This window comes from Pararhizobium arenae (assembly GCF_001931685.1).
GTDB lineage: Bacteria > Pseudomonadota > Alphaproteobacteria > Rhizobiales > Rhizobiaceae > Pararhizobium > Pararhizobium arenae.
The window spans coordinates 57,672-114,057 of record NZ_MOOY01000008.1 but is presented as its reverse complement, the minus strand read 5'-3'; the positions used below and the strand labels follow the sequence as shown (position 1 = coordinate 114,057).

Below are 56,386 nucleotides of genomic sequence, written 5' to 3'. Positions count from 1 at the left end.
GCAATCCGGCGGGCTTTTCCGGAGCCTTCGTTGCAGGCTTCAACTTGTTGCGCCCCGGGTTGAGCGGCGTGACAACGCGCTCCTCGGGGCTCAGCAGTCCTTCGAGAAGATCGACGCTCTTCGGCTTTGCGGGCTCCCCGGCCTTGGCAGCTTCCTGTTTGACGCCACTGCGGCCGATGTTCTTGATGACTGCCATTTAAGAACCCTTCATATTGTTCTTATGCGCTTTTATCGCATCTTGAACATCGTCGTAATAGGTTAATTTCCCGCCTTCCAATACGACGCCGCAATCGCAATAGTCGAGAATGGTCGATGTGCTGTGCGAAACCATGATCACGTCGGAACTCTGAAGTCGGGTCCGAAACACCTCTTGGCATTTCTTCTTGAAGTTTGAGTCGCCAACCGCCGTGATCTCGTCCACGAGATAATAGTCGAAGTTGACACCCATACTCAAGCCAAACGCCAGACGTGCCTTCATGCCGGACGAATAGCTGCTGACCGGAGCCTGGAAGAACGGACCGAGCTCGGCGAAGTCCTGAACGTAATCAATCAGCTGACGAGTATCCACGCCATAAATGCGCGCGACGAAACGAACATTCTGTTCGCCCGTCATCGATCCTTGAAAACTGCCCTGGAAGCCAAGCGGCCAGGAGACCCTGCCCTGGCGGATAATACGACCGCTATCAAGGCGAATGGTTCCGGCAATCAGGCGCAGCAGGGTGGACTTGCCCGCACCGTTGCGACCGAGCAGGCCGACGCTGCGCCCGCGCTGGAGCACCAGCGAAGCCTCGTTCAGAATGGGTTTCTTGATACCCCTTGTGCGTGCGAATTTTGTCGCCTGCTCTAGCCGGATCATTCATTTCTCAACAGGGAGGAGGAAAAGGTAAACAATGTCATCCCTAAAAAGAGTGTCAAAAATGCGAAATTGTAGAGATAGACCGGATCAAGCCCGGCTGCGCGGTAACCATCATAGAAACCGGTTCGAAACAGCATTGTAACATGCACAAGCGGATTTAACAGCACGATGTCCCGATAGGGCAGCGGTATGGCGTCCGGTAGAAAGAACACGCCGGAGATCAGGAACATCGGTCGGTTGACGATCGTGAAGAGCTGCTCGTAGAGCGGATACTTCAAAAACATGACATTGTTGATGAGGGCGATGCCGAGGCCGAGTATGCTCGCGACCGTGGCTGCTTCGAGGATCGGCGCCCAGTGCAAGGTCGGCGGCACCCGCATGTACGCAAGTATGACGCCGAGCACGATGCAAGCAACCAGCGCGGTCGTCAGCGATTGAAGGATGGCGCGGGCCGCAACAGCATCGAAGGGTGCCACGTTCGGGTAGCTCAGCAGGGTACGGTTCGACTTTACTGCTCCATTCACATAACTCACCATCGCCTGATAAAACTGGAAACCGAGATAGCCGGTCGCGAAGAACAGCGGAAAATTCGTACCCAGAGCTGGAGCCCGCGCAATGGCCTGGAACAGCAGCGTCATGAGGATGATGTGCGCCGCCGGATCGAGCAAAGCCCAGACGTAGCCCCCCGGCTTGCTGCCGAAGCGGGCTTCCATCTCGCGAATGAGAAGCGCTCCAACCACACGATAATGGGTTACGAAGGGATTCAAAATACAGGCATCCTTATGGCTTGATCGCTTTCGCCGGCGAGACAGCGAACCGAACGGCAAGCTTCTATCAGTTTACCCCGGCCTCCAAAAGCCGCGCAACGGGCGATGTACCGTCTATGCGCCGAACGGGTAGATAATGCGGCCAATCAAGCGATATTTTCTCTGGGGCAACTCACGGAAGAATTCGATCGGGTTCTGCCGGAATGTCTCCGCGTCAATCGGGTGACCTATGCTCGCGACGATCGGGGCAATGAACGGGGTTAACAGATGGCGCCAGCCCAGAATTCCGTAAGGTCCGATAGGCTGCCATGCCACTTTCCCCGCGGATTTCCGCGACGGCTCGCGGGGTTTCGCCAACCGCGCGTGAATCGCGTGCACGGTTTCCTCAAATGAGCGAGCCGCACCGGTCGCCGGATCGAAATAGCGCGGGTAGAGCAGATAGGCTGCGGCGAACAATGCTTCAACCGACAGTTTTCGCGCCCGCCGGGGCGTCGGCTGGCGATCGTCCGTCAGTCCCCAGCCTGCATAAAACGGCGCACCTCGGACGGTTACTTTCAGTCCGCGGAGCACAGCCTCGAACCCTGCCAGCGACGTTATCGTGTAGACGTGATCGACGCTCTCGAAGGCCTTGGCCATCGTCAGAGGCGCATCAATGATCGTGCACAGATGCGCGACATCGGCAGGTCGAGATTGCGCCAGCCTCACGCCGTTCAGGACATCGGGATGGGGTTTGTAGATAATCTGCGCGCCGGGGTTTTCCTGCGCTGCAAGCCGGACCAGATCATTGTTTGTAAACGGTTGATCACAGCCGAGCTTGATGGAGGCATCGTCCTCGACCTGCCCGACCACGAGCACCCGTTTTCCTCTCTTCTCGCCGTAAAGAGCGTGAACATCGGAACGTCCGTCGGTGTTATATTTGCTGATTCCCGTGTCGAGCAGAAGGCGGATACCATTTCGGGCACGTTCCATCAGCCCGGGATCTCCCTCGAAATCGTAAGACGACAAAAGCACTTCCATATCCGATGGGTTGCGGCTGTCGAAATAAAGCGCGCCGCTATCCAATGTCAGAGACAGAGGCGGCGTCCGAGTGGCGTTGGGCTCCAGGGAGCGCAGGAAACCATCTTCGACCAGAAAAAGCGGAATGCCGTTTTCCCGTGCGAAAGCGCGCAGACCCTCCGGCAATCCCAGGTTCCAGACGAAAATTTCGGGCGTCTCCTCGGCCCGGATCAGCGGCATCCATATCTTGCGAAATGCATGTTCAGAAACATACATCGGTACGAACGTAAATTTTCTGTCCGGAAAATAACGTTCGAAAATCGGCCGTTTCCATCCCTGGAAATGAAACGCGAAGGTCGGTTTCAATTTTGCCGTCCCGGATGCCGTCACTGTATCGTTTTCTGCGAAGCTCTCAGCGCTTGATATCTGCAAGATGCCCTCTGAACCGAAAGCAGGCGCCCGCGACCTTGCCGGACGGCCTGTGTCAGATCACGCCGGCCCGCAGCAGATCGTGAATGTGCAGGATACCGCACGCCGTACCATTCTCATCCACCAGGAAAAGCACGGTCACCTTCTGGGCCTGCATCATCTCCATGGCGGCGCTGGCGAGCAGGTTACCACGAATCACGCGCGGATGGTGCGACATGACTGCATCCACGGTCTGCAGCAAAAGCTCCTTGGACATATGACGGCGAAGGTCGCCATCGGTGATGACCCCGGCGAGCTTGCCCTCGGCATCGCAGATGCCGACGACCCCAAAACCTTTGGCGGACATCTGGATGACGGCATCGCCCATCTTGCTGCCAAGCGGCAGCAACGGCACGGCCTCTCCCACATGGGCAAGTTCCTGCGCGAGAAGAAGCTGCGCGCCGAGCTTGCCACCCGGATGAAAGGTTTTGAAATCCTGCGCCGAAAACCCGCGACGCTCCAGAAGCGCTATGGCAAGCGCATCGCCGACCGCGAGCTGCAGCAGCGCCGAAGTGGTCGGCGCAAGGCCGTGCGGGCAAGCTTCCTGAACCTTTGGCAGGGTGATCGCCGCATCCGAGTTGCGGGCGAGCAGACTTTCCGCATTCGAGGTGATGGAGACGACAGCAACATTGAAACGCTTGGCATAGGCCAGCATCGGCCCGAGTTCCACCGTTTCGCCCGACCATGACAGCAGGATCAGCACGTCATCCGAGGTCACCATACCAAGATCGCCATGGCTGGCTTCCGTCGGATGGACGAAGTAGGCCGAGGTGCCGGTCGATGCCATGGTTGCCGCAATCTTGCGGCCGATATGACCACTTTTGCCCACACCGGACACGACAACGCGGCCGCGGCGCTCGCCGATCAGCGAGACCGCATCGACGAAACTGCGCGCGAAGGCCTTGTCGGCCTGAAAGCGCGCTGCCAGTGCGTTTACGCCGTCAACGGTCGCCGACATCGTCCGCGAAACGGACTCGAGCACCGCCGTCTGCTGGGGAGAATAGGTATCAACTTGCCTGAGGCCCATTACATGGCTCCGATTACTGTCGCCCACCCGTTATACCGAGAACGTGGTTGTGACAAATCAAAATGCCGGCCGCGGTATTGTGAAGCGGGCAGTGCATTTCCAGATTATCTGCCTGATTTGCGGCGAGGCGAGACCCTCACCTACAGATGTCAGCCCGCCTGTTTTACCACAGGCTCCTCGGCGAACGGAAGGCTGCCGCTGCGACAGAAATCCTCAAGCGTCATCGTATCCAGGATATCGGCGATCGCATCACGTACGAGCGTCATGGACCGGCGCACTTCGCAGGTCTCCGGGTCGTTGCAGTCATCGCACACTTCATAGGCCGTGCGGCTGGCACAGCGGATCGGCGCAAGCGGGCCGTCAAGCGTGCGGATGACCTGACCAATCCTGATTTCGGACGCAGGCTTCGACAAGGAATAGCCACCACCCGGACCCTTCTTGGAGCGCAGGATGCCCGCATTGCGGAGCTCGAGGAGGATGGTATCCAGAAATTTCTTCGGAATGTTGTTGCGGGTTGCAATCTCGGTGATGAATGCAGTCTCGCCCGGATGGAGGTTGGCCAGATCGACCAGAGCCTTCAACCCGTATTTGCCCTTTTTCGTCAGCATCGGAGTTCACTCTTTTCGCGGGCATGACGCACATGCAGCCCGCTCACGCGCATATTTTCCCTAGGCATAGCATAGAACAACCATGCCAATATACAGATTTAGTAAAAAGAGTGGGCGAAACTGCGTCGAATGAGACGTTTATGCCGCAACAAATCGATTTGCGGCACCAGCAACGTAATCCTGGTTTGCCGAAAGCCTGTTGCCTGCAACGAGCTGGCGCACGGCGGCACGAGCCTCATCCGCCGAACCGAACCGCCGCGAATCGAGATCCCAGACATGATACTTGACCGCGACAAACTTCAGATAATCAGCTTCCGGGACAACAACCCCAACGGCCTCGCCGGCAAACTCGATGACTTGCTTGTTCATGACAAACGCTCCCTCCACGCCTGCGCGCGGATCAATTCAAATCGTGCAAAAATTCAAGAAAGGTCTTGTGTCTCGATCACATTCGCCAAGGAGCGCGAATGCAAAGGACTTTCGTTGCGCGACAATAGGAACGCATACCGAAGAGGGTAGCGTGGTTTTTTGTAACAGTCATGACACCCTCCTTCGATGTTGTGATCGCCGGACATGATCGGCGATCCCTGGGTTACTCCGCGACCAGCCATCTGCTGCGGATGATGGAAAACTATAATAATCCACCAATTTAGTCAATTTAAAACGGATGAAACGAGAAAATAATTCTCTTAATTCTGACTCTGGCGTCTTCTGAGGTAAAATCTCTTCTCGTTTGCCGCGAACACAGAATTTGCATCTACAAATCGCCTATGTTCGTCACCGCTTTCCAAACGATATAGGCGCGTCATGCGACAAAAAAAGGGCGGCCCATCGCGAGCCGCCCTTTTTGTTTTGGTATCCGTACCGGCCGTCAGCCCTTGACGACTTCCGTCCCCGGTGCGCGGGCGCCCTCGCGATCCTTCCACCAGCGGCTGAGAAACAGCAGGATTGGGCCGCCGATATAGATCGAAGACGTGGTCGCGACGATAACGCCGAAGACCATCGGCCAAGCGAAAGGCTTGACCGGATCGCCCCCCCAGATCGCCATCGGCACCAGCGAAGCCAGAATGGCGACCGAAGTGAAGATGCATCGCATGATCACTTGGTTGATCGATAGATCGATCAGTTCGGAGAACGGCATCGTCTTGTACTTGCGCAGGTTTTCACGCATGCGGTCGTAAACGACGACCTTGTCGTTGACCGAGTAACCGATCAGCGTCAACACGGCTGCGATAGCCGTCAGGTTGAAGTCGATGCCTGTCAGCGCGAAGAAGCCAATCATCTTGGTAATATCGAGAATCAGGGTCACAATGGCGCCCACTGCGAAGTGCCATTCGAACCGCCACCAGATGTAGATCAGGATGGCAAGCATGGCGAGACCGACAGCGAGGAAGCCGGAGCGGGCAAGCTCGGCACTGATCGTGGGGCCAACGACTTCCGTGCGCTCGAAGGCGGCATCCGGAATGACTTCGGCGACAGCCGCCTTAATGGCGTTGAGCGCGACGGTCTGCTGCTCTTCGCCGCCCTCCTGACGCTGAACACGAACGAGGACGGACTTGCCCTGATCGAAGTCCTGTAGCGCGACTTCGCCAAGGTTCAGCCCTTCGAGTTTCTCGCGGATCTCCGCCATCTGCAGTGGCTGCTTCGAAGTCGCTTCAACCTGGATACCGCCGACGAAATCGATGCCGTAGTTTAGGCCCGGATAGAAGAACAGCACGACGGAGCTGATCGACAGGAAGGCCGACATGCCGATGGCGACGAAGCGACCGCGCATGAAGGAGAAGCTCGGGATGCTCGGAACCTTGCCGAAGATCGAATGAATTTCGATCTTCTTGAGTTTCTGGCGGATCACCAGTTCGTGCATCATCGCGCGTACGACGGTGATCGAGGTGAACATCGAGATGATGATACCGATCATCATGGTGATGGCGAAGCCGCGCACCGGACCCGTGCCGAACATGAACAGCAGGATGGTGCCGACCAGCGTCGTGACGTTACCATCGACGATCGTGGCAAAGGCCTTGCCGAATCCGACATCGAGCGCCTTCATGGCCCCTGCGCCGGCGGCGGTTTCTTCTCGAATACGGGCATTGATCAGGATGTTCGCATCCACCGCCATACCGATCCCGAGAATGATACCGGCGATACCGGGCAAGGTGAGCGTCGAGCCGAGCATGGCCAGGATCGCGACGGTCAGGATGGTGTGGAGGATAAGGCCGAGGATCGCGATGACGCCCCAGGTGGTGTAGAGCGCCAGCATCATCACGCAGACGGCGATGAAGCCGGCAAGACCGGTGTAGATACCCATACGGATCGAGTCGGAACCGAGGTTCGGGCCGACGGAGCGCTCTTCGATGATCGTGAGAGGCGCCGGCAGCGCACCGGAGCGCAGAAGTGCTGAGAGAACCGTTGCTTCCTGGGCGGTGAAGTTGCCGCTGATCTGGCCCTGGCCACCGACGATCGGCTCGCGGATGACCGGTGCTGTCAGCACCTTGCCGTCGAGCACGATGGCGAACGGACGGCCGACATTGTCACGGGTGATTTCCGCGAACTGGCGGGCACCCTGCGTATCGAAGGTGAAGGAAACGATCGGCTCATTGGTCTGCTGGTTGAAACCAGCCTTGGCATCGGCCAGACGCTCGCCGGAAATGGCGATGCGGCTTTCGACCGGATAGCGGTTGCCGTCGTTTGCACCCGGCAGAATATCGACGCCGCGCGGCGCCGGCTGGGTCACATCGACCGTCTGGTCGAGCATGTGGAAGCTCATCTGCGCGGTGGAGCCGAGCAGCTGGCGCAGGCGGGTCGGATCCTGAAGGCCCGGCAGCTGTACGAGGATGCGGTCGGAGCCGACGCGCTGGATGAGCGGTTCGGCGACGCCGACCTGGTCGACGCGGCGACGAATGATTTCGAGGCTCTGGTCGACGGCAGCCGTCATGCGTTCGGTAAGACCGGCTTCCGTCTGGTTGACGGTGATCGTGTCATCGGCGGTCGTAACCTCGATATCGGCGCTTGCCGTACCGAAGCCGAGAGCGCCGGCGGGAACCGCGAGTTCCTGAATCTTGGGCAGAACCTTGTCGCGATCGGCCTGATCCGGGATCTTGACCTGAATCGTATCGCCGGCGATGCGGGCGGACGAGACCGGAACGCGCTCGGCGCGCAGGACGCCGCGGATATCATCCAGCAGCGTGTTGAGGCGCGCTCTGCGGAGCCCAGCGGCATCGACCTCAAGGACAAGGTGCGAACCGCCGCGCAGGTCGAGGCCGAGCGTGACCGGCGGAACCGGCAGGAAAGCGGAGTAACGCTCGCGCGTTTCGGGCGACAATACGTTTGGGAGCACCGCGATGATACCGAAGATGGTAATCGCGATATAGGCCAAGGCGGCCCATTTCGAAGTGCGCATGATTTGTTTCCATCAATGCCTGCCCTCCCGAAAACCGGGATGCAGGATGCTATCTGTACAGGAATAAAGGCGACAGGTGCCGCAAGGGCTCAAAGCCCGATATCAGGCGGCAAGCGGCGGACCGCGGGCCTGCATGGACCGGCCCGCAATGCCAAGGCCGGCAGCTTTGAAGACGCTGACGTCAGCCATGCCGCCATAGGCTGGAACGGCAAGATCGACGGACGTCGGCAGAAGGAACGGATCAGGGCCGCCGGGCGTACCCTTGAAATCACCGCGATCGGCGGTGAAGCGCAGGTCGGCGGCGGGAAGAGAGCGGGCAATGTGGCGCGACAGCAGGGTCTCGGAAGACCCGGTATCGGACGACGAGAAGTTCCCGGCGTTTTGCTGCGCGACGAGGCGCGAGGACAGAATCTGGGCCGAGGCGACGAATTGCATGGCAAAGGCGGCGAACAGAATCCACAGCAGGGCAAAGAGCCTGCCCTTCTGCCTGCGTTCCGAAATCTCGCCTTCAAAGTCCGCCAAGGACCGTCCTTCCGGTTAACGCGCCGATTCAACGGGCGCGCGAGCGCCTTAAGAACCATCGACAGAGCATAAAGTCAAACCTTACCATGTTTGGGCATGGGCTGGGAGCCCGGCGCTCCACCGTCCCCTCTCCCCGCCTGCGGCCTCTCACGCCGTGACACCTGCCGTGCGCGTCTGGTGAATCTCGATTAACGACGGGCCCTGGCGTCCCTTGGCTTCCGTCAGGGCCAGTTGCAGTTCGGAAATCGTCTTCAGCCGGATGGCCGGCACACCATAAGCCTGCGCCGTCAGCAGGAAATCGGGTGCCGAAGGCTTCACACCTTCCGGGGTGATGCCGTTGTCGACCATGAAGTTTTCGATCTCCTGATACCCGTCATTGTTCCAGACGAGGAAGATGACATGAGCGGCAGCATCGACCGCAGAGCCGAGTTCGGCCAGAGAAAACTGGATGCCGCCATCGCCGACGAGGCAGACAACGGGTTTATCCGGCACCGCAACCGCCGCCCCGACCGCTGCCGGTGGCGCATAACCGAGCGCGCCGAAGCCGGTGGCCGAATTGAACCACGAGCGGGCGCGAGGCGCGTCGCAATAGAGGTTTCCGGCATAAACGGCCTGAGTGGAATCGCCGATAATCGCGCAATCCGGCAGGGCGCGGTAGATCGCGTCGACCACGCCGATCTCCGCACGCATCTTGGGGGTCAGCTCTGCGAGCGCCGCCTTGCGGGTCGCTTCTGCACGTTCCTTGCCCCTGGCAGCCGGGTTGCCGGTGAGGAAGGCGAGAATGCCGGCCGTCGCCGCCTTGGCGCCGGAGAGAATCGAGAGCGTCGCATGCTGGCCGCGGGCAAGCTGCGCCGGGTCGATATCCGTGCGGATAAGGTTTCCGAGGATCGGGAAGCCGCCGTCGGCATACATGTCATAGTCGGTCTGGCCCATTTCCGTGCCAAGCGCCAGAACCAGATCCGCATCCGAAACCAGCGCACGAACCGCCTTGAGGCTGGGGCTTGCGGGGACCCGGAGCGGATGGCCTGCCATCATGCCACGGGCATTGACCGTCATGACAACCGGCGCACCGATGCGTTCGGCAAGCGTTCGGATTTCCTCCTCGGCCGTGATCGCGCCGCCACCGCACAGGATGACGGGGCGCTGTGCGGCACTGCAGAGGATCGCCGCCTTCTGCAGGGTTTCGGCGTCGGCGCGCGGACGGGTTGCCGTCGCCTTGCGCAGCACGGGATCAGGGATGCGGGCGGTCATCACATCCGTCGGGATTTCGATGTGCACAGGCCCCGGCCGCCCGGACGTCAGGACCGCGAAGGCGCGCTCGACGACGGAGGCGAGATCGGCTGGGTTGAGCAACGTCTGGGAATAGAGCGCCAGCGTCTTGATCATGCCGTGCTGATCGGGAAGCTCATGCAGCAGGCCGCGGCCGTGGCCGAGGGAATCGCGGCGGTTGACGCCGGAGATGACCAGCATCGGGATCGAATCCTGCCGTGCCTGCGCCATTGCCGTGATGGTGTTGGTAAGGCCCGGCCCGGTGATGACCAGCGCCACGCCCGGCTTGCCGCTGACGCGGGCATAACCATCGGCCATGAAGCCGGCGCCCTGCTCGTGACGAGGCGTGATATGGCGGATTTTCGAGGCGGCGAGGCCGCGGTAAAGCTCGACCGTATGAACGCCGGGAATGCCGAACACGACTTCCACACCATTGGCTTCGAGCAGATCCACCAGAACCTCGCCGACCGTCTTCATTGCTTCCGTCATGCACGGCGCTCCTTCAGAAAACCTTGTCCATTGGAAAGCCGTGCGGCGAGCCGAGTGATGCGGCGGCAGGCTTCGTCGATCTTGTCTTCCGGCACTGTCAGGCTGACGCGCACATAATCTGCGGCCTGATCGCCGAAGGACGAGCCGGGCATGACCGCCACGCTCTCCTCCTCCAGCAGCCGAAGGGCAAAGTCTGCACCGCGCAATCCGGTTCCCGAGACATCGAGCAGAATGAACATGCCCGCTTCCGGCGGCAGCGGCGTGACGCCGGGTGCCTGATCCAATGCCTTCACAATCAATGCCGCGCGGCTGCGATAGGAGGCCCGCATCGCAGCCGACGTGCCGATTTCATGGGTCAGCGCATAGGCCGTCATGTCGGCGATGAAGGGTTGGACGCCAAAGAGCATGGTTTCGGACACTGGCAGCAGCCGGTTCGCAAATTCCGCAGGACCGATGGCCCAGCCGCTGCGGAAACCCGGCGCGGCATGGGATTTCGAGATCGAGGAGACGACAATGGTGCGCTCGGCCAGTTCCGGCATATCGAAGGGCGAGGCGAACTCGCCGGCAAAGATCAGCTCTTCATAGACCTCGTCCGAGACGATCCAGAGATCGTGCTTGCGGCAGACCTCGCCGATCGCCCTGATTTCCGCCTTGGTCAGCACGGCGCCCGTCGGATTGTGCGGCGTGTTGAGGAGCAGCACCCGGCACTCCGGGGTGATCGCCTTTTCGAGATCGACGGCCTGCATATGAAACCCGTGCTCGGCCTTCAGCGGCACGAGAACCTGATGGGCACCGGTGGAGCGGATGACGCCTTCATAGGTGGCATAGAGGGGATCGCCGACGAGCACGGCGTCGCCGGCTTCCGCCAGACCAAGCATGACGGCAAACAGCGCCGTCTGGGTGCCGGGGAAGCACAGCACGTTTTCCGTTGTCACATCAGCGCGGCGCTTGGCGTAGCGCGCGGCAAGAGCCTTCACGACAGCCGGCTCGCCGCGACCATTGGAATAGCGATAACGGCCGGCATTCATCGCCCGCTGCGCCTCGGCCAGCAGCGAAGGGTCCGGCGGCAGGTCCGGCTCGCCGATGGTCAACTCGATGATATCGGCACCGCTTGCCTTCAACTGGCGGGCGCGGATGTGCAGCGCCCATTTGCCGGAGCCGAGATCGGCGAGGCGATCGGTGATCGATGAATAACGCATGGAGTTCTCCTACCCTTCCCCCTGCCGGCACTGAGCGGCTAAGAGGCGTCTGTATTCTGTTCAAGCGGGCCAAGCGGCAGGCCGAGCAGGGCTTCGGCCGAAGCAAGCGCAATGGACACAAGTTCGGTTTCCTCAAAGAGCTCGCCGGCAAGGCAGCCTTCCAGCCAGAGGCCGTCGATCATGCCGTTGATGGCGATCGCCAACCGCCGGCATTCTGCTTCCCCATGGGGCTTGCCTTCCGCCGCCAGAAGATCGGCAATCAGGCCCTGCAGGTCGTTGCGAAAGCCGAGATAGCCTTCGCGGTGAATGGCCGCCAGCTCCGGATCGACCCGCACCTGGCTGATGAAGGACGCCCAAAGCGAGAGGCTCCGGCCATTGGCGACCGGCGCCGTGAGGTTGCGCGAGATGAAGCCGCGAAGCCTTGCCCGCGCATCTCCATCGACCTCGATCGCCTTGACAGCAAAGGTTGACAGCACCAGCCGATAGGCATCGGCGACCATCTGGTCCTTCGAATCGAAATAATGGCGCACCAAACCGGCTGTCACGCCGGCCTTGAGCGCAATCTGCCGCACCGTCGCGCCTTTCAGGCCGAACTCGGCGATGCTGTCGAGGGTGGCCTCGATCAGCTCCTGCCGGCGTTCGCCCTCCGGGGCGCGATGGAACGTGCGTCGTGTCATGCGGCGCGGCGCAGAACGGGACGCGTCAGGCAGGTCGGGCCACCCTCGCAGGCGATGCAGAGCGCATCGGCCTCGAAGGTGGTGACGATGCAACCGGCGGCCTCCATCGCAGCCTTGGTCTTTGGGAAACCCTCGACCATGATCACGTCCTTCGGGCGAACCGGCAGGACGTTGAGGCTGAGACCGTTGCTGGCATGGAACTCATCGGCCGGCGCCTCAATCATGGTGATGCCCCATTCCTTGAGGAGCAGGTACAATGAAGCCGGCAGTAGCGGCGCAAAAACCAGCGCCAGATCGGCCGAAAGCGGGCTGATGACCGACATCAGGTGCAGGCAGGCCTCTTCACCATGCCAGAGCGGCAGGTCATAGCCGAGCACGGTGATGCCGTGCGGTTCCAGAATTTCCGAAAGCTGGGCGATGCCTTCCTCATTGGTGCGCACGCCGCGACCGACAATCAGCGTCTCGGCGTCGAGCCAAATGCAATCGCCGCCTTCGACCGTGCCCGGCGAGGTGATCTTGCCGAGGATCGGGATGCCAGCCTTTTTGTAAGCGGCCTCGTGCAGCGCCGGCTCCTTTTCGCGCAGCGGCTTGCCCATGCGCAGGATGATCGCCCCCTTGTCGGTCATCAGCGAGGGGTCATGGGTGAACATCGCATCCGCAAGGCCGTCGCCCTTGTCTTCCAGCCAGAGGATTTCGGCACCGGACTTCTCGATGTAGTTTGCGAACTCGGTATACTGACGTACGGCCTTCTCGCCATTGAAGGTCGGGCCATAATGCCACTCGGCGGCATTGGCGCCCGCAAGGCTCGCACCCGGCCGGCGCATCAGAACACGCTTGAGATTGGCCGACATTTCCTGCGAACCATAAGCCGTCATCGTCTACTCCTGTTGGAAAATTGATCAGTGGAGGGCATCGCCAAAAAAAGCGGCGATGGCGTTATTATACGGTTGAATAATTTCCGCACAAGTGCCACGATGCATTCATGGAACAGCGTGACAGGCAAAAATGCCGCACGAAAAAGAAAACCAGGGGAACTGTTTTCATGCCTCCAATTCCGACGTCTCCCGTGACGGAGACAGCCTTTTCATGACCGGAGAAGCCCAGGCGATTGCAGTGACTGATCTGCACAAACGTTTCGGGCCCCTGGAGGTTCTGAAAGGTGTCTCGCTGACGGCAAGTCAGGGTGACGTGATCGCCATAATCGGCGGCTCAGGCTCCGGCAAATCGACCCTCCTGCGCTGTATCAACATGCTGGAACTGCCCTCGGCAGGCTCCGTTTCGATCCATGGCGAGACCATCGCCATGAAGAAGGATGGGCGCGGCGGGCTGATGCCATCCAACCGCAAGCAGGTGGAGCGGCTGCGCGCCCAGCTCGGCATGGTGTTCCAAAGCTTCAATCTCTGGCAGCACATGACCATCCTGCAGAATGTCATCGAGGCGCCGGTGCATGTACTCGGGCGGCCGAAGGACGAGGCGATCGCCACCGCCGAAACGCTTCTGCGCCGCGTCGGGCTTTACGAAAAGCGCGACGCCTATCCGGCTTTCCTTTCCGGCGGCCAGCAGCAGCGGGCCGCCATTGCCCGCGCGCTTGCCATCCAGCCGCTGGTCATGCTCTTCGACGAGCCGACCTCGGCGCTCGATCCCGAGCTTGTCGGCGAAGTTCTCTCCGTTATCCGCGATATCGCCAGCGAAAAGCGCACCATGATCCTCGTCACCCACGAGATGAAGTTTGCGCGCGAGGTTTCCAACCACATCGTTTTCCTGTCGCAGGGAAAAATCGAGGAACAGGGGTCGCCGGACCAGATTTTCGGCGATCCCAGATCCGAGCGCCTGAAGCGCTTCATCAGCTCCATCCACTGAATGCTCAACGACCAAAAACAAGGGGTACAGCATGCATAAGACATTGAAAGTGATCGCGCTGGCAGCGGCCATCGGTATCTCCGGCGGCATCGCCGCGCAGGCCGAGCAGATCAAGGTCGGCTTTGCCGCCGAGCCTTATCCGCCGTTCACCTCGCCGGATGCCTCCGGCAACTGGGAAGGCTGGGAAGTGGAATTCCAGAAGGCCATCTGCGCCGAGGCCAAGCTCGACTGTGTGATCACCCCCGTTGCATGGGACGGCATCATTCCGGCCCTGACGTCGAAGAAGATCGATATCATTATCGGCTCCATGTCGATCACCGAAGAGCGTCTGAAGACGATCGATTTCTCCGACAAATATTACAACACCCCGACCGGCGTCATCGGTCCAAAGGGCGTTGCCTTCGAAGCCACGCCGGAAGGCCTTTCCGGCAAGACGATCGGCGTTCAGGTTTCGACCGTGCATCAGGACTACGCCAACAAGTATTTCGGTGAAAACGGCGCGACGGTGAAGGAATACCAGACGCAGGATGAAGCCAACCAGGATCTCGCCGCCGGCCGCCTCGATGCGGTTCAGGCCGATGCGATCGCGCTCGACGCCTTCCTGAAGAGCGATCAGGGCAAGGAATGCTGCGAGCTGAAAGGCAACGTCAAGGATGACCCGGCCATCCTCGGTGCCGGCGTCGGCATCGGTATTCGCAAGGGTGAGGACGAACTGAAGGGCAAGCTCAACGCCGCCATCAAGGCAATCCGCGAGAACGGCACCTATGACACGTTCTCGAAGGCGTATTTCGACTTCAACATCTACGGCGAGTGATGATTCCTGAGGGGTCGTAATGCCCCTCATCCGCCCTGTCGGGCACCTTCTCCCCGCGCGCGGGGAGAAGGGATATGCCGCAGTTCTCGTACCTATCATCCGTAATGACGGAATTGGCGGCAAACGCGATCGTCCCCTCTCCCCGCCTGCGGGGAGAGGGCTAGGGTGAGGGGCAAAGCCACACGGCAAAAAAACTCACCAGGAATGAAATGCCATAAACACGGTGCGGACGTTCCGCCCGCCCCCTGACCAGAGGAACCGATGGCCGATCCAGCCCCTTTCATCAACTGGAGCCTGCTTGCGCTTTCCCCGCCCGGCTGGGGTGGCGTGCTGCTGTCGGGCCTTTTCAATTCGATCCAGATCGCCGTCGGCGGCTATTCGCTCGGGCTGCTGCTCGGCGTCGGCGGTGCTTTCGGAAAGCTCTACGGCGGGCCGATCCTCAAGGATCTGCTCGAATGCTACACGACCATCGTGCGCGCGGTGCCGGAACTGGTGCTGATCCTGCTGCTCTATTATGCTGGCACAGACCTCATCAATCAGGCACTTGGCCTTGTCGGTCTTCCCTCCGTCGATATCAGCGGACTTGCCGCCGGCATATTCGTGATCGGCGTCGTTCAGGGCGCCTACTCGACCGAGGTTTTGCGCGGCGCGATCAAGGCGGTGCCGGCCGGCCAGATCGAGGCCGCGCGGGCCTTCGGCATGTCGCCTGTGAAGGTCATGGGCCGCATCACCCTGCCCGCCATGCTGCCTTATGCCATTCCCGGCCTGTCAAATCTCTGGCTGATCGCGACGAAGGACACCGCCCTTCTCGCCGTGGTCGGCTTCTCGGAGTTGACGCTCGTTACCCGGCAAGCGGCGGGGTCGACCAAGGCCTACCTGCTCTTCTTCCTTGCTGCCGGCGCGCTTTACCTTGCCTTGACGCTCGTCTCGAACGTTTTCATCGGCATCATCGAACGCCGCGCCCGGCGCGGACTGGTGAAGGCCGCATGACGATCCCCCCGCCAGACGAAACCACCCACGCCATGGCGTTTACGCCGGAAGACCTGCCGACAGCGGCAAGCTTCTTCCAGCCGCATCGCATCCTGTTGATGATCATCTTTGCCGGAATCGTGCTTTCGGCCGCGTGGTTCATGCGCTGGGACTGGCTGCCACAATATCTGCCGAAGCTCGGCTGGGGTATCGTCGTCACGCTTGCCATGCTGTTCAGCACCGCGTTTCTCGGCTTTCTCTTCGCCGTGCCGCTCGGGCTGGTGCAGGTCACCGGTCCCTGGCCGCTGAAGCTGCTGGCAAGCGGCTTCTGCACTGTCATCCGGGGCACGCCGCTGCTGCTTCAACTCTGGCTGCTCTATTACGGCCTCGGCTCGCTCTTCCCGCAGTTCCCCGAGATCCGCAACTCGTTCCTCTGGCCTTACTTGCGCGAATCCTGGCCCTATGGCGTCGCGGCGCTCACCATATCCTTCGCGGCTTACGAGGGCGAAGTCATGCGCGGCGCCTTTGCCGGCGTGCCGGCGGGAGAGCTGGAGGCCGGCCGCGCCTTCGGCATGAGCCGCTGGACGGTCTTTCGCCACATCTGGCTGCCGCGCGCCATACACCGGGCGCTGCCGACGCTGAACGGCGAGACCGTGCTGCAGCTGAAATCCACCCCGCTCGTCGCGACCATCACCGTCATCGACGTCTATGCCGTGATCTCCAAGGTGCGACAGGACACCTACCTCACCTATGAACCGCTGCTGCTGCTCGCGCTGATCTACATGTGCCTGACAGGAATCCTCGTCATCCTCTTCCGCAAGCTTGAAAATCGCATACCAACCCGTGGTGCCTGACATGACAATGAACGTGAACCTGACCAACGCCATGCCGGAACTTGTCGCCATCCGGCACGACCTGCATGCCCATCCCGAACTCGGGCTTTCGGAGTTCCGCACCTCCGAATTTCTCGTCGGCAAGCTCAAGGCGCTGGGCTACACGGTCACCACAGGCTTCGCCAAAACCGGCCTCGTTGCCACACTGAAGAACGGCACCAGCAAACGTTCGATCGGCATACGGGCGGATATCGACGCGCTGCCGATCCAGGAGGAAACCGGGCTTGAGTATGCCTCGAAGACACCCGGCCTCATGCACGCCTGCGGCCATGATGGCCATACGACCATGCTGCTGGGCGCCGCGCGCGCCATTGCCGAACGCCGGAATTTCGACGGCACCGTGCATCTGATCTTCCAGCCGGCCGAAGAGAACTTTGGCGGCGCCAAGCTGATGATGGATGACGGGCTGTTCGACCAATTTCCCTGCGATGCCGTCTTTGCGCTTCACAACGAACCCGGCCTGCCCTTCGGCCAATTCGCGCTGCGCGAGGGCCCGATCATGGCGGCAGTCGACGAGGCCCGCATCACCGTGCACGGCCTCGGCGGTCATGGCGCCGAACCGCAGGAAACGGCGGACCCGATTGTCTGCGGCGCCTCGATCGTCATGGCACTGCAGTCCATCGTCTCGCGTAACATCCATCCGATGGACCCGAGCGTCGTCACGGTCGGTTCGTTCCACAGCGGCTCGGCCAGCAACATCATTCCCGAACGCGCCGAGATCGTCGTCGGCATCCGCTCCTTCGATCCGAAAGTACGTGACGAACTGGAGCGACGCATCCGCCTGATTGCCGAGAACCAGGCGACAAGTTTCGGCATGACGGCGACGGTGGATTATCTGCGCAGCTACAACGCGACGATCAACCACAAGGCGGAAACCGATTTCGTGCGTGATCTCGCAATCCGGTTTGCCGGTGCTGAAAACGTCGTCGATCTTGAGCGCCCGTTCATGGGCAGCGAGGATTTCGCCTATATGCTCGATGGCCGCCCCGGCACCTATTTCTTCCTCGGCGCGCGCGTCACCGGCGAGGAAAAATCGCTTCATCACCCCGGCTACAACTTCAACGACGACCTGCTTCCGATCGGCGCCGCCTTCTGGACGGAACTCGCCGAGGCCTATCTGAAGCCCGCATAAAAAAAGCCGCAGGAAGGGACATTCCTGCGGCAAGTCGGGACAGTTCAGGCAAAATCGTGCCGAGGCAAGGTTGCCTCAAGGCGGTTTTGAAGGCGCGTCGCTTGTGCGAGGCGGCCGATGTCTCGGTAGTCTTATTCGAAGAAGCTGACGGCTTCGATCGAGGCGAAGCTGTAGCCGCTGTCGTGACGCTTCACAATGTCGGACGTGTGATGGTCGAGGACCATCTCGCCATGGGACGTTGCGACGATCAGGACCGAGTGACGACGACCGACCGGATTGATCACGGTTGCAAGCTTCATGGCGTTGCCGGGAACACCGACCCGGATTAACAACCGGCGCTTCATCATCGCGTGATCCTCGCCGCCGGCCGACAGCGCCGTCAGCGACAGGAATTCGCGACGGGCGCGGATATCCGGCATGTCACGGTTGACCGCGCGGTTTACGGAAGCAAGCTTGGTGCGCAGCTTGCTGGTATAGGCAACCTTGCGGGCACGCTCAGTGCCGCAGGCATCCGCATATTCCAGGCAAAAGAGCTGGCGCGAGAAGGCGGCGCGCTCGCTGAGGCCGGCTGCAGCCGTCTGAACCGGAAGGGAGGACGCGACCGAACGGGCGGCCGAAGAAATGGTCATGGCCTCTGCCGGAGCGGCAGCTGCGAGGCCTAGGGCGATCGCGGCAGCAATCGAGAAAACTTTGTTCAACATGATACTGTCCCTGTTTTCCTGACGTCTCGTCCCTGTCCCGGGTGGCGTCGGATTTTTTTGGTGTCGAGTTCATCTCGACAGAGGAAGAGCATCATGCCTCGAAACCGAACACCGGTTCCGCTCCTGTGATGAGGACAATAGCCCACACAGTTTAGAGGCCGCTTAAACGGATATCGACAATTTTACACAATTCGCATTTTTACGAAAATCAGATTCAAACAACGGTCAAACTCGATGAAAATGCCGTCTTTTCTGGGGCATAGAGCTGCTAAGCCTCGCTCAAGCTTGCCGTTCTAGGTTCCCCTCACACGCCGGCAAACAATGGCTTTGTGCCGGAGACAGGACCGCACCCTCCTCCGCATGAAAGCCACTTGTTTGCCTGCGTGACCAGCAGCGCTGAACGAAGCTTGCTTCGACGCGCCGCAAATCCTGGGCGCGGCCAGGACAGGGGACGACCCGACCGGCCGTGACGCAACGACGATTTCGCTGAAACGGCAGACCTCTTCTTGCCGGACATGCACTGGAGACCGGCCATGACCAAACTTTCGATCTGCATTCCCCTGCAAGCCGGCTCCTGCAACCCTTCTTCTCTGATCGACACGCTGCTTGCCGACAGCAAGGCAAATATCGAAATCGTGCTTGCGGGTCCCGACGTCCTGACCGGCAACACCGACACGCGGATCACCACCGTCATCACGGATGCGAACCTTTCGCTGCAGGCGCTTTGGTATAAGGCCATCCGTGCGGCGAGCGGCGATTGGGTGACGCTCGTAAACGCGGGTGACGTCATCGAGCCGGATCTCGTCCAGATGGTCGATTATCTCGAACGCACCTCGCCGCAGACAGATGCGCTGGCCTGGACCGCCCTGCAGATCGACCGCATGGCCGAACCGGGCAAGACGTCCTCCGTCGCCATTCCAACCCGCTATCATATCGACCGTTTCGACAAGACGGCGATGCTCATGGCCTTCTTCTACTGGAAGGGCAGCCTGAACGTCCCGAAGATGCCCTTCGGCGTCTACCATGCCGCGATCCGCCGTTCGGTGGTCGAAGCAATCTTTTCCGCACCTGCCGCGCAGGACTGGTCGACACCGCTGCCGCAATATGAATGGGCCGCCAAGACGCTTATCTTCGCAGAGGAACTCGCCTTTTGCAGCCGCCCGCTGTCGGTAATCAACGCCTCGACCTATGTCGCCCCGGCTGATGCCCGCGCTTCGGAGACGTTTCCGTTCCACGCCGGCCTCGGCCTCACCGGCGCCATTGCCGAAGTGCAGTTCAATGTCCTGCGCGATCTGGGCAACGAATGGGGCGGCGGGACCGAAGACTTCGTGCGCGCCTGCGCCATCGATTGCCTGCTGGAATGGGATTTCGAGAGCTTCCGCAAGAAGGGCAACAGTTACTTTACCGCCTTTCAGCAATTCGAGAACGGGCGCCTTGCCGCTCAGTTCCGGCCGCAATATGTCGAGCGCAAGCCCGATCTTCGGCGCGGCATCCACGACAAGGCACTGCTCATCGACCGCTTCGTCGGCGGCGCGCAGACGGCACCGGAATTCTACGCGGTGCTCAGGCACATGATGCCCTCTGTGCACTTCATCTGCGATGGCATGACGCAATGATCCGCCACCCCGTCGATCCTTTCCCGGGACTGCGCGCGTGGGTGCTGTAACCTCCGTCGCCGTCACAGGCGCAACAGGCTTCATCGGCAGACATGTGCTGGCTGCGCTGGAGCGTCGCGGCATTCAGGTTACAGCTCTTTCCCGCAAGCCTGGCAATCCGGCGTCCTCCGGCATCGCGTGGAAAGTCTTGGACATGGCTGATCCTCCAGGCGACCCCTTCACCGCGATGGGACGACCCGACGCCCTGATCCATCTTGCCTGGGATGGCCTGCCGAACTATCGCTCGCTGCATCACTTCGAAACGGAACTGCCGCGGCAATACGCCTTCCTGAAAGGTGCGATCGAAGGCGGCCTAAACTCCGTTTTCTGCGCCGGCACATGCTTCGAATATGGTATGCAGGATGGCGCGCTCACGGAGGCGACGCCCTGCCTACCTTCAAACCCCTATGGCTTTGCCAAGCACGCCCTGCATCAGCAGCTTTATATGCTGAAGGAGACATTGCCTTTTGCACTCACCTGGGGACGACTTTTTTACATGTACGGCCCCGGACAAAATCCGAAGTCGCTCTGGCCGCAGCTACAGGAAGCTTATCGGCAAGGCGCAACGGTCTTCGATATGTCCGGAGGCGAGCAGCTGCGCGATTTTCTCGACATCGGAACCTTGGCGGACCTGATCGTCAGCCTGGCGCTGGCCCATCCGGACTCCGGCGTCGTCAACATCTCTTCCGGCAAGCCCGTCGCGGTCCGCGATATCGTCAGCCGCTGGACGAAGGAATTGAGCTGGGACGTTCGCCTCAATCTCGGCCACTACCCGTACCCCGACTACGAACCGATGGAATTCTGGGGCGACAATTCCAAGCTTCAGCGTATTCTCGGGCGGCAAACCGGCGCCTCGTAAACAAACATCCATCGCAATGGCAGCGCAGGCTTCCGTTGCCCATCGAAAGCAAAGACCATGGCTTCAGAAAACGACACCGCTGCTCCGGACACCACCGAGGATATGCGCCGCGCCGCGCACGACTTCATGGTCGCCTCCGTGACACCCAAATACTCCTACAATTTTTCCTGGCTCGGCCGGCCGATTATCCAGTACCCGCAGGATATCGTCGCCATGCAGGAGCTGATCTGGACGGTTCAACCGGACCTCATCATCGAGACTGGCATTGCCCATGGCGGCTCGCTGATCTTTTCGGCCTCGATGCTGGAGCTGAACGCGATCTGCGGCGGCAATCCGGATGCTTCGGTGTTCGGCATCGATATCGACATCCGCGCCCACAATCGCGTCGAGATCGAAAAGCATCCGCTTTATCGCCGTATCTCGATGATCGAGGGCTCGTCGATCGACCCGGCGGTCATCGATCAGGTGCGGGCGGCGGCGGAAGGCAAGAAATCGGTGCTGGTCTGCCTCGATTCCAACCACACACATGATCATGTGCTGGCCGAACTGGAAGCCTATGCGGACCTCACCAGCGTGTCGAGCTACTGCGTCGTCTTCGACACCTTCATCGAGGACGTGCCGGCCGGCAGCTATCCCGACCGCCCATGGGACAAGGGCGCCAACCCGAAGACCGCCGTGTTCGAATGGTTGAAGTCGCACCCGGAATTCGAGATCGACCGGTCCATCGACGCGCGCCTGCTGATCTCGGTCGCACCGCACGGTTATCTGAAGCGGGTGCGCTGAGACGCCAAGACCGCTGGGAAAAAAAAGGGGTGCCATCGGCGCCCCTTTTTTCTGTCTTTCGGGAACGTCGCTCCCAATGAAAAACCCACCATCGGCAGCCGATGATGGGTTCTGGCAGAACAGCCGTGAAGTCCGCTTCAGCCCACGGCGAGTTGCCGCACGGTGCGGAACTGCATGGTTTCGCGCGGGGCGATAAACTGGCCGACAAGATGCAGAAGCTCCGCCGGGGTCTGTACGCCACCAATATCCTCGTCGATATAGAGCATGTTCTTCAAAAGACCGTAATAAGACTTGCCGCTTCCCGGCTCCTTGAAGGTCGGGTTGAAGTGCTCGAGGAACTTGCCGCCCTGCCAGTTTTCAAAGGCGGTGCGATATCCTTCCGAAATCAGCTCGAAATTTTCCCGGTCGCGGGCCATGCCGCAATTCTTGGCGCAGGCACGGGCGAAATTCTTCTCCCAGCCCGCCGGCGCCTTGTGGCCATAGGTATACTTGAACCACTGCTGGCAGAGGCCGATCGCCGCCGTGTTTCCGAGGAAGAACGGGAACGGAAAGTCCTTCATATAGGCGTCGTTGTCGATCGAACGGCCGATATCGGACATGAACTGGGTGTACATGGCCTTGAGATCGGCAGCGGTCGCGACGCGGCCGGAATTGCTTTCCGCGCAAGCGCCGAGCACCGAGAAGGGACGCTCGACATGGATGAAGTTGTCGGCCGTCACCAAGAGCTTGCAACTGTTTTCGAAATCCACAACCGGATGCTCGAAATAACGGCCGTTGAACTTGGCCCTGATCTTTTCCATGATCTTGCGCGAGACGGCGCCGTGGTAGATCGCGAAGAGGTTGTTCGGTGACGCCGCATCATGGGACCAGTGGAAGAAATCTCGCAGCAGGATGCTCTTGTCGACTCGATAATAGTTGGTGCCCATCGGCACCCCGACCACGCATTTGCGCGGGCGGTGGCTCGGCCAGTTATAGGTGAGGCGTGTCCAGGCGATGACATCGGCGCGAGGTTCGTTGCGCTGCACGTCCTTGATCAGATCGACGACATCGACATCGACATAATCGTCGTCGCCGATAACGGTAATGAACTCGCCGGTTGCCGTCTCCAGGCAACGCTCCCAGTTGTCAACCATCGAGAAGACATGATCCGCGGAGGGGATGAACTTGACGCGCGGATCGCCGCCGATGTCAGCCATGAAGGTGTTCATGATCGACGCATCGTCGGAGTTATCCGCAAAGACGAATTCGACATCCGTGCGCATGTTCATCAGCAGGCTGCGGATGGTTTCCTGAAAATAGCGCTGGCGGTTACGCGAGGGCACGCAGATCGTCAGTTTGGGCTGGGGGAACATCATATTTCTCCGTTTGCCGCACCCTAAAGACAAGGGCTTTCCCGAGGCTTACCCGAGGTTGCGATCGAGCTCCAGGCTCTTTCCAGATGCGTGGCCGCTTGATAAGCAGCACCTCGGATCGCCGAACCACCACAGGCAGACCCACACTATGCCGGAGAACCGCATGCCCAAAAGCCCGGAAGACTGCCAGTCGATGACCGATATCCGTGCCGAGATCGACCGGCTGGACAAGGCATTGATCGAGCTTTTCCGGCAGCGTTTCGCCTATATCGGCCGCGCCGCCGAGATCAAGAAACCGATGGGCTTGAAGGCTGACATTCCGGCACGGGTGGCTGAAGTCGAGGAGAATGCCCGCCGCAATGCCATTGCGGCAGGACTGGATCCGGATTTCTACGAGAAAATCTGGAGCCAGTTGATCCGCCATTCGATCGCGCACGAGAAGGGCATTCTGGGCGAAATCGAATAGCAAGACCTAGAGTCTCTAAATCGCCTTGGTCTTGACCTGCGGCTTGGCCTGAGGTTCCGTCGCCGCGACCTCCGGCAGCGATGCTACGGATGAACCTTCAGTGTCGGCACCGCCGTCACGAACTTTCCACCCCAGTCGATGATATACGAAAGCTGCTGTTTGATCTCGTCCTGAAGATTCCATGGCAGGATTACTACCCTTTCCGGTTTTTCGGTTTTGAGCACGTCTTCGGTGACGATCGGGATGCGACTTCCGGGAAGAAGAGTGCCTTGCTTGGCGGGGTTCTTGTCGACGGCGAAGGCCAGCAGATCCGGCTTCACGCCTGCGAAATTCAAGAGCGTGTTGCCCTTGGCGGCAGCGCCGTAGGCGGCGACCTTCAGGCCAGCCCGGCGGCTTTCGATGAGAAAGCTCAGGAAGCCGTCGCGCACATCTTCGGCGCGCGCCTGGAAGCCCGTGTAGTATTCATCCGTCAGCATGCCGGCATGCCGCTCGGCGGCGAGCGTGAAGGCAACGGCCGGCGTGGCGGCATGTTTCCCCGTGTCAGCGCGCTGCGCAAAAACACGAAGGCTGCCGCCGTGCCATGGGGTCGTCTCGACGTCGAAGACAGCAAGACCGTTCTTTTCGAAGATGCGGGAAACGGCAGTCAACGACAGATAGGAATAATGCTCGTGATAGGCCGTGTCGAACTGGCCTTCGCTCACCATGTTGAGCAGATGCGGAAACTCGAAGGTCGCAACGCCGTTGGGCTTCAGGATCGCGGTAAAGCCGGCGACGAAATCGTTGATATCAGGCACATGGGCAAGCACGTTGTTGGCGGCCGTCAGATCGGCGCTTCGGCCTTCCGCAGCCAGTCGCGCGCCGATATCGGCGCCGAAGAACTCTTCGATGATCTCCAGCCCCTTTTCGCGCGCTGCGGCGGCAGTGCTCGCCGTCGGCTCGATGCCGAGGCAGGGTATGCCGCGTTCCTTGGCGAACTGGAGAAGATAACCGTCATTCGCGGCGATCTCGACGATATGAGACTGCTCCGTCAGACCGAAACGCGCCTGCATGTCAGCGACATACGTTTCCGCGTGCTTCAGCCAGGACGTCGAGAACGAGCTGAAATAGGCGTAGCTCGACGAGAAGAAGGTTTCGCGCGCGGCAAAATCTTCCGTCTGCACAAGGCGGCATTTCCGGCAGGCCCGGATGACGAGCGGATACCAGAGTTCCGGCTTGTTGCGCTCTTCGATCGCGACATACGAATTCGAAGGCGGAGCTGTTCCCAGATCGAGGAAGGGCACCATCTCCTCGGACCCGCAGTGGCGGCATTTCATGCGGCTACTCCAAGATAATCCGGCGTCAGCAGGGGATGCGCCGCGTCGCGCGCCGAAAGCCTTTCCACCGGCAAAGGCCATTCGACCGCGAGTGCCGGGTCTTGCGGATGAAGCCCACCCTCGGCCACTGCGGTGTAACGCTCCGAATGGGCATAAATCAGCCGGACATCATCGCTCAGCGCCTGAAAACCGTGGGCAAAGCCTTTCGGGATCAATAGGGAACAGCCGTTTTCTTCCGAAAGCTCGACGGAGAAATGTTTGAGAAAGGTCGGCGAACCAACCCGCAGATCGACGGCAACATCGAAGATGCGGCCGCGCGTGCAGGTGACGAGTTTGATCTCCGCATGCGGCGGGCGCTGGAAATGCATGCCGCGCACCGTGCCCTTGTGCACCGTGCCGGTCTCGTTCATCTGCATGATGGGGCCGTGCCAGCCGAAGGCGGCCAGCTCATGCTGGCAGAAAAGACGCGACAGGAACCCACGCTCGTCAGACAGCCTGCGGCGCTCGATCACCATCAGGCCGGCAAGCGGCGTTTCCCGTGCCTGCAGCCGCGTGCTCAACCGGCGGCCTTCAGCGGCTGCGCACCAGCTGCTTCATTGGTAAAGTCGCGGATATCGGCGAGGCAAAGCTCAAGAGCAGGCCGGCCTTCACGCTCGGCGCGATACCATTCCATCGTGCGGCGCACGGTTTCGTTGAGGCGCCAGCGCGGAACATAGCCCAGATCGGCGCGGGCCCGGCCGCTGTCGAGAACCAGATAGCCGGCCTCGTGCGGACCTTCGGTGCCATCGCCCAGGCGAACGAGGCCACCGCCGAAATGACGCTCGGCCATCTTCAGCACCGTGCCGACCGACGCGGCCTCCGCATGGTTGGGACCGAAATTATAGCTTTCGACACCGACCGGCGCGTACCAGAGATGCTCGGCCAGGCTCATATAGCCATTCAGCGGCTCCAGAACATGCTGCCAGGGACGCACTGCGCGCGGACGGCGGACGTACAGGGATTGACCCGCCTGCCAGGCGCGAACGGCGTCGGGGATCAGCCGCTCCTCGGCCCAGTCGCCCCCCCCGATGACGTTGCCGGCACGCGCCGTCGCGATGCCGATGTTGCGGGCGGCAAAGAAGGAGGAGCGATAGCTTGCCGTGACGATCTCCGCAGCCGCCTTGGAGGCGCTGTAGGGATCCTGTCCGCCGAGCGGATCGGTCTCCATGAACGCAAGGCCGGTCTCAGGGTTGTGATACACCTTGTCGGTCGTCACGACCACGATCGAGCGCACATCCTCGCAGACGCGAAGCGCGTCCAGAAGATTGACCGTGCCGCTGACATTGGTGTCGTAGGTTTCGGCCGGATCGCGATAGCTTGCCCGTACCAGCGCCTGGGCTGCGAGGTGGAAGACGATCTGCGGTTTCGAGCGCAGCACCTGATGGGTGACGGCAGCCCGGTCGCGAATGTCGACGATATCATCGCCTTCGGCAGCACCGCCCAGCAGATTGTAGAGCGAGGGTTCCGATTTCGGAAGCAGCGAGAGGCCGGAGACCTCGGCACCCAGTTGTCGAAGCCAAAGGGCGAGCCAACTGCCCTTGAAGCCCGTGTGGCCGGTGATCAGTACGCGCTTTCCGCGCCAGAAGTCGTTTGTCATCGTCATCACCAGCATTTCCAAGGCGGCGAACCGCTCTGCCACAAACTTTCGAGATGGTTTTTGTCACGCAGGGTGTCCATCGGCTGCCAGAAGCCGTCATGGAGGTAGGCCTGCAACTCGCCCTCGCGGGCAAGGCTCATGAGGGGCTCGGCCTCCCATGTGGTGTTGTCGTCTTCGATCCGGTCGATGCAGCGCGGCGAGAGCACGAAGAAACCGCCATTGATAAAGCCGCCCTCGCCTTCCGGCTTTTCGACAAAACCTTGAACTTCGCTGCCATCCAGCTGAAGCGCGCCGTAACGCGCTGGCGGACGACAAGCCGTGACCGTGGCGAGTTTGCCGTGTTCCCGGTGGAAGGCGATCGTGCGGGCGATATCCATGCTGCCGACGCCGTCGCCATAGGTGAAGCAGAAGGCGTCGTCTTCCCTCAGATACCGGGCAACCCGTTTCAAGCGGCCGCCGGTCATCGAGTTCTCGCCGGTATCGACCAGCGTCACCCGCCAGTTCTCGGCGCTCTTGCGATGGAATTCCATGCTGTTTTCGGCAAAGTCGAAGGTGATGTCCGACATATGCAGGCCGTAATTGGCAAAATATTCCTTGATGATATAGCCCTTGAAGCCGCAGCAGACGATGAAGTCGCGCACCCCATGGGCGTGGTACATCTTCATGATATGCCAGAGGATGGGCCGCCCGCCGATCTCGACCATCGGCTTCGGCCGAAGGTGGGTTTCCTCCGAGATGCGCGTGCCAAGCCCGCCGGCGAGAATGACAGCCTTCATCGAAGGCCCTCGCACGGATGTCCCGTCGTCAACGACAAAAAGTATTCAACCGGCCGCGACTGCGACGGGCTCGCGCGGCCCGCAATGAAGCCACGCCTTTTGGGCGGCATCCTGCGTTTCGTCTGGCGAACTTGTTCCATCATGCATCAGGCCCGAATGATCTATCGTGGCCGATACCCTAGTGCTTGAAACTGTCGTCAAACTGGAGCGGGGAAATGCCCGTCAGTAGCTGTTCTTGCGCAGGAGGTGGCGCTCCCATTCGAGTGCGCTCTCGACGATGCCCTCAAGGTCGTCATACTCCGGCACCCAGCCGAGTTCGGCCTTTGCCAGCGATGGATTGGCGACGATCATAGCGGGATCACCCGCACGGCGCTCGGCAAATTCCACCGGGAAATCCACGCCGCTGACCTTCTTGACGGTCTTCAGCACTTCAAGAACCGAGAAGCCACGACCATAGCCGCAATTGGCCGCAAGAGACCCGCCGCCGGCGCGCATGCGCTTCAAGGCTGCAAGATGCGCCTGAGCGAGATCCCAGACATGGATATAGTCACGCACGCAGGTCCCGTCCGGCGTCGGATAATCGGTGCCGAAGACGCTCATGGACGCGCGTTTGCCAAGCGCCGTTGCGGAGGCGACCTTGATGAGATGGGTGGCGATGGCCGAAGACTGGCCGCTGCGCCCCTTCGGATCGGCACCCGCGACGTTGAAATAACGCAACGCCGTGTAGGTGAGGTCATGGGCGTTGGATGTGTCACGCAGCATGATCTCGGTCATCAGCTTCGACGATCCGTAGGGCGATTCCGGCGCCAGCGGCAGGTCTTCCGTCACCGGCTCCAGAACCTTCGGTGTGCCATAAACGGCAGCGGTGGAGGAGAAGACGAAATACGGAATGCCCGCCTCGACGGCGCTGGCGATCAGCGCGCGGGATTTGACCGTGTTGTTTTCATAGTAGCCCAGCGGATCGGCGACGGATTCCGGCACGACGATCGAACCGGCGAAATGAATGATCGCGTCGATGTTGTTTTCGGAGAAGATGCAGCGCATCAACTCGGCGTCGGCGATATCGCCTTCATAGAAGCGCGCTTCCGGCGCGATCGCCCAGCGGAACCCGGTCGAGAGACGGTCGATGACAACGGCCTCTTCGCCCGCATCCAGCAGCGCCCAGACCATGTGGCTGCCGATATAACCGCCGCCGCCCGTAACCAAAACCGCCATGTGAAGCTCCCTAACGTCGAATCGTCGGGATAAAAGCCGGTTCAGCCGGCTTTCACAAGCTTGACGATGATCAAAAAGCGAAAATCGCGCCTAAAGCGAAGCGATATAGCCTGCCAGCCTTTCAGCTGCTGTCGAAACCTGGGCCGGATCGCGCAGAAAGCAGGCGCGCATGAAGAGCGAGCCGCCTTCTCCGAACGCCGTGCCCGGCGCCAAGCCGACGCCCGTCTTGTCGACGATATCGAAACAGGCTTGTCGCGCATCCGGTACGCCGTCGATTTTCAGAAAGGCGTAGATTGCGCCGTCAGGCTTCAATGTCTCGACGCGATTGGTCGCGATCAACGCATCGCACAGAAGATCGCGGGACCTTGCCGCCTTGGCGACATTCTCGGCGACAAAACGATCTCCCTCGTCGAGCGCCACGACGGCGCCCGCCTGGATGAACTGGGCAACGCCCGAGGTGGAATACTGGATCAGGTTTTCCAGCACCTGGCCGATTTCGGCAGGCGCGACGATCCAGCCTGCACGCCAGCCCGTCATCGACCAGTTCTTGGAGAAGGAATTGACGAACAGGATGCGGTCGCCATCGTCCATGACATCGAGGAACGACGGCGCGCGGGCAGCATGATAGGAATAAAGCGCATAGATTTCGTCGGCGACGATCCAGAGGCCTTGCCTGCGTGAAAGATCGAGGATGGCTGCGAGATCGTCCTTCGTTGCGGTCCAGCCTGTCGGATTGGACGGGGTATTGATGAACAGCGCGCGTGTCTTCGGCGTGATCGCCGCAGCGAGGCGTTCGACCGAGAGCTGCCATTTGCCGCCCTTAAATTCGAGCGGCACTGCCTCTGGCTTGACGCCTGAAAGCTCTGCGGAGGCCGCGAAGTTCGGCCAGGCGGGCGAGAGATACACCATCTCGTCGCCCGGCGAACTCACCGCCTCGATCGCAAGCTTGATCGCCTGCATGCCCGAGCCGGTCACGTAGAAATTGTCCATCGGCAGCGTCTTGCCGAAATGGCGTAGGTAATAGCGGGAAAGCGCCTCGCGCAACGGCGGGATGCCGCGTTGCCAGGTGTAGAAGGTCTCGCCCGCGGAAAGCGACGCCTGGGCGGCGCGCGTGATGAAATCCGGCGTCGGCAGGTCGCCCTCGCCGACCCAGAGCGGGATCAGCCCATCGCGTCCGCGCGCATAGTTCACCAGCTCCACGATACCGCTTTCAGGTGCGGCGAGCGAACGGGGGCTGAGGCTGGCGAGAACGGTCATCAAGGGCTCCGGCAGAACAAAAGAACGATGCCGTCGCTTCTAGCCGTTTTGCACGCGCCGATCACGCGACAATCGGTGACGGATCGATTGAACTTTGTGATGTTTTGCCAGACGGGCATGCACGGCATCCAGCGACGCGCATGCCCGGTAACCCACGCCGACTTAAGCGGCGCGCGTTTTCAGGAGGTCTCGAATTTCCGTGAGCAGCTGCACGTCTGCCGGCGGAGGAGCGGCTTCCGGGGCACCGGCTTTGTCCTTGGCTTCCATCGATCTGCGCATACGGTTCACGCCCTTGATCATCAGGAAGATGATCCACGCGAGGATCAGGAAGTTGATGAGAACGGTGATGAAGTTGCCATAGGCGAACACTGCGCCCTGCTCGCGAGCCGCAGCCAGCGAGGTTGCCGTGACATTGGCGCTGAGCGGCAGAAAATAGTTGGAAAAATCAAAGCCGCCGCCCGTCAGCGCGCCGACGATCGGCATCACGAGGTCGTTGACGACTGATTCGACGATCTTGTTGAAAGCCGCGCCGATAATGACACCGACCGCCAGGTCCATGACATTGCCGCGCGCAATGAATTCCTTGAATTCGTTCAGCATCCCGCTCTCCTTGTTCCCATGCTCGGGCAATCACCCGCTCCCGAAACCTATCGCGCACAACGGGAAAGAAAAGCGGAAATATAAGCATGTCGGCTTCGAAAACGGTGCTGTATGGGTTCACCTTGAACTTAAGGCGAAGATTGCGCTGATTTTCTTCGCCACGCTCTTGTCCTATGCTCGCGCGATCCGGCTTTCAGCGCTGGATAAGGAGGAGCATGCTTTCCGGACCGATCGTCTTTGCCGCGGCGTTTGCCTACCTGTTGCTGTTGTTCGCCGTGGCGAGTTATGGCGACCGCAAGGTCGGCAAGACTGTGGCCGCGGATCGCGGCCGACCGGTGGTCTATGCGCTCAGCCTTGCGATCTACTGCACATCCTGGACCTATTTCGGCGGTATTGGCCTTGCAGCCGAGCGCGGGCTTGAATTTACCGGTATCTACATCGGCCCGATCCTGATGTTCACGATCGGGCTGCCGGTGATCCGCCGCATCATCGCGCTTGCGAAGTCGGAAAAGCTTACCTCCGTCGCCGATTTCATTGCCGCCCGCTATGGCAAGAACCCGGCCGTTGCCGCCATCGTCGCGCTGATCTCGCTGGTCGGCGCCATACCCTATATCGCACTGCAGCTGAAGGCGGTTTCCAGCTCCGTCGCCGCGATGATCGACACCAGCACCTATGGCATCGGTTCGGGTCAGAATTTCATCGACCTGCCGCTGCTGGTGACGTTGTTCCTCGCTTGCTTCGCCATCGTCTTCGGCACACGACATACCGATGCGACGGAGCATCAGGACGGTCTGATCCTTGCGATTGCCATGGAATCGCTGGTCAAGCTGCTCGCCCTTTTGACGGCCGGGGTCTACATCGTTTTCTTCGTGTTTGACGGGCCATCCGACCTCTGGGCCAAGGCGCTCGAAAACCAGCAGGTGATGACGGCGCTGAACTACGAAACGCCGCTGCCTCGCTGGATCATGCTCGTCGTCTTGTCGGCGCTCGCGATCATCCTTCTGCCGCGCCAATTCCATGTGACGGTCGTCGAGAACCGCACGGCCAACGAATTGCGCATGGCCGGCATCCTGTTCCCGCTGTATCTGGTGGCGATCAACATTTTCGTGCTTCCGGTGGCGATTGCCGGCATCCTGATTTTTCAGGGCGGCGGGGTCTCCGACCTCTATCTCCTGAACCTGCCGATCAAGCTCGACGTTCCCGTGATGACGATGATCACCTTTATCGGCGGCTTCTCGGCTGCGACCGCGATGGTCATCGTCGCCTCCGTCGCGCTGTCGATCATGATCTCCAACGATATCGTCATGCCCGTCGTGCTGAGGCGCAACCTCACGCGCCGCGGCGGCGTTCGCGATGTTTCGACGCTGCTGCTCAATGTTCGCCGCATGGCGATCTTCGGCGTGCTGCTGCTCGGCTATGGATATTACCGCGCCGCCGATATGAGCGCCGGGCTCGCATCCCTCGGCCTGCTTGCCTTTGCGGCCATCGCCCAGATGGCGCCGGCGCTGTTCGGCGGCCTCCTTTGGCATCAGGCCAATGCGCGCGGGGCCATCGCCGGCATGGCGCTGGGCTTCGTCGTCTGGGCCTACCTGCTTTTCCTGCCGAGCCTTGGCGGGCCGGACAACTCTCATGTCGCAACCACCGTGCTCGGTTTCCTCTTCCCGTTCACATCGGTCTTTTCCGGTCCGGCCGCCGATCCGCTCGTCAATGCCTCGACGCTCAGTCTGCTCGTCAATGCCACCGCCTATGTCGTTTTTTCTCTGACGCGCGTGCCGAAACCGATCGAGCGCACGCAGGCAAGCGTTTTCATCCGCCGCAAGTCGCGCACCGAACGGGCCTTCCGCGGTCGCAAGACCAAGATCACCGTACGCGACCTAAAAACGACGATCGCACGCTATCTCGGCGAAGAGCGCATGCTGCGATCCTTCCATACCTATGAGCAGCAGAACGGTCGCTGGCTCGAAGATCATCAGCCGGCCGACATGGCGCTGGTACACTTTTCCGAACAGTTGCTCGGCAGCGCCATCGGTTCGTCTTCCGCGCGGCTGGTGCTGTCGCTCGTGCTGCAGCGCATGGATGATACGCCGGTCGATACCGCCTGGCTGCTCGATCAGGCCAGTGAGGCCCTGCAATACAATCAGGACATGCTGCAGACGGCGCTTTCGCAGATGGACCAGGGCATCGCCGTTTTCGACAGCTCCAACAATCTGATCATCTGGAACCGCCGTTTCCGGCAGTTGCTCGATCTGCCGGAAACGGCCGGCCAGGTCGGTTTTCCGCTCGCCGATATCGTCTCGATGCTGACGGCACGCGGCGATATCGCCCGCGAGGAAGAAAAAACGCTGATCGAAAACTTCCTCACCCTCGACAAGCCCTTCCTGCTGGAGCTTGCCGGTGGCGCGCGCATCATTGAAGTGCGCACCAACGCCATGCCCGACAAGGGCATCGTCACCACCTATACCGACATCACCCAGCGTGTTGCGGCCGACATGGCGCTGAAGCAGGCGAACGAAACGCTCGAGGCCCGCGTCGCGGAGCGCACCGGGGAGCTGACCCGCGTCAACCGCGAAGTCGCGGAAGCTCGGGCTTCGGCGGAAGAGGCCAATATCGGCAAGACCCGCTTCTTCGCCGCCGCCGGCCACGACATTCTGCAACCGCTTAATGCGGCGCGACTTTATTCCTCATCTTTGGTGGAGCGTCTCGGCGATTCAGAAAACAGCCTGCTGGTGCGCAACATCGATTCGTCCCTTGAGTCGGTGGAAACCATTCTCGGTGCCGTGCTGGACATCTCCCGGTTGGATACGGGCGCAATGAAGCCCAGATTGCAGTCCGTACCGCTCGACGACCTGCTGCGCCGCATCGAGACCGATTTCGCCCCGGTCGCCCGCGCCGCCAATCTGAAGCTCACGGTGATGCCGACCTCGCTTTCCGTACGCAGCGACCCAAACCTCTTGCGTCGTCTCGTGCAGAACCTCGTATCCAACGCGATCAAATACACGCCGAAGGGCAAGGTTCTTGTCGGAGTGCGGCGGGAGGGGGATCAGGCTGTCATTCAGGTTCTGGATTCCGGTATCGGCATTCCGTCATCGAAATTCCGCACCGTGTTCAAGGAATTTGCCCGTCTCGACGAAGGCGCGAAGACGGCTTCCGGGCTGGGTCTAGGACTTTCCATCGTCGACCGCATCTCCCGTGTCCTTAACCACTCCGTCGATCTGCAATCGAAGCCCGGCAAGGGGACGCGCTTCCGCGTGACGATGCCGATCGACAAGACGGCCAAGGCAGTGAAGGGGCCAGCAAACACGGCCGCGATCCGGATCGCCGAACCGCTGAACGGGCTTTCGGTCCTCTGCATCGACAACGAGCCACGCATTCTGGAAGGCATGACCCTGCTGCTTGAAGGCTGGGGATGCCGGGTAGAGGCGGTGCAATCGATCGAAGACTGGAAGGCCGGATCACAGATGCGGCCGGATGCGATCATTGCCGACTACCATCTCGACAAGGCAACCGGCACGGATGCCATCCGCACGATCCGCGACCATTTAGAAACGGTTTTGCCAGCATTGCTGGTGACCGCGGACCGTTCGCCGGAAGTGCGCGCGACGGCCGAGCGGGATGGCATTGCGATCCAGAACAAGCCGGTGCGGCCTGCGGCGCTGAGAGCGTGGCTGACGCAGCTATCGGTGGCGCTGAAGGCGGCTGCGGAGTAGCGGGCCCTCGCCATCCAAGGGAATGCGAGGTGATGGCGGCAAGCTCTATAGTTCCCTCTCCCCGCCTGCGGGGAGAGGGCTAGGGTGAGGGGCAAACACAGTCATCTCGAGAGTGCCGAGACTTCAGCCCCTCATCCGCCCTTCGGGCACCTTCTCCCCGCACGCGGGGAGAAGGAAACTACGCCGCCACAGCCGCAATCTTGCCGAGCTGGATCACCGCCTGGGTGCGGCTGTCGACATTGAGCTTCAGCAAAATCGCCGAGACATGCGCTTTGATCGTCGCCTCGGATACGCCGAGCTCGTAGGCAATCTGCTTATTGAGCAGTCCCTCGCCCAGCATGCCGAGCACGCGGGACTGCTGCGGGGTTAGCGTCTGAAGTCGCTGCAGAAGCTCCGCCACTTCCGGCTCATGTTCAACGCCACTCTGGAACCCGGCGGGGGTGAAGATATTGCCTGCCATGACGGTATCGATGCCTTCCCGGATCTCCTCCAGCCCTGCCGATTTCGAGAGAAAGCCGCTCGCCCCGAGTTCCAGCGCGCGCTGAACCGTTGCGTTGTCGTCATGGGCGGAAACGACCATGACCGGCAGGCTCTGAAACTCGGAGCGCAGCGCGATCAGGCCGGACAGACCGCTGACGCCGGGCATGGTGAGATCCAGCAGCAGCAGGTCGGCATTCGGGTTGTCGATCGCGGCCTGTCGGGCAGCCGTGAAATCGCCGGCTTCGACGATGGTGGCATTGCCATCCATGCCTGTGAGGGCCTGGCGCATGGCGCCGCGGAAAAGCGGATGGTCGTCCGCAATAATGATGGTCAATCCTGATGCCATGGCGCTCCCTCCCAAGAGCTTGCCCGGCCGAAGGGCTCCTCCCCGAAGGCCGGCATCATGGATCGGAAAGACGTGTCAGGTCTTTTGAGGTTCATCACCAAGGGCACCGGGCACCTTGCGCTCCTCACCCTCCAGATCCTTCACGATCCCCATGAAGCTTCGCATCATTCTTTCCATGATGCCCATCGTCTGGTCAATCTCTTCATCGGTGGGCAGGCGCGGTTTTGCGCTGAACTGGCCGTTCTCAAGGGCTTTTTCCAGAGTTTCCACCCGTTTTGTCAGAAGGTCGAGCTCCAGCTCGAAGGCCGTGCGCTCGTCCGCAGCGATGCGGCAGACCATCTGCCCGTCCTTTTCCTGGCAGAGCGAGACCTCGCCCGTCTGTGTATCGAGGCGGGCAATACCTGTATCGGATTTCTGCATGCTGTAGCGGCCAGACGCAGGCTCCTGCGCCTCCACCGGAACGACGGCGGCGATGCCCCCCACGATCCCGGCAAGGCCGAGCATTGGCCAAAGCAATCTGTTCATAACGTCTCTCCTGCCCAAAATCTGCGTCCCGCGCCGCTGTGGCGGTGGACTTTCCGCCGCAATTGCGGCAATCCGGCTGCACTATCCCCCGGTCAGGAGGTCTCGGCATGTCCAGCATCATCTACAAAATCGTTCCGACAACTCTGTGGCAGGATGCGCTGAAAAGCGGAGAATTCAAGGGCGCGCCCGTCGATCACGCCGACGGCTTCATCCATTTCTCGACAGCAGCCCAGGCGGTGGAAACCGCTGCCCGCCATTTCGCCGGTCAGGATGGTCTGCTCCTTGTCGCCGTCGATGGCGCCACACTGGGCGAGGCCCTGGTTTACGAGCCCTCGCGCGGCGGCGATCTCTTTCCCCATCTCTATGGCGCGCTGCCGCTTTCCGCCGTTCTCTGGGAAAAGCCGCTGCCGCTCGGCAGCGATGGCGCCCATGTCTTTCCGGAGCTTGCCTGATGCTCGATCTCTTCCAGTCGCTCGGCCGCCGCGGCCTGTTTCTTTTTGATCCCGAAGCCGCCCACGGCCTGTCGATCACGGCGCTTAAAACCGGGCTCGTTCCCGCCTGCAGCGTCAAAGCCGATCCGCGGCTCTCGCAGACGATTGCCGGGCTGACCTTTTCCAATCCCTTGGGTCTCGCCGCCGGTTACGACAAGAATGCCGAAGTGCCGGAGGAAATGCTGCGCCTCGGCTTCGGCTTCACCGAGATCGGCACCGTCACGCCGAAACCCCAGACCGGCAACGACAAGCCACGCATCTTCCGGCTGACCGCTGACGAGGCTGTCATCAACCGGCTCGGCTTCAACAATGCCGGCCATGATGCGGCCTATGAGCGGCTTTCGAAGCTCCGTGGCAATGGCCTGATCGGCGTCAACATCGGCGCCAACAAGGACAGCGAAGACCGCATTGCCGATTATGTCGCCGGCATCCGCCGTTTCTATTCGCTGGCGCGTTACTTCACCGCCAATATCTCCTCGCCCAACACACCGGGCCTGCGCGACCTGCAGGCGCGCGATAGCTTGGCGGCACTGCTGTCGGCCGTGCTCGCCGCACGCGATGACGAGGCCAAGAAGAGCGGCCGGCAGGTTCCGGTCTTCCTGAAGATCGCGCCGGACCTGACCGAGGACGGCATGGATGACATCGCCGCCGAGGTGCTGGCGCACAAGCTTGACGGGTTGATCGTTTCCAACACCACGCTGTCGCGCGAAGGACTGAAGGACCAGACGCAGGCCAAGGAGGCCGGTGGCCTCTCGGGCAAGCCGCTTTTTGCCCGCTCTACCGCGGTTCTCGCCAAGATGCGCAAGCGCGTCGGGCCTGACCTGCCGATCATCGGCGTCGGGGGCGTATCATCGGCGGAGACGGCGGCGGAGAAGATCCGGGCCGGCGCCGATCTCGTGCAGCTTTATTCCTGCATGGTCTATGAAGGACCGCTGCTGCCCGGCCGCATCGTGCGCGGGCTTTCGGACATCTGCGATCGCGAGAAGCTGTCCTCGATCTCGGACATCCGCGGTAGCAAGACGGATGAGTGGGCGAGCCGCTTCTAGGAAGCGAAACTTGTCCTCGCCCGCCGCGGCACCAGCGCCAGCAGGAACAGGCCGCGAAACAGCAGGAAGAGATTGAGCCCCGCCCAGAGGCCGTGATTGCCGAAGAGCGGCACGAGCACCAGCAAGGACGCGGCATAGCCGGCGAAGGCCAGCAGCATCATGTTGCGCATATCCCGCGACCAGGTGGCGCCGATGAAGACGCCATCCATCAGGAAGGCGAGCGCGCCGGTGACTGCGGTGATGGCTGCCCAGGGCATGAATTCGTAGGCGACGGCCCGGACATCCTCCGCCGTCGTCAGCGTATCGATGAGGCGATCGCCGAAGTCGAGAAAGGCGACAGTCGTCGCCGCGGCCAGCGCGAACGACCAGAGCGCCGTCATCTTCAGCGCCCGATCGAAGGCCGGCCGGAAGCGCGCGCCGATCGCGCGGCCCGTCAATTGTTCAGCAGCATTCGCGAGACCATCGAGATAATAACCGGCGACCAGAAAGATCGTCATAAGCACGGCGTTGGCGGCAAGGGTCACGGGGCCGAAGCTGGTGCCGATCCGCGTCATCAGCGTGAACGCAGCCAGAAGCACGAAGGAGCGGATCATGATATCGCGGTTGAGGCCGAAGAGCGGCTTCAGCCGGTCCATCGAGAAGACCTCTTTCCACGCAAGCGACGACGACCGGTCGAAACGGGCATAGACGATCGCGAAGCCGACAAGCGCGCCGACGGTCTCGCCGATGACGGTGGCGAGCGCTACACCCATTACCCCCCAACCGAGATGCAGGCCAAGGTAGATCGAAAGCACGACGTTGATACCATTGATCAGCGTTTGCAGCAGAAGGCCTGTCGTGCCCTGCCCGCGGCCGAGCACGAAACCCAGAATGGCATAGTTGGCGAGGGCGAAGGGGCTGGAGAGAATGCGCCAGAGGAAATAGGTGCGCGTCACTTCGGCCACCTCCGGACCCGGCGCAAGCAGCCAAAGACCGAGAGACAGCAGTATAGGCGAGACCAGCAGGGCGACCGTGCCGCTGACAAGCGCGATCGCCAGAGATCGCCAGAAAACCGCCTGTTCTTCCGCCCTGTCACCACGACCGAAAGCTTGTGCCACGAGACCGGTGGTCGAGGCGCGCAAGAAATTGAACGTCGTAAAGATCAGGTCGAAGAGGATCGCGCCGACTGCCAAGCCGGCGAGCAGCGTCGCCTGCCCGAGCCGCCCGACGACCGCCGTATCCACCAATCCCAGGAGCGGCGTGGTGAGGAAACCGAGCGTCATCGGGATGGCGATCGACAGGATCAATCGGTTGGTGACGAGAAACGGCCCCGCGCCACGGGCGTTTTCATCGATCTCGAGATTTCCGGCTGCAGTCATCTGGGCGGCTCCGTCTTGCTGTCTTACGTCCGGAACGCCGTATAAGACCAATCGAGATTCAGTTCAGGCCGAGTCGAAAATGGTGGTTTTCTGCGACCCGGAGCGCAGCGTACTTAAGTACGTGAGCACCGGAAGCGCTGGAAAGCACCATTTGCAGACCGGCATGGGCTGAATATCGGTTGGTCTGAGAATCAGCCGGCGGACAATACCATGGCCCAATACGGCCTGTTTCCGGAAGCGGGATTTCTGACCACGGCAACACCCAGGCCGCGATAGCTGCTGCCCAACATGTTTTCCAAATGTTTCGGCGAGCGGTACCAGGCTTGATACGCGCCTTCCGCATCGTCCTGGCCAGCCGCGATGTTTTCCGCTGCAGGCAAGGCAACGCCCTGCCCCTTCATGCGATCGAAAAAGCTGTCGCCCATGCCGATCAGGTGGCTCATCTTGCCGGCCTTCGCCATGCGGCTTGCCTGCGAGAGTGCGGCAGCCGCTGCCGCCGGATCGTTCGAAAGCGGCGGCAAGCCCTTTTCCTTGCGCAGGGCATTGACGTATCCGAGCGTCGCTTCGGTCTGGTCGCCGCCATTGCCGGAGGGCTTTTCAGGCTTGGTGCTCATGCAGCCGGCAAGAGTTGCAAGCGAGAGAATGACGCCAGCCTTGAGGACGTGGCGCCGGGAGGCACGGTTCTGCATCTTAACGTCTGTAGCTGAACAAGCGGATGATGATGAAGGCGGGGATGACCACCGCCGCACCGATCAGCAGATAATCGCCGACACGCCCAAGGGCGGCAAAGCCGGAGCGCCAGAGATCGACCACGAAATCCCGGACACCATAGATCAGGTCATAGGGCGTGAAGCCGAGCACCGACATGATGAAGCCGACGACGATCGAAACGACGAGCAACTTGATAATCACCCGGCCGGGCGAATCGCCCAGAATTCTGTTGAGGCCATCGGCCATCTGGAAGTCTCCTGTTTGCATTTCCCATAAGCTGCCGCGCGGCGCGGGGCAAGACACGAGAGTTGGCGAGGGGCTTGTCGAAAACATCCCGCTTGCCATTTAACCCATGGAGAGCCAGAAGCGATTGAACGCCAGAGGCAACTTCCATGAACCTTCACCAGCTTTCCTCCGGCGACCTGATCGCCGACCGCCGCGCCGAATATGCCCACATGCTTGCCGAGACCGGCGACCATGCCGATGCCGCCGACCTGATGCGCCAAGCGCTGGAGCTTGTGCCCGACTGGGCGGCCGGCTGGTTCCGGCTCGCTGACTATGAGGAGAAATCCGGCGGGAGAGAGGCAGCAGTCGCGGCATTGAAGCGGGTGATGGTGCTCAATCCGGACGATATCTTTGGCGCTGGGCTGAAACTAGCGCTGCTTGGCGGCGCGGAGACGCCCGAACAGCCGCCAAGTTCCTATGTCGAGCGGCTTTTCGACGACTATGCCGACCGCTTCGATGCGGCGCTCGTCGAGCGGCTCAACTACACCGTACCGCAGAAACTTGCCGCTCTGATTGCCGACCATGCCGGCGGGACCCGGTTTTCTCACACGATCGATCTTGGCTGCGGCACCGGTCTGTTCGGCGCAGAAATCCGGAATGCCACCTCCTATCTCGAAGGCGTCGATCTTTCCGCCAACATGCTGGCCAAGGCAGAAACCAAGAAGCTATACGATTGGCTGGGGCAAGCAGACCTGTCGCTGTCTCCAGAATCCTCCGGACTTTTCGCGAACGACCGTGGAGAGGGCCGGGCTGATCTGGTCAGCGCAGCCGATGTGCTGATGTATCTCGGCAATCTCGAAGGTGTTTTCGAGATCGTGGGCCGCCTGCTTTCCGAAAGCGGCTTGTTTGCCTTTTCGGTCGAGGATCTTAAGGCCGATTCGAGCCTTGAGAAAGCATCCGGATCGGATTTCGCCTTGCGCCCTTCCCTGCGCTACGCCCACAGCGAGGCTTATATTCGCCGGCTCGCCGAGGCCAAAGGCTTCACGCTCAGGGATATCAGGCGCACGGCCATTCGCGATGATGGCGGAAAGCCGGTCTTCGGCATTCTGTTTCTTGCGGCAAAAGGCCAATAAGACGCATGAATATTGCTATCTTTAAATAGGTCAGCATTGCTTACATATTTTACTTGATTGCATCAGCGAAAAGCCTGAAAATCCTGGCATTCGTACAAGGGCGTACACCGGCTCAGCCGGCAAGACCCTGCGATTTTATCATTCAAATTTCCCAGCCGGCACGTCGCCGGAACAGGTTCTTTCGACTGTTGCATCAGGAGATCGCGCAATGACCCAGCTTATGAGTGCCCTCGGCTTCTGGAACACCACCGCGACCCGCCACACGACAGTCGAGGATGTGCAGGGCATTTTCTCGGGCAGCCTCATTGCGGCGCTCGGCCTTTACGTGCTGGCAAGCGCCGGACTGCTGACCGGCAGCACCGCCGGTGTCGCCTTCCTACTGCACTACGCCTTCGGCGTAAATTTCGGCCTCGCCTTCTTCCTGCTCAACCTGCCCTTCTTCTATCTCTCCTGGAAGCGGCTGGGCATGGCATTCACGGTGAAGACTTTCATTGCGATCGGCATCACCTCGCTGCTCACCAATGTTCAGACCGATGTCTTCAAGATCGCATCGGTGCATCCGGCTTGGGCGGCGCTGCTGGGCGGCCTGCTCTTGGGCTTTGGCCTTCTGGCGCTCTATCGCCACCGTGCCAGCCTCGGCGGCGTCGGCATTCTCGGCATCTACCTGCAGGAGCGTTTCGGTATCCGCGCCGGCCTCGTGCAGCTCGGCATCGACCTTTGTGTTCTGGCCGCCGCCTTCTTTGTCACCACGCCTCCGGTGGTGTTCTATTCGGTGCTCGGCGCGGTCGTGCTGAACCTCTTCGTGGCCATCAACCACCGCGCCGATCGTTATATCGCGTTGTGATCCCCGAAAGGATCAAGCGGCCTTGGCCGGCTTGTCGATCGGGTGCTGCGAACGGAAGCCGACGGCGAGCCGGTTCCAGACATTGATGGCGCCGATTGCGACCGTGATGTCTGTCATTTCCTTTTCGGAAAAATGCTCCTTGAGCGTCGCATAGGCTTCATCCGGTGCCGCGGTTTGGGCGATGTTGGTGACGGCATCCACCCAGCCCAGCAGCGCCCGTTCGCGGGCGTCATACACCGGGCTTTCCCGCCACACGCACATCAGGTTGATCCACTGCTCGCTCAGGCCGTCATGGCGCGATTCCTTGACGTGCATGTCGACGCAATAGGCGCAGCCATTGATCTGCGATGCCCGCAGCTTGATGAGATGAATGAAGCGGCGCTCCAGACCGCTGTTCTGGACAAAGTCTTCCAGGACCATAACGGCTTTGTAGGCGGCAGGTGATGCTTTTACGAAGTTCATACGGGCTTGCATGGTCTTGCTCCTGTTGCGGCTCATCGAGCCTGTTTGCGTTCATGAAGTTCAAGGAAAGCGCAGCTTCTGGCGGCAATCGATCCATCATCGAGGGCCGCCAGCTGGACGCCGAGGTCCGCAACGCTGGTCTTGGCGAGTTCCGCCCTGTAAGCGCGCTCCGCCTTCAACATCGCTGACGCGATGTTGCACGGCTTGGCAAACAGGTGGGACCCGACCGGATTGGGACCCCGCTGGCGGATTTCGTTGCAGCGAAAGGCCGGGGCCGGCCCTTCGACGGCAAGGACGATATCGAGAAGCGAAATGTCTTCCGGAGCCTTGGCCAGCTTGTAGCCGCCCTTCGGACCCGGCACGGTCGCAAGAATGCCGGCGCCCGAAAGTGCCTGCAGATGCTTCAGCAGGTAGCTGGTCGAGACACCGTGAAACTCTGCGATCGCAGCCGCCGACAGCACGCCGTCATCACTCAGACCCGATAGCATCGCGACGCTGTGAATGGCCTGCTCTACGCCGTCACCGAGTTTCATGACCACCTCCCTTAATCATGGACATTTTTTATCTATGATTATGATCTCTGTCAAGAGGCCCAAAATTTCGGGGTTGCGCTTCTATCGGCACCGGATAGAAGGGCGGGGAATTTCAGCAAGGAGAGATACATGGCCGACCGCAGCGCCTTTGCCCGCGTGTGGAGTTCCACCGCCGATCGCCATTCGGTGATGGATGATGCGCAGGGCGTCATCGCCGGCAGCATGCTGGCCGTGCTGGGCATTTCGCTGCTTTCGAATGCCGGACTGCTGACGGGCGGAACGCCGGGTATCGCTTTTCTGCTGCATTATGCGACGGGCTTGAGCTTCGGCATCTGCTTCTTCATCGTCAATCTGCCGTTCTACTATCTCGCCTTCCGCCGCATGGGTCCGCTCTTCACCCTGAAGACTTTTGCGGCCGTCGCGATCACCTCGATGCTATCGGAGCAGCTGCCCGGGCATCTCGGTCTCAATGGGGTCGATCCGCTGGTCGGGGCGCTGTTTGGCGGGTTGGTAATCGGCGCGGGGTTGCTGGCGCTGTTTCGCCATCGCGCCAGCCTCGGCGGCGTCGGCATTCTCGCGCTTTATGTTCAGGATCGTTTCGGCTGGCGCGCGGGCCTTGTGCAGCTCTGCTTCGACGGCATGATCCTCGCCTGCTCGTTCTTCCTGGCGAGCCCTTACATCATCCTCTGCTCGATCATCGGTGCCATCGTGTTGAACCTGACGCTGGCCATCAACCACCGCAAGGATCGCTATATCGCGATGTGATCAGGGGATCGCAAAGACCCTGACCTCATCGGCGATGCCGCGAAGCGCAACGCTCTGCGACATCGGGTTGAGGCCACGGCCTGCGAGAAAGCTGGCGACACCGGGATCATCCAGTACCGCGCCCGTCGCGAAGATTTCACGGGATGTGGCCAGATGCTGGACCCGCGAAGCGATATTCACCGTCTGGCCGAAATAGTCCTGCCGTTCGTTGAGGCTGACGGCGATGCACGGGCCTTCGTGAATGCCGATCTTCAGGAGAAGATCTTCGCTGCCGCGTTCGTCGTTGAGGACGCGCATCGCCTCGCGCATGCGCATGGCAGCCGCAAGTGCGCCGGACGGTGCGGGGAAAGTGGCCATGACCGCATCGCCGATTGTCTTCACCACGGCACCGGCCTGGGCCCCCACGATTTCTCGCAGGATGGAAAAGTGCGTTTTGACCAGATCAAACGCCGCGAGGTCGCCTACACGCTCGTAAAGTTCCGTCGAGCCCCTGAGATCGGTGAAGAGAAAGGTGAGGCTGGTGATCTTCAGCCGCTGGTCCACCTCGATCGTGTTGGTCCGGAAGATATCGCGAAAAGTCTGGTTGGAGAGCAGGCGCTTGGCCGTCAGGAACGGTCGGCGGCGACTGAGCAGATCGTGCAAGGCTTCGTTGGCAATGCAGACGGACGGCAGGGTGCGGACCTGCGTGTGGTTTTCAACCGAGATACGGATGGGGCCGGGCTGGAGCTCGAGGATTTCGCTATGACGAAAGCCACGGTCGAACACCATGGAGAGATTTTGCCGTTCGCGCGTGGGCGAGCCTTTGACGTCAATGAACTGGGCGGCATGGGTTACCGGCTCGAAGACGATGACAAACTCTGCCGGTAGCTGCAGCGAAATGACGGCCTTTTCGCCGGGCGGTAGCTCAAGCGCCTCCAGCACGAACTCATCGACCTTTTCTTCAAAACCCTCATCGGGAAGATCGACGCCTGATCCCCAATAAATCTGCCGGAAATATTCAACGGGTGGCAGCAGCTCGGGATTATGACCCGCGATACGCCGGACCCGCGGGCTGATGGTGAAGGTCACCTCGACCATCTCGTCCAGCGTCGGCTCATAACCGGCCGCGCAGAGCGCGCAGGTGTAGCTATCGCTCTGGACCGTGCGCAACGAGGTATTGGCATCGAGCACGCCGCCGCAGCCGGGGCAGAGCACATTCCACGACAGTTCGAAAAGGCCGAGATTGGAGGCGTGCAGGAAGGCGTTGATCGCCTGCTCCTCGTCCAACCCCTCCTTCGCGGCAAAGGCGAGAACATTGACGCGACAGAGCTTGCGGTCCGGAGCATCCCTGACGAACCGCTCGATAACATCGACGACAGCAGGCTCTGCGATCTGGCGCAGCACCGCAAACATGGATTGGGCTTCGCTCATGGCCGCATCCTACACCCAACCGGCTGCAAGAGCATCGGAAATTTGAGGCGCGAAAGCGATACCGCCCTTCAATTCCGCGCGGTTTGATCTACATTTGTTCGCGTGAACCAGATCGATCCCGCAAGGGCCGCGCAGTCGCCCATCGCCCTCCCCGCTCCCTTCCTGCGCTGGTTCGCGGAAAAGGGCTGGCGTCCGCGCGCCCACCAGCTCGATCTTCTTTCGCGGGTTCAGGGCGGCGAGAGCATGTTGCTGATTGCTCCGACCGGAGCCGGCAAGACGCTGGCCGGCTTCCTGCCTTCCCTCGTTTCGCTGACGGAGCGCGGCAAGATCCCGCCCGGATCGGCCTTCTCCGGCATCCACACGCTCTATATCTCGCCGCTCAAGGCGCTGGCCGTCGATATCGAGCGCAACCTGATGAAGCCGGTGACCGAAATGGGCCTGCCGGTGCGCATCGAAAACCGCACGGGCGACACGCCGCAGGCCAAGCGCCAGCGGCAGAAACTTAATCCGCCGGATATCCTGCTGACGACGCCGGAACAGCTTGCGCTTCTGCTGGCGAATGGCGAGGCAGAGCGTTTCTTCAAGGATTTGAAATACGTCGTCTTCGACGAGTTGCATTCGCTCGTCACCTCCAAACGCGGGCACCTGCTGTCGCTTGGGCTGTCACGATTGAGGCGGCTTGCACCCTCGATGCAGACGATCGGCCTTTCCGCCACCGTCGCCGATCCCATGGATCTGCAACGCTGGCTGGTGGCACAGGTGCCGGACGAAGACCGCCATGCCGGCCTGATCACCGTCACCGGCGGCGCCAAGCCCGAAATCAGCATTTTGAGAACCGAGGAGCGCGTGCCGTGGTCCGGCCATCAGGCCGCCTATGCCATGCCGGCGGTCTATGAGGCGATCCGCGATACCAAAACCACCCTGCTCTTCGTCAACACCCGCAGCCAGGCGGAGCGACTGTTTCAGGAACTCTGGACCATCAACGACGACAACCTGCCGATCGCCCTGCATCACGGCTCGCTCGATGTCGGCCAGCGGCGGCGGGTGGAAGCGGCGATGGCAGAAAACAAGCTGCGCGCCGTCGTCGCGACATCGACGCTCGATCTCGGCATCGACTGGGGCGATGTCGATATGGTCATCCATGTCGGAGCGCCGAAGGGAGCGAGCCGGCTTGCCCAGCGCATCGGCCGCGCCAATCACCGCATGGATGAGCCGAGCCGGGCCATCCTCGTGCCGGCCAATCGCTTCGAGGTGATGGAATGCCAGGCGGCGCTCGACGCCAATTATCTCGGCGCGCAGGACACGCCGCCGGTCGGGCGCGGCGCGCTCGATGTGCTCGCCCAGCATGTGCTCGGCATGGCCTGCGCCGCGCCTTTCGATCCGCTGGAGCTTTACGCCGAGATCATCAGCGCCTCGCCCTATGCCGATCTTTCCTGGGAAACCTTCGAGCGTATCGTCGATTTCGTCGCGACCGGCGGCTATGCGCTGCGCACCTATGAACGCTACGCCAAGATCCGCAAGACCGCCGACGGGCTCTGGCGTGTGTCCAATCCGCAGATCGCCCAGCAATACCGGCTGAACATCGGCACGATCATCGAGTCGCCGATGCTCAATGTCCGCATGGTCAAGCGAAACGCGCGCGGCAGTATCGGACGCGGCGGCATGTCGCTCGGCAAGGTCGAGGAGTATTTTCTCGAAATGCTGTCGCCGGGGGATACGTTTCTGTTTTCCGGCAAGGTGCTGCGGTTTGAGGGTATTCGCGAGAACGAATGTCTGGTGAGCCAGGGCTATACGCTCGACCCGAAAGTGCCTTCCTATGCCGGCGGCAAATTTCCGCTTTCCACCTATCTCGCCGCGCAGGTGAGAAAAATGCTGGCAGACCCGAACCACCATGCGACCCTGCCCGAACAGGTGCGCGATTGGCTTTCGCTTCAAAAAGACTTTTCCCGACTGCCGAAGGAAGACGAACTGCTGATCGAGACCTTCCCGCACGGCAAACGGCATTTCATGGTGTCCTATGCCTTCGAGGGGCGGCTGGCGCACCAGACGCTCGGCATGCTGCTCACGCGTCGCCTCGACCGGGCGGGACTGAAACCTCTCGGCTTCGTCGCGACCGACTATTCGCTTGCCATCTGGGGGCTGGAAGACATGGGTGTCGCCTTCAAGAAGGGAAAACCGTCGCTCGGCGCGCTCTTCGATGAGGATATGCTGGGGGACGATCTCGAGGCATGGCTGAATGAAAGCTTCCTTCTGAAGCGTACGTTTCGCAATTGTGCTGTCATTGCCGGGCTCATCGAACAGCGGCATCCGGGCAAGGAGAAGTCGGGACGGCAGGTCACGGTTTCGGCCGATCTCATTTACGACGTATTGCGCAGCCATGAGCCGGATCACATCCTGCTTGAAGCCACGCGCAACGACGCGGCAACGGGGCTTTTGGATATCGGCCGGCTTGGCGATATGCTGATGCGAATCAAAAGCCACATCCGCCACCAGCAACTGGACCGGGTTTCACCGCTGGCCGTGCCGATCATGCTGGAAATCGGCAGAGAGACCGTTGCCGGTGAAGCCCAGGATATTCTCCTGGCGGAGGCGGCGGACGAACTGATGAACGAGATCAAGGCCGGCCACTGAGCCGCTGAAACGACGACTGGACGACATGCATCGCCTCGCCTTCGCAACCAGGACAGCAAGCGCTTATCCGGCTCTGTCAGAACGGATCGAGATCAACGGAACCGCCGGTTTCTGCGACCCGCTGGGCGGATTGCACCTGCCCGATCTCGGCGTACTCGTCGTGTCCGATCTGCACCTGGAAAAAGGGTCTGCCTTCGCCCGTCGCGGCATGATGCTGCCGCCCTACGATACGCTGGCGACGCTGCGCATTCTCGAAGCGATCATCACAAGACACGATCCGAAAATCGTCATCAGCCTCGGCGACAACTTTCACGATCGACGGGGCTCCAGCCTGATGCCACCGCAGTTTCGCGAGATGATCGAAACTATGGCGCGCGGTCGCGAATGGATCTGGATCAACGGCAACCACGATCCCGACGGCGCGATGACCCTGCCCGGCACCTCCATGGACGTGCTGCGCCTCGCCAACCTCGTCTTCCGCCACGAACCCTCTGTGGACAATCCCCAGGGCGAAATTGCCGGCCACCTGCATCCGGCCGCAACGGTCGTGCGTCGTGAAAAACGGGTGCGTCGCGCCTGTTTCGCCACGGATGGCTTGCGAATGATCATGCCCGCCTTCGGCGTAACCACCGGCGGCCTAGACCTGCGCCACAAGGCGCTGACCGGCCTCTTCGACCGCCCCCGCCTCGTCGCCCACATGCTGGGGCGTGACCGAATTTATTCGGTGCCGTTTGGGAACCTGGTGGGGTGAAATTTTAAAGTGGACGCTCGAAAGCCACACCAAGCTTTTCGAAGTGACGGATATTATCCGTAACGACGGTGTGCCCATGCACTCGGGCAGTCGCGGCGATGATCACATCGGCCAATCCCGGACTACGACCACGACCCGCCGCGTCGTCCTCGATGGTCCCGACCTGAAGGGCAACAACCGTATCCATCGGCAGGATACGATCTTCAAATGTCGATAGAATGCCTTCCAGCCATTGGCGCAAACGTTCAGTTCTTGCGTTTGCTCCCTGACGTTCAAGCTTGCGAATTCCCTTTTCGATTTCCGCGATGGTCATCGCGGAAACAAAAAGCAAATCGCTTGCACCCTTTTCACGCACCCAATGACGCAGCTCAGGAGAAACGTCCGGACGCCCCGGTGCAAAGCGGGAAAGAGCGCTGGTATCGAGAAGATAGCCGCTCATAGATCGACATCACGCATTCCGGACGAATTGCGCTCGAACTCGATACCGCCGGGAAATTCCATCAGATAGTCGCCGAAATTCGGTCGCGTTTTTCCCAAGACTTTCCGCGCAGCTTCTGCAGCTTCAATACTGACGATAGCTGCAACTGGCTTGCCGTGCCGCGTGATTGTTACAAACTCACCTTTCGTGGCTTCATCCACCAGATTGGAGAAGTCGGCCTTTGCATCCCTTACGCCCACTGTCGACATCGCACACCTATTGTAGTCACTAGTGACCACAATAAACGAACGACCGCAAAATTCAAGAAATCGTCTGGTCAGACACACTCAAGCCGCCGGTTTCGGTTCACCCACGCCATACCGCAGAATCACCGCCCCATTTGCCAACGGTCGAGCCTCCAGCAAAGTCATTGGCTTCCGCTGGCTGGATGGCTTGAAGTGGGGATTGCCGCCGCCGAGCACGACGGGCACGAGGCAGAGCCGGATTTCGTCGATCAGGCCGGCGTCCATCAAGCTTTTCACCAGCTCGGCGCTACCGAAGACGAAGATCGACTGTCCTGGCTCTTGTTTGAGTTTGATCAGTTCGGCCACCGGATCGCTGACGACGCGCGTATTGTTCCAGCTTGCCTCCGTCAGGCTGCGGGAGACGCAGATTTTGGCGATGCTGTTCATCCGCGTCTTGATCTCGCCTTCCTCTTCCGTCGTCGTCCAGTATGCCGCCATACCGTCGTAGGTCTTGCGGCCGAAGACGAGAAGATCACCCTCGCGGTAGAGCTGATCGCGGCTCAGCTGCTCGAGATCGCTGCCCCAGGCAAACGTGTGAAACCCGAGATCCCAAGGCTTGGAACCCTCGAAATATCCGTCGAGCGTCATGAGATTCCAGACGATGAGCTTGCGCATGACTTCTCCTCCGCGTCTTGCAGCAAAACTGATTTCATTTTGCAATCAGTCGATCATAGCAAAACGTTTCTGGAACGCAACCGGCCAGCGACAGGGCACGCGGCGATCATGCCGAAGCCGGAAAGCTGCAGCAATGCGAGTGCAAGACGGAGGAAAGAGAAAGCCTGGACGCCGGTCAGAAGGCGTTGAAGGTCAGCGTCGTCAGCGAGCGGTTGATGCCCGGCACGGTGGCGATGTTGTCGTTGATGAACTTGCCGATATCCTGATCTTCGCTCACATAGATCTTGATCATCAGGTCGTAATCGCCGCTGGTGGAATACATCTCCGAGACGATTTCCTTGCGGTAGATCTCGTCGGCAACCTCATAGGTCTTGCCCGGCGCGCACTGCAGCTGAACGAAAATCGGCTTCATGGATCAATCTCCTGATGTTTCCGTGGCAATAGCCTGTTTTCCTGCCGATCGCAAAGCCGATCAGTCGCGGCGGAAGACGATGCTGGCCAGCCAACCGGTGATAACCGCAAGCAGCACAGCGACAATGCCATAGAGAAACGGCGATTCATGGGCCGCGCGGGTCAGCGCCTGCTCGAGACCTGTCTTGACGACACGCAGCGGCAGGGCCTTGGCAGCGACAAAAAGACCATCACGGAAAAGATAGGCGCGCACCACATGCACCCCGTTCGGCACATCGGCCGGCAGACGTACCGATGCCTTGAACAGGCTGGAACTGATGAACTGAACGCCGCCGGGATCGCGCTGGTAGACGCCCGTCGCCTCACGCAGCCGGCGGAAGGCATCGCGAAACTCGCCGACGCGCGAACCATCGCCGATGTAACCGACCGGATTCAGCGGCATATGGTTCACACCGATACCCATATTGTTCATGTACTGTGGTGGCGCGATCGTTTCGATGTCGCGCGTCGAGGACAGCGAATAGGACTCAGGCACGAGTTCGAACGTCATCGAGCTCGTGTTGATCCAGATGCCGAAAACGCGCTCCTTCTTGCGCACGGTCGAATTTTCCTTCGGCCCCTCAAGCGCCACCACGATGTTGTACTTGCCCTGGGCCAGCAAGGTCGTATCGAAACCGTCGATCGCACCGAAGATGGTGATATCTGCGCCGCGGAAATCCGAGGTGATGGCGATTTCGTCGGTGGAAATGCCGATTTCGAGCTTTTCGGTGAAGTCCTGCGGCTCGGCCTGCGCCCGTGCGAAGGCGGCAAGGAAAAGCATGCAGCAGAGTAAGGAGGCGAACGCGCGCATCAGAAGCCGAGCCCCGCAGACACGACCGAATAGACTTCCTTTGGGGGAATGATCAGCTCGATGGCAAGACGGAGACCAACGGCCAGAACGAGCAGCGCAAGAAGTGCTCGCAACTGTTCGCCGCGCAACCGCTGGCCAACGCGAACGCCGTATTGCGCACCGATCACGCCGGCTACCATCAGCACAAAGGCGAGTACGATATCGACCGTGTAGTTCGCGGTCGCCTGGACGATGACCGTATAGGCCGAAACGAAAATGATCTGGAACAGCGATGTTCCGACGACGACGTTGGTGGGGATGCGCAGCAGATAGATCATGGCCGGCACCATGATGAACCCACCGCCGACGCCCATGACCGAAGTCAGAATGCCGATACAGAAGCCGAGGGCGGCAACGGGTATGACGCTGAGATAGATTTTCGATTTCTTGAAACGCATCTTCAGCGGCAGGCGGTGCACCCAGTTGTGGTTGCCGGGCCGCTTCAGCGTCACCTGTTCGTTACGGGCGGCGCGGCGAAGGGCGTTGATGCTTTCCCAGAGCATCAAGGAGCCGACCGTGCCAAGCAGCAACACATATGCCAGCGAAATGACGAGATCGAGCTGACCAATGCGGCGCAACAGCGCAAACAGCCATATGCCGAGGGTCGCTCCCGCGAGACCTCCGCAGAGAAGAACCGTGCCGAGCTTGATATCGATCGTACCGCGGCGAAAATGGGTGATCGCACCGGAGATCGAGGAAGCAACCACCTGATTGGCACCGGTGGCGACGGCGACGACGGGCGGAATGTTGTAGAAGATCAGCAGCGGCGTAATCAGAAACCCGCCACCGACGCCAAACATGCCGGACAAAAAGCCCACAGCCGCGCCCATGCCGAGGATGATCAGGATATTGACCGACAATTCCGCAATGGGCAGGTAGATCGTCACAACGCAGACCTCGAAAAGCAGATACGTCGTCGCCTGCACGAATACGTGCCCGCGAAACCGCATCCAAATTCATTATGCCCCGACAGGGCTCAATAGCGGCGGCCTGTAGGTCCGCCCTCGAATGGAAAAACATCAGGGGAACATCCCCTCTGAAATAGCCAGTCAGGACCTTTTGCGCTGCCTCGACCGACAACCACCCCGCTCAGACGCATCGAGGGGGAGATTGAACCGGCTTGCTCAACGAGCCTAGCCTGACCGCGCAATGTTTTCCGGTCGCTCTGCGGCATTATTGGGGCCGCAGGCGTCGCTTATCCGTTTCGCTTCAAAAGCTCGCGGACGAGGGCATCGTTGATCTGGCCGGTCGGCTCCTGACCGATCGATTTCTGGAAGGCCTTGATGGCCTCCACCGTCTTGGCGCCGACCTTGCCGTCGGGCGCGCCGGCATTGAAGCCGTTGTTGTTCAGGATCGCCTGAATGTTGCGAATGGCCTTGGTCATATCGACGCTGGCCGTGGTAGGGCTCTTGCCGAGCCAGGCATCGGGAACGACGACGTTGTTGGCCTTGTCATCCGCTTCCGTCGGTTTCCAGGCGTCTGAACGGGCCTTGGCGTCCTTCAACTGCTCCGGCTGCATAGCCTTGGCCACGTCTTCCCGCTTCTGGGCCGCGTCGGTATCGCCGCTCTTGGCTGCCGCCGAAAACCATTTGTAGGATTCGGCCAGATCCTGCTTCACGCCGTTGCCGCGCGCATAGAGGATCGCGAGATTGTACTGGCTGTCGCGCAGGCCGAGTTCAGCAGCCTTTTCAAACCACTTTGCAGCCGCTGCAAAATCAGGAGCGGTGTCGCCGCCATTTGCGAGGATGACAGCGAGATTGTGCATCGCGCTGGCGTTACCTTTTTCAGCCGCGCCCTGATAAAGCGCCTTTGCCTTGGCGAGGTCACGGGTAACGCCCGTGCCCTTTTCGTACAGGGTGGCCAGGCGATATTCGGCAGGCACGAGGCCCTGATCTGCCGCACGCTGATACCACTTGGCCGCTTCCACAAGGTTTGCCTTGACGCCACGGCCTTCGGTATAGATCGCGCCAATCTCGAAATAGGCAAGCGGATCGCCGCCCTTGACCGCAGCCACAAGTGCAGGCTGGGTGATTTCGGCTGGAACGGCCACTGCTTCGGCAGACTTTGCCGGTGCCGTGTAGCCAGTTGTGGACGCAGCCTGCGGCGTAGTCGTGAAACTGCCCGGCGCCATCGTCGTTTCGGCGGGAGCTGCCATCATGGCCGTGTCGGTCGGCAACGGCTCCTGCGTATCTGCAGCTGCTGTCGGCTCATCGAGGGCCGCTGCCTGTTCGCCGTTCTCGATCGGTGCGGCAGGCTCGGAAGCCTCCGCTGTTTCCGTCGGTGTCGCGGTTTCGGGCGCATCGTCCTGCGGCTGGAGAGACGACAGTGGTGCGACCTCCTGCTCGACCGGGGCAACGGCGCTGTCCGCACCTTCGCTGCTTTCGGTCGGCTCAACCTGCTGTTCGATGGCTGCGACCGGCTGTGGCGCGCGGTCGCCGCGGATCAGGGTGTTGACGAGCGGGTAGGACATGATTGCCAGCAGAACGGCACCGACGGCCATCAAGATCGGCCGGCGATGACGGGCGAAGGCGCCGCCGATCGACGAGGTCGGAGCAGACGTGCGACCGCGCTGACCGATCGTGTCGGATTCCTCCACGGCGAGCTGGGCCGCCCTGCGCGCTGCAGCGATGAAATCAGCCTTGTCGGCCTCGCCGGGCGTGTTGTCCTGTCCGCCACGGCTTGCCTGCCCGGCGCGCACACGCTCCAGGATCTTCTTTACATCCGGCATGCCGGAACCCGGCTCCAGAAGCTGGTTTGCGACATCGGGCGCGATCGTGTCCGCCGCGTCGATGGAGGGGGTCGGCTCCACCGTCTGCCGGCCTTCCGCCCGGGCGGCGTCGGAACGCTTGCCCGAGAAGCGCCGCGTCAGTCCGGCAAGCAGTCCCTTCTTCGCGGCAGGACGGACATCGGCGACATCTTCGACGACCCCGCGCTCGTCAAGAAGCGCGGTGGCGACTTCCTCATCCGCTGCGACCTGCATCAAAACCGAGGGCGATACGGAGCTCGCCTGCGCCTGCATATCGCGCTTCACATGCTCATACGGGTCGACGGCAGCAAACGGATCTTCGAAATCCGGCTCGGCGGCCTTCGGCATCTGAGGTGGTACGAACCCGGCTTCACGCATGCCAAAGGGGCGGGGCTCATCCTGATGATGGGTGCCTTCCTCAAGACGTTCCAGTTTTTCGGCGATATGAACCAGCGTTTCGTGCAAGGCTTCGAACGTGCGGGCCGTCCGCTCCTCGCTGGAGCGGCTGAGTTCCTCGAGCGTCTTCAGGTCACCGGCAAGGGCGGAAATGGCGGCCATGTCGGCACCGCCGGCTGCGGGCGCGACACCGTTGCGACTATAGGCTTCCATAACGGCCTCGGCGGCCTGCCGGGCGGCCTCGATGATATATTCATCGCTGGTCGCCATGTAATCTTCGAGTGCATTCATGCGGCCTTCGATCTCGGCCGGCAAGGCTGCGGCCGTGACCGGACGCGGCTCGCTTATCAAGGCGGAGAGATTGGCGATCTGGTCCTGAAGCCCGCGCAGGGCGTTGCCGTCATCGTAGGGAGCGGCGTGCGTCTCCTCGAGGCGGATCGCGATATCGGCGAGCTGACCTTCCAGACGCTCGAAGCGATCGCCCAGCGGATAGGCTTCCGTCGGCTGATCCAGCGCATCGATACGGCGTGCCAGATCGTCCAGACGTTCGGCCAGTGCATCATTCACGTCGCCCTGATCGAGGGCATCGATCTTGCGGGAGATATCGGCGAGATATCCGGTAAGATCAGGCTGCACGTTTTTCTGCGAGCGTTCGAACATCACCGAAAGCTGGTCGAGGCGCTCTTCCAGCCTGATCGCCGCCTCTTCGTTGGCGAGTTGCTCGACACGTGTGGCCAGCGCTTCGATGCGGTTTCCCAGGCCGTTGTCGGTCGGGCGTGCCAGCATATCGATCTGGTGCGCGAGGTCGGCAAGACGGTTTTCCACACGGTCGACGGCGGCGGCATCTATGCTCGAGGCCGTGCGACCGCTCGAAACGATGGCGCGGCTGATTTCGTCGAGACGCATATCGAGATCGGCAAACTGCGAACTCAACCGGTTGTCATCCGGCTGCATGTGACGACCGAGCATTTCAACGGCCTGCGCCATCGATACCAGCTTGTCTTCCAGCGCGTGGATCGCCGGCGTGCTGTTCATGCCACCGATCTGCGACTTGATCTCGTCCAGACGATAAGCGAGAGCGACGAGTTCATCGTCACGGTTCTGGTCGAAACTCTGCAGACGGTTTTCAACAGCCGTCCAGCGATCTTCCATGCGCCGCAGGCCATCTTCGCGGGCGAGCCCGTCAATCATCGCGCGCAGTTCTTCGAATTCCGACTTCAGCGCATCGGCCTGCGCCGGCGGTGCCTGCCGGCCAATCTGGTTGATGCTTTCAGACAGCCACTGCAGATCGTTGCGGATATCGGCAATGCCGACCTGACCTTGGGCGGCCTCCGTCGTGATACCGCGAATTTCGTTGCGCAGCGCCGTCATCTCGCGCGCCAGGCCGTCGGCAATGTCCGTTTTCAGCTCCTGGCGGAGACCGAGGAGTGCCTGGGTGATGTCGGCGATTGCACGCTCCTGCTGCGGCTCGACCGCACGACGCGCCGGAGGCTCACGCAGAGGTGTCGGCTCGCGCAAGGGCGCACGGCCTGCAGGGGTTTCCGCTCCGCGACGCGCCAGGGCTTCGCGCTGCGCAAGCGCATCACGAAGGGGAGACGTGCGGCGCTCTTCGGTATAGGTCGAGCGTGACGTCGGCTGAGGCTGCGCGCGTGGGGCAAGCCGGGGATTGCGATCAGCAGTATCGCGGCCTGCGGCCAGGGCGCGCTGGCGCTGCATGATTTCGGCAACCGGATCGGGACGCTGCGGCTGTTCGCGCTCGGGCGCACGATACTTCGGCTCCCGGGCCGCATTGCCCATCAACCCTTCGATCCGCGATTCGAGGCCTTCGATCGTCCTGTTCAAGGCATCGAGAGACGAGCGTTCGCCATAGGAGCTTCCGCCGTAAGACGGGTTTCCAGAGCGTGGGTTATGCGGTCGCGATCCGTTCATCTCAATCTTCGCCTCTTCCATCGGCCATGACCGGCCGCCGAAGGCTGGCGGTCTCTGCCATGCCGGTCGATTGCCGATCCGGACAAGACTGCGACGACGCGAAGACAGGACTTGAGCAGCATTGACCGTTTCACCACGCACTTTCGCGAAACGTGGTAAACAAGCCGTTAACTACCGCTGAAATTTTTTAACGATTTGGTCGCATTCTGTTTGCAGGAGGCTCGGATGCTACCGACATCGTCACGAGGGGCGCTTTGCAGCGTAAAAATCGTTTTCTGTATTTTTTGACGTTTACGCAAACGTCAAAGTTTTGTAGCATGGTGCCAATGGTTACGAGGAAACCACTTTCCCTTTCGGATTCGCAGGCGAGGAACAACAGGACATGCCCATCTACAAGGCTCCGGTCGAAGACACCCTCTTCATCCTGAACGATGTGCTCGGTATCGAGCGTTACAACAATCTTCCCGGTTTCGCCGATGCGACCCCCGACATGATCCAAGCGATCGTCGGCGAGGCCGCCAAGCTGGCGGAAGAGGTACTGTTCCCGGTCAATCTTTCCGGCGACCAGGAAGGCTGCAAGCGCAACGACGACGCGACCGTTACCACGCCCAAGGGCTACAAGCAGGCTTTCGATCTTTACCGCGAAGGCGGCTGGCTCGGCCTTTCCGTACCGGAAGAATTCGGCGGCCAGGGCCTGCCC

55 protein-coding genes (2 of these 55 only partly in view) are annotated in these 56,386 nt (G+C 60.9%); 18 read left to right on the top strand and 37 right to left on the bottom strand.

Annotated elements, in window-relative coordinates; all coding sequences use genetic code 11:
• From BLX89_RS18250 to BLX89_RS18190, 13 genes are all read right to left on the bottom strand, one after another.
• Positions 1 to 196 carry the beginning of a KpsE/RkpR family capsule polysaccharide export protein gene (locus BLX89_RS18250; RefSeq protein WP_075292391.1) on the bottom strand. The gene continues 1,130 nt to the left of window position 1, outside the view, so the window shows 196 of its 1,326 coding nt (coding positions 1-196); the start codon lies at positions 194 to 196; its stop codon lies off the left edge, out of view.
• Positions 197 to 856, bottom strand: coding sequence for an ABC transporter ATP-binding protein (locus tag BLX89_RS18245; protein WP_075292390.1), 660 nt, complete (start codon positions 854 to 856; stop codon positions 197 to 199).
• On the bottom strand, positions 853 to 1,623 hold the full coding sequence (locus BLX89_RS18240; protein WP_075292389.1) for an ABC transporter permease: 771 nt from the start codon (positions 1,621 to 1,623) through the stop codon (positions 853 to 855). The genes BLX89_RS18245 and BLX89_RS18240 overlap by 4 nt, the downstream gene beginning before the upstream one ends.
• A 114-nt stretch (positions 1,624 to 1,737) precedes the next feature.
• Positions 1,738 to 2,985, bottom strand: coding sequence for a capsular polysaccharide export protein, LipB/KpsS family (locus tag BLX89_RS18235; protein ID WP_245292860.1), 1,248 nt, complete (start codon positions 2,983 to 2,985; stop codon positions 1,738 to 1,740).
• 118 nt (positions 2,986 to 3,103) lie between these two features.
• Positions 3,104 to 4,114, bottom strand: coding sequence for a KpsF/GutQ family sugar-phosphate isomerase (locus BLX89_RS18230; protein ID WP_075292387.1), 1,011 nt, complete (start codon positions 4,112 to 4,114; stop codon positions 3,104 to 3,106).
• Positions 4,115 to 4,263: 149 nt separating this feature from the next.
• The gene (locus BLX89_RS18225) at positions 4,264 to 4,722 is read right to left on the bottom strand and encodes an RrF2 family transcriptional regulator (protein WP_075292386.1); all 459 of its coding nucleotides are present in this window, start codon (positions 4,720 to 4,722) and stop codon (positions 4,264 to 4,266) included.
• Between the two features lie 138 nt (positions 4,723 to 4,860).
• Positions 4,861 to 5,091, bottom strand: coding sequence for a hypothetical protein (locus BLX89_RS18220; protein WP_075292385.1), 231 nt, complete (start codon positions 5,089 to 5,091; stop codon positions 4,861 to 4,863).
• Positions 5,092 to 5,593: 502 nt separating this feature from the next.
• Entirely contained in the window at positions 5,594 to 8,122 is a 2,529-nt protein-coding gene (secD, locus tag BLX89_RS18215) for a protein translocase subunit SecD (RefSeq protein WP_075292384.1), read from the bottom strand.
• A gap of 102 nt (positions 8,123 to 8,224) precedes the next feature.
• Positions 8,225 to 8,644: a hypothetical protein gene (locus tag BLX89_RS18210; RefSeq protein ID WP_083637658.1), complete on the bottom strand. Its 420-nt coding sequence runs from the start codon at positions 8,642 to 8,644 to the stop codon at positions 8,225 to 8,227.
• Positions 8,645 to 8,791: 147 nt separating this feature from the next.
• Positions 8,792 to 10,402: a 5-guanidino-2-oxopentanoate decarboxylase gene (locus BLX89_RS18205; RefSeq protein WP_075292383.1), complete on the bottom strand. Its 1,611-nt coding sequence runs from the start codon at positions 10,400 to 10,402 to the stop codon at positions 8,792 to 8,794.
• Positions 10,399 to 11,601: a pyridoxal phosphate-dependent aminotransferase gene (locus tag BLX89_RS18200; protein ID WP_075292382.1), complete on the bottom strand. Its 1,203-nt coding sequence runs from the start codon at positions 11,599 to 11,601 to the stop codon at positions 10,399 to 10,401. The genes BLX89_RS18205 and BLX89_RS18200 overlap by 4 nt, the downstream gene beginning before the upstream one ends.
• A 38-nt stretch (positions 11,602 to 11,639) precedes the next feature.
• Positions 11,640 to 12,278, bottom strand: a complete 639-nt coding sequence (locus tag BLX89_RS18195; protein WP_075292381.1) for a TetR family transcriptional regulator C-terminal domain-containing protein — start codon at positions 12,276 to 12,278, stop codon at positions 11,640 to 11,642.
• Complete coding sequence (locus tag BLX89_RS18190) at positions 12,275 to 13,153, bottom strand: dimethylarginine dimethylaminohydrolase family protein (protein ID WP_075292380.1); 879 nt, start codon at positions 13,151 to 13,153, stop codon at positions 12,275 to 12,277. Before BLX89_RS18190 ends, BLX89_RS18195 begins: the two co-directional genes overlap by 4 nt.
• Positions 13,154 to 13,364: 211 nt before the next feature.
• Between BLX89_RS18190 and BLX89_RS18185 the strand changes: the two genes are divergently transcribed.
• From BLX89_RS18185 to BLX89_RS18165, 5 genes are all read left to right on the top strand, one after another.
• Entirely contained in the window at positions 13,365 to 14,138 is a 774-nt protein-coding gene (locus tag BLX89_RS18185) for an ABC transporter ATP-binding protein (RefSeq protein WP_075292570.1), read from the top strand.
• A 31-nt stretch (positions 14,139 to 14,169) separates the two neighbouring features.
• Positions 14,170 to 14,952: a transporter substrate-binding domain-containing protein gene (locus tag BLX89_RS18180; protein ID WP_075292379.1), complete on the top strand. Its 783-nt coding sequence runs from the start codon at positions 14,170 to 14,172 to the stop codon at positions 14,950 to 14,952.
• 261 nt (positions 14,953 to 15,213) lie between these two features.
• On the top strand, positions 15,214 to 15,942 hold the full coding sequence (locus tag BLX89_RS18175; protein WP_075292378.1) for an ABC transporter permease: 729 nt from the start codon (positions 15,214 to 15,216) through the stop codon (positions 15,940 to 15,942).
• Positions 15,939 to 16,775, top strand: a complete 837-nt coding sequence (locus BLX89_RS18170) for an ABC transporter permease (RefSeq protein ID WP_083637655.1) — start codon at positions 15,939 to 15,941, stop codon at positions 16,773 to 16,775. The genes BLX89_RS18175 and BLX89_RS18170 overlap by 4 nt, the downstream gene beginning before the upstream one ends.
• A 1-nt stretch (position 16,776) precedes the next feature.
• Positions 16,777 to 17,946 carry a M20 aminoacylase family protein gene (locus BLX89_RS18165; RefSeq protein ID WP_075292377.1) on the top strand — a complete coding sequence of 390 codons (1,170 nt, stop codon included), beginning with the start codon at positions 16,777 to 16,779 and terminating at the stop codon, positions 17,944 to 17,946.
• 131 nt (positions 17,947 to 18,077) lie between these two features.
• Here BLX89_RS18165 and BLX89_RS18160 read toward each other — a convergent pair whose 3' ends face one another.
• A complete protein-coding gene (locus BLX89_RS18160) occupies positions 18,078 to 18,647 on the bottom strand; it encodes a transglutaminase-like cysteine peptidase (RefSeq protein ID WP_075292376.1) in 570 nt (189 codons plus the stop codon).
• 533 nt (positions 18,648 to 19,180) lie between these two features.
• Between BLX89_RS18160 and BLX89_RS18155 the strand changes: the two genes are divergently transcribed.
• Genes BLX89_RS18155 through BLX89_RS18145 form a run of 3 tightly spaced genes read left to right on the top strand, consistent with a single transcriptional unit; the run spans position 19,181 to position 21,944 of the window.
• Positions 19,181 to 20,263 carry a glycosyltransferase family protein gene (locus BLX89_RS18155; protein WP_075292375.1) on the top strand — a complete coding sequence of 361 codons (1,083 nt, stop codon included), beginning with the start codon at positions 19,181 to 19,183 and terminating at the stop codon, positions 20,261 to 20,263.
• Positions 20,264 to 20,300: 37 nt separating this feature from the next.
• Positions 20,301 to 21,161, top strand: a complete 861-nt coding sequence (locus tag BLX89_RS18150; RefSeq protein ID WP_075292374.1) for an NAD-dependent epimerase/dehydratase family protein — start codon at positions 20,301 to 20,303, stop codon at positions 21,159 to 21,161.
• Between the two features lie 57 nt (positions 21,162 to 21,218).
• Positions 21,219 to 21,944, top strand: a complete 726-nt coding sequence (locus BLX89_RS18145) for a cephalosporin hydroxylase family protein (RefSeq protein ID WP_075292373.1) — start codon at positions 21,219 to 21,221, stop codon at positions 21,942 to 21,944.
• A gap of 137 nt (positions 21,945 to 22,081) precedes the next feature.
• Here the strand turns inward: BLX89_RS18145 and BLX89_RS18140 are convergent, their stop codons facing one another.
• Positions 22,082 to 23,296 (bottom strand): glycosyltransferase family 2 protein, encoded by a 1,215-nt coding sequence (locus tag BLX89_RS18140; RefSeq protein ID WP_075292372.1) that lies wholly within the window; start codon positions 23,294 to 23,296, stop codon positions 22,082 to 22,084.
• Between the two features lie 163 nt (positions 23,297 to 23,459).
• On the opposite strand from BLX89_RS18140, the gene BLX89_RS18135 reads away from it, so the two are divergent.
• Positions 23,460 to 23,762: a chorismate mutase family protein gene (locus tag BLX89_RS18135; protein ID WP_075292371.1), complete on the top strand. Its 303-nt coding sequence runs from the start codon at positions 23,460 to 23,462 to the stop codon at positions 23,760 to 23,762.
• An 83-nt stretch (positions 23,763 to 23,845) separates the two neighbouring features.
• On the opposite strand, the gene BLX89_RS18130 is transcribed toward BLX89_RS18135, so the two are convergent.
• The 7 genes from BLX89_RS18130 to mscL form a co-directional block, all read right to left on the bottom strand.
• A complete protein-coding gene (locus BLX89_RS18130; protein ID WP_075292370.1) occupies positions 23,846 to 25,075 on the bottom strand; it encodes a class I SAM-dependent methyltransferase in 1,230 nt (409 codons plus the stop codon).
• Positions 25,072 to 25,635: a dTDP-4-dehydrorhamnose 3,5-epimerase family protein gene (locus tag BLX89_RS18125; RefSeq protein ID WP_075292369.1), complete on the bottom strand. Its 564-nt coding sequence runs from the start codon at positions 25,633 to 25,635 to the stop codon at positions 25,072 to 25,074. Before BLX89_RS18125 ends, BLX89_RS18130 begins: the two co-directional genes overlap by 4 nt.
• Positions 25,632 to 26,726: a CDP-glucose 4,6-dehydratase gene (gene rfbG, locus BLX89_RS18120; protein WP_425348620.1), complete on the bottom strand. Its 1,095-nt coding sequence runs from the start codon at positions 26,724 to 26,726 to the stop codon at positions 25,632 to 25,634. Before rfbG ends, BLX89_RS18125 begins: the two co-directional genes overlap by 4 nt.
• Complete coding sequence (gene rfbF, locus BLX89_RS18115) at positions 26,717 to 27,487, bottom strand: glucose-1-phosphate cytidylyltransferase (RefSeq protein WP_075292367.1); 771 nt, start codon at positions 27,485 to 27,487, stop codon at positions 26,717 to 26,719. Before rfbF ends, rfbG begins: the two co-directional genes overlap by 10 nt.
• Before the next feature lie 222 nt (positions 27,488 to 27,709).
• Positions 27,710 to 28,702, bottom strand: a complete 993-nt coding sequence (gene galE / locus BLX89_RS18110; RefSeq protein ID WP_075292366.1) for a UDP-glucose 4-epimerase GalE — start codon at positions 28,700 to 28,702, stop codon at positions 27,710 to 27,712.
• Positions 28,703 to 28,792: 90 nt separating this feature from the next.
• Complete coding sequence (locus BLX89_RS18105) at positions 28,793 to 29,959, bottom strand: pyridoxal phosphate-dependent aminotransferase (protein ID WP_075292365.1); 1,167 nt, start codon at positions 29,957 to 29,959, stop codon at positions 28,793 to 28,795.
• 162 nt (positions 29,960 to 30,121) lie between these two features.
• Positions 30,122 to 30,559 carry a large conductance mechanosensitive channel protein MscL gene (gene mscL, locus BLX89_RS18100; protein ID WP_075292364.1) on the bottom strand — a complete coding sequence of 146 codons (438 nt, stop codon included), beginning with the start codon at positions 30,557 to 30,559 and terminating at the stop codon, positions 30,122 to 30,124.
• A 215-nt stretch (positions 30,560 to 30,774) separates the two neighbouring features.
• On the opposite strand from mscL, the gene BLX89_RS18095 reads away from it, so the two are divergent.
• Complete coding sequence (locus BLX89_RS18095) at positions 30,775 to 34,266, top strand: PAS domain-containing hybrid sensor histidine kinase/response regulator (protein ID WP_075292363.1); 3,492 nt, start codon at positions 30,775 to 30,777, stop codon at positions 34,264 to 34,266.
• 178 nt (positions 34,267 to 34,444) lie between these two features.
• Here BLX89_RS18095 and BLX89_RS18090 read toward each other — a convergent pair whose 3' ends face one another.
• Both BLX89_RS18090 and BLX89_RS18085 read right to left on the bottom strand, forming a co-directional pair.
• On the bottom strand, positions 34,445 to 35,092 hold the full coding sequence (locus BLX89_RS18090) for a response regulator transcription factor (protein WP_075292362.1): 648 nt from the start codon (positions 35,090 to 35,092) through the stop codon (positions 34,445 to 34,447).
• 75 nt (positions 35,093 to 35,167) lie between these two features.
• Positions 35,168 to 35,617, bottom strand: a complete 450-nt coding sequence (locus BLX89_RS18085; protein WP_143523672.1) for a hypothetical protein — start codon at positions 35,615 to 35,617, stop codon at positions 35,168 to 35,170.
• A 107-nt stretch (positions 35,618 to 35,724) separates the two neighbouring features.
• Between BLX89_RS18085 and BLX89_RS18080 the strand changes: the two genes are divergently transcribed.
• Both BLX89_RS18080 and BLX89_RS18075 read left to right on the top strand, forming a co-directional pair.
• Complete coding sequence (locus tag BLX89_RS18080; protein WP_075292360.1) at positions 35,725 to 36,069, top strand: DUF952 domain-containing protein; 345 nt, start codon at positions 35,725 to 35,727, stop codon at positions 36,067 to 36,069.
• Positions 36,069 to 37,154 (top strand): quinone-dependent dihydroorotate dehydrogenase, encoded by a 1,086-nt coding sequence (locus tag BLX89_RS18075; protein WP_075292359.1) that lies wholly within the window; start codon positions 36,069 to 36,071, stop codon positions 37,152 to 37,154. Before BLX89_RS18080 ends, BLX89_RS18075 begins: the two co-directional genes overlap by 1 nt.
• On the opposite strand, the gene BLX89_RS18070 is transcribed toward BLX89_RS18075, so the two are convergent.
• The 3 genes from BLX89_RS18070 to BLX89_RS18060 all read right to left on the bottom strand — a co-directional run bounded on the left by BLX89_RS18070 (position 37,151) and on the right by BLX89_RS18060 (position 39,469).
• Positions 37,151 to 38,512 (bottom strand): MATE family efflux transporter, encoded by a 1,362-nt coding sequence (locus tag BLX89_RS18070; RefSeq protein ID WP_075292358.1) that lies wholly within the window; start codon positions 38,510 to 38,512, stop codon positions 37,151 to 37,153. The two genes, BLX89_RS18075 and BLX89_RS18070, sit on opposite strands and share 4 nt — an antisense overlap.
• A 191-nt stretch (positions 38,513 to 38,703) precedes the next feature.
• Positions 38,704 to 39,201 carry a CAP domain-containing protein gene (locus BLX89_RS18065; protein ID WP_075292357.1) on the bottom strand — a complete coding sequence of 166 codons (498 nt, stop codon included), beginning with the start codon at positions 39,199 to 39,201 and terminating at the stop codon, positions 38,704 to 38,706.
• 1 nt (position 39,202) lies between these two features.
• The gene (locus BLX89_RS18060; protein ID WP_075292356.1) at positions 39,203 to 39,469 is read right to left on the bottom strand and encodes a DUF6460 domain-containing protein; all 267 of its coding nucleotides are present in this window, start codon (positions 39,467 to 39,469) and stop codon (positions 39,203 to 39,205) included.
• 146 nt (positions 39,470 to 39,615) lie between these two features.
• Here BLX89_RS18060 and BLX89_RS18055 point away from each other — a divergent pair, with 146 nt between their 5' ends.
• On the top strand, positions 39,616 to 40,581 hold the full coding sequence (locus BLX89_RS18055) for a class I SAM-dependent DNA methyltransferase (protein ID WP_075292355.1): 966 nt from the start codon (positions 39,616 to 39,618) through the stop codon (positions 40,579 to 40,581).
• Positions 40,582 to 40,789: 208 nt separating this feature from the next.
• On the top strand, positions 40,790 to 41,425 hold the full coding sequence (locus BLX89_RS18050) for a YitT family protein (RefSeq protein ID WP_075292354.1): 636 nt from the start codon (positions 40,790 to 40,792) through the stop codon (positions 41,423 to 41,425).
• Positions 41,426 to 41,437: 12 nt separating this feature from the next.
• Here the strand turns inward: BLX89_RS18050 and BLX89_RS18045 are convergent, their stop codons facing one another.
• Both BLX89_RS18045 and BLX89_RS18040 read right to left on the bottom strand, forming a co-directional pair.
• Complete coding sequence (locus BLX89_RS18045) at positions 41,438 to 41,899, bottom strand: carboxymuconolactone decarboxylase family protein (protein WP_075292568.1); 462 nt, start codon at positions 41,897 to 41,899, stop codon at positions 41,438 to 41,440.
• A gap of 20 nt (positions 41,900 to 41,919) precedes the next feature.
• Entirely contained in the window at positions 41,920 to 42,420 is a 501-nt protein-coding gene (locus BLX89_RS18040) for an Rrf2 family transcriptional regulator (protein WP_075292353.1), read from the bottom strand.
• 129 nt (positions 42,421 to 42,549) lie between these two features.
• On the opposite strand from BLX89_RS18040, the gene BLX89_RS18035 reads away from it, so the two are divergent.
• Positions 42,550 to 43,185, top strand: a complete 636-nt coding sequence (locus BLX89_RS18035) for a YitT family protein (RefSeq protein ID WP_075292352.1) — start codon at positions 42,550 to 42,552, stop codon at positions 43,183 to 43,185.
• Here the strand turns inward: BLX89_RS18035 and BLX89_RS18030 are convergent, their stop codons facing one another.
• A complete protein-coding gene (locus tag BLX89_RS18030) occupies positions 43,186 to 44,595 on the bottom strand; it encodes an adenylate/guanylate cyclase domain-containing protein (protein WP_075292351.1) in 1,410 nt (469 codons plus the stop codon).
• Positions 44,596 to 44,697: 102 nt separating this feature from the next.
• On the opposite strand from BLX89_RS18030, the gene BLX89_RS18025 reads away from it, so the two are divergent.
• Positions 44,698 to 47,226, top strand: coding sequence for a ligase-associated DNA damage response DEXH box helicase (locus BLX89_RS18025; RefSeq protein ID WP_075292350.1), 2,529 nt, complete (start codon positions 44,698 to 44,700; stop codon positions 47,224 to 47,226).
• A gap of 25 nt (positions 47,227 to 47,251) precedes the next feature.
• On the top strand, positions 47,252 to 47,977 hold the full coding sequence (gene pdeM, locus BLX89_RS18020) for a ligase-associated DNA damage response endonuclease PdeM (protein WP_075292349.1): 726 nt from the start codon (positions 47,252 to 47,254) through the stop codon (positions 47,975 to 47,977).
• Positions 47,978 to 47,981: 4 nt separating this feature from the next.
• Here the strand turns inward: pdeM and BLX89_RS18015 are convergent, their stop codons facing one another.
• From BLX89_RS18015 to BLX89_RS17985, 7 genes are all read right to left on the bottom strand, one after another.
• Complete coding sequence (locus BLX89_RS18015) at positions 47,982 to 48,416, bottom strand: type II toxin-antitoxin system VapC family toxin (protein WP_075292348.1); 435 nt, start codon at positions 48,414 to 48,416, stop codon at positions 47,982 to 47,984.
• Positions 48,413 to 48,664: a type II toxin-antitoxin system Phd/YefM family antitoxin gene (locus BLX89_RS18010; protein ID WP_075292347.1), complete on the bottom strand. Its 252-nt coding sequence runs from the start codon at positions 48,662 to 48,664 to the stop codon at positions 48,413 to 48,415. The genes BLX89_RS18015 and BLX89_RS18010 overlap by 4 nt, the downstream gene beginning before the upstream one ends.
• 78 nt (positions 48,665 to 48,742) lie before the next feature.
• Positions 48,743 to 49,315, bottom strand: coding sequence for a dihydrofolate reductase family protein (locus tag BLX89_RS18005; protein ID WP_075292346.1), 573 nt, complete (start codon positions 49,313 to 49,315; stop codon positions 48,743 to 48,745).
• Positions 49,316 to 49,490: 175 nt separating this feature from the next.
• On the bottom strand, positions 49,491 to 49,727 hold the full coding sequence (locus tag BLX89_RS18000; RefSeq protein ID WP_075292345.1) for an Lrp/AsnC ligand binding domain-containing protein: 237 nt from the start codon (positions 49,725 to 49,727) through the stop codon (positions 49,491 to 49,493).
• A 60-nt stretch (positions 49,728 to 49,787) separates the two neighbouring features.
• Entirely contained in the window at positions 49,788 to 50,576 is a 789-nt protein-coding gene (locus tag BLX89_RS17995) for a TIGR02186 family protein (protein WP_075292344.1), read from the bottom strand.
• Entirely contained in the window at positions 50,576 to 51,502 is a 927-nt protein-coding gene (locus BLX89_RS17990) for a sulfite exporter TauE/SafE family protein (protein ID WP_075292567.1), read from the bottom strand. Before BLX89_RS17990 ends, BLX89_RS17995 begins: the two co-directional genes overlap by 1 nt.
• A gap of 308 nt (positions 51,503 to 51,810) precedes the next feature.
• Positions 51,811 to 55,686, bottom strand: a complete 3,876-nt coding sequence (locus tag BLX89_RS17985; RefSeq protein WP_075292566.1) for a peptidoglycan-binding protein — start codon at positions 55,684 to 55,686, stop codon at positions 51,811 to 51,813.
• Positions 55,687 to 56,068: 382 nt separating this feature from the next.
• Here BLX89_RS17985 and BLX89_RS17980 point away from each other — a divergent pair, with 382 nt between their 5' ends.
• Positions 56,069 to 56,386, top strand: the 5' end (the start) of a protein-coding gene (locus BLX89_RS17980; protein ID WP_075292343.1) for an acyl-CoA dehydrogenase C-terminal domain-containing protein. Its footprint extends 1,479 nt past the window's final position; the window shows 318 of its 1,797 coding nt (coding positions 1-318); it begins with the start codon at positions 56,069 to 56,071; the stop codon falls past the right edge of the window.

Excerpts from the sequence above, each read along its gene's own strand:
- BLX89_RS18160 (WP_075292376.1), bottom strand. The coding sequence starts at position 18,647 with ATGTTGAACAAAGTTTTCTCGATTGCTGCCGCGATCGCCCTAGGCCTC.
- BLX89_RS18040 (WP_075292353.1), bottom strand. The coding sequence starts at position 42,420 with ATGAAACTCGGTGACGGCGTAGAGCAGGCCATTCACAGCGTCGCGATG.
- BLX89_RS18220 (WP_075292385.1), bottom strand. The coding sequence starts at position 5,091 with ATGAACAAGCAAGTCATCGAGTTTGCCGGCGAGGCCGTTGGGGTTGTT.
- secD (WP_075292384.1), bottom strand. The coding sequence starts at position 8,122 with ATGCGCACTTCGAAATGGGCCGCCTTGGCCTATATCGCGATTACCATC.
- BLX89_RS18065 (WP_075292357.1), bottom strand. The coding sequence starts at position 39,201 with ATGCAGAACCGTGCCTCCCGGCGCCACGTCCTCAAGGCTGGCGTCATT.
- rfbG (WP_425348620.1), bottom strand. The coding sequence starts at position 26,726 with ATGCTGGTGATGACGATGACAAACGACTTCTGGCGCGGAAAGCGCGTA.
- BLX89_RS18015 (WP_075292348.1), bottom strand. The coding sequence starts at position 48,416 with ATGAGCGGCTATCTTCTCGATACCAGCGCTCTTTCCCGCTTTGCACCG.
- BLX89_RS18230 (WP_075292387.1), bottom strand. The coding sequence starts at position 4,114 with ATGGGCCTCAGGCAAGTTGATACCTATTCTCCCCAGCAGACGGCGGTG.
- BLX89_RS18200 (WP_075292382.1), bottom strand. The coding sequence starts at position 11,601 with ATGCGTTATTCATCGATCACCGATCGCCTCGCCGATCTCGGCTCCGGC.
- BLX89_RS18205 (WP_075292383.1), bottom strand. The coding sequence starts at position 10,402 with ATGACGGAAGCAATGAAGACGGTCGGCGAGGTTCTGGTGGATCTGCTC.
- BLX89_RS18080 (WP_075292360.1), top strand. The coding sequence starts at position 35,725 with ATGTCCAGCATCATCTACAAAATCGTTCCGACAACTCTGTGGCAGGAT.
- BLX89_RS18000 (WP_075292345.1), bottom strand. The coding sequence starts at position 49,727 with ATGAAGCCGATTTTCGTTCAGCTGCAGTGCGCGCCGGGCAAGACCTAT.
- BLX89_RS18135 (WP_075292371.1), top strand. The coding sequence starts at position 23,460 with ATGCCCAAAAGCCCGGAAGACTGCCAGTCGATGACCGATATCCGTGCC.
- BLX89_RS18175 (WP_075292378.1), top strand. The coding sequence starts at position 15,214 with ATGGCCGATCCAGCCCCTTTCATCAACTGGAGCCTGCTTGCGCTTTCC.
- BLX89_RS18155 (WP_075292375.1), top strand. The coding sequence starts at position 19,181 with ATGACCAAACTTTCGATCTGCATTCCCCTGCAAGCCGGCTCCTGCAAC.
- mscL (WP_075292364.1), bottom strand. The coding sequence starts at position 30,559 with ATGCTGAACGAATTCAAGGAATTCATTGCGCGCGGCAATGTCATGGAC.
- BLX89_RS18180 (WP_075292379.1), top strand. The coding sequence starts at position 14,170 with ATGCATAAGACATTGAAAGTGATCGCGCTGGCAGCGGCCATCGGTATC.
- BLX89_RS18030 (WP_075292351.1), bottom strand. The coding sequence starts at position 44,595 with ATGAGCGAAGCCCAATCCATGTTTGCGGTGCTGCGCCAGATCGCAGAG.
- BLX89_RS18085 (WP_143523672.1), bottom strand. The coding sequence starts at position 35,617 with ATGAACAGATTGCTTTGGCCAATGCTCGGCCTTGCCGGGATCGTGGGG.
- BLX89_RS17985 (WP_075292566.1), bottom strand. The coding sequence starts at position 55,686 with ATGAACGGATCGCGACCGCATAACCCACGCTCTGGAAACCCGTCTTAC.
- BLX89_RS18185 (WP_075292570.1), top strand. The coding sequence starts at position 13,365 with ATGACCGGAGAAGCCCAGGCGATTGCAGTGACTGATCTGCACAAACGT.
- BLX89_RS18105 (WP_075292365.1), bottom strand. The coding sequence starts at position 29,959 with ATGACCGTTCTCGCCAGCCTCAGCCCCCGTTCGCTCGCCGCACCTGAA.
- BLX89_RS18010 (WP_075292347.1), bottom strand. The coding sequence starts at position 48,664 with ATGTCGACAGTGGGCGTAAGGGATGCAAAGGCCGACTTCTCCAATCTG.
- BLX89_RS17995 (WP_075292344.1), bottom strand. The coding sequence starts at position 50,576 with ATGCGCGCGTTCGCCTCCTTACTCTGCTGCATGCTTTTCCTTGCCGCC.
- BLX89_RS18225 (WP_075292386.1), bottom strand. The coding sequence starts at position 4,722 with ATGCTGACGAAAAAGGGCAAATACGGGTTGAAGGCTCTGGTCGATCTG.
- BLX89_RS18140 (WP_075292372.1), bottom strand. The coding sequence starts at position 23,296 with ATGTTCCCCCAGCCCAAACTGACGATCTGCGTGCCCTCGCGTAACCGC.
- BLX89_RS18050 (WP_075292354.1), top strand. The coding sequence starts at position 40,790 with ATGACCCAGCTTATGAGTGCCCTCGGCTTCTGGAACACCACCGCGACC.
- BLX89_RS18055 (WP_075292355.1), top strand. The coding sequence starts at position 39,616 with ATGAACCTTCACCAGCTTTCCTCCGGCGACCTGATCGCCGACCGCCGC.
- BLX89_RS18130 (WP_075292370.1), bottom strand. The coding sequence starts at position 25,075 with ATGAAATGCCGCCACTGCGGGTCCGAGGAGATGGTGCCCTTCCTCGAT.
- BLX89_RS18045 (WP_075292568.1), bottom strand. The coding sequence starts at position 41,899 with ATGCAAGCCCGTATGAACTTCGTAAAAGCATCACCTGCCGCCTACAAA.
- BLX89_RS18090 (WP_075292362.1), bottom strand. The coding sequence starts at position 35,092 with ATGGCATCAGGATTGACCATCATTATTGCGGACGACCATCCGCTTTTC.
- galE (WP_075292366.1), bottom strand. The coding sequence starts at position 28,702 with ATGGCGGTTTTGGTTACGGGCGGCGGCGGTTATATCGGCAGCCACATG.
- BLX89_RS18005 (WP_075292346.1), bottom strand. The coding sequence starts at position 49,315 with ATGCGCAAGCTCATCGTCTGGAATCTCATGACGCTCGACGGATATTTC.
- BLX89_RS18145 (WP_075292373.1), top strand. The coding sequence starts at position 21,219 with ATGGCTTCAGAAAACGACACCGCTGCTCCGGACACCACCGAGGATATG.
- BLX89_RS18035 (WP_075292352.1), top strand. The coding sequence starts at position 42,550 with ATGGCCGACCGCAGCGCCTTTGCCCGCGTGTGGAGTTCCACCGCCGAT.
- BLX89_RS18075 (WP_075292359.1), top strand. The coding sequence starts at position 36,069 with ATGCTCGATCTCTTCCAGTCGCTCGGCCGCCGCGGCCTGTTTCTTTTT.
- rfbF (WP_075292367.1), bottom strand. The coding sequence starts at position 27,487 with ATGAAGGCTGTCATTCTCGCCGGCGGGCTTGGCACGCGCATCTCGGAG.
- BLX89_RS18245 (WP_075292390.1), bottom strand. The coding sequence starts at position 856 with ATGATCCGGCTAGAGCAGGCGACAAAATTCGCACGCACAAGGGGTATC.
- pdeM (WP_075292349.1), top strand. The coding sequence starts at position 47,252 with ATGCATCGCCTCGCCTTCGCAACCAGGACAGCAAGCGCTTATCCGGCT.
- BLX89_RS18095 (WP_075292363.1), top strand. The coding sequence starts at position 30,775 with ATGCTTTCCGGACCGATCGTCTTTGCCGCGGCGTTTGCCTACCTGTTG.
- BLX89_RS18170 (WP_083637655.1), top strand. The coding sequence starts at position 15,939 with ATGACGATCCCCCCGCCAGACGAAACCACCCACGCCATGGCGTTTACG.
- BLX89_RS18190 (WP_075292380.1), bottom strand. The coding sequence starts at position 13,153 with ATGACGGCTTATGGTTCGCAGGAAATGTCGGCCAATCTCAAGCGTGTT.
- BLX89_RS18195 (WP_075292381.1), bottom strand. The coding sequence starts at position 12,278 with ATGACACGACGCACGTTCCATCGCGCCCCGGAGGGCGAACGCCGGCAG.
- BLX89_RS18165 (WP_075292377.1), top strand. The coding sequence starts at position 16,777 with ATGACAATGAACGTGAACCTGACCAACGCCATGCCGGAACTTGTCGCC.
- BLX89_RS18070 (WP_075292358.1), bottom strand. The coding sequence starts at position 38,512 with ATGACTGCAGCCGGAAATCTCGAGATCGATGAAAACGCCCGTGGCGCG.
- BLX89_RS18060 (WP_075292356.1), bottom strand. The coding sequence starts at position 39,469 with ATGGCCGATGGCCTCAACAGAATTCTGGGCGATTCGCCCGGCCGGGTG.